The sequence below is a fragment of the Mucilaginibacter sp. P4_C11 genome (assembly GCF_056402115.1).
The window spans coordinates 1-44,732 of the sequence record NZ_JBFUIA010000057.1; the positions used below are offsets into that span (position 1 = coordinate 1).

Consider the following 44,732-nt stretch of genomic DNA (forward strand, 5'->3'; position numbering starts at 1 on the left):
CAAAATACCTGAAGACTACCGTTGGTTAGTACTAAACATTGCAAACGGAATTGATTCAAAATACCCTTACGTGCAAATAACAAGCGAAAATAATTTTGCTGATTATTTTTATGAGGCAGATCAGTATAATCCAGCGATTCCGTTTAATGTCTCAGAGCGTGTGAGATTCGAATCTGAAACCATAAAGGATGTTTACGACTTTCCTTATAAAACCACATTTGATCCTGAACATACTTTGTTTGATGGTATTTTTAATGGTTGGGTTAATGTTGGTATTGATGAGCTACTAATTGTAAATGGAACTGAGTATGGCAATATGTGGGTTTTGGATGTTACATCTAATAATGAAGTACGTCCAATGTATAATGAAGCTAAAAACCTGCAAAGGATAGGCTTTACCGAGTGGGTAGAAAAAAGATTAGATTATTACATTTTTAGGTTCATTAATAAATTACCTTTATATTAATGCATAAATTAGTTGGAAATTTTCTATTCCGTCCTGTAAATAGGCTATACACTGAAAGTTTTATTACTGCATCGCGAAATACTATAAAGAGTATCGATCTTACAAAATGGAAAAATTCTTGCCTTGTTTGTTAAATCTAAATCATTATTTCACCTATAACTTGACTGCGTTTTAAAATCTCATATATTAAACGTACCTTTGCGCCAAATTTATAGGGGCATATTTCATGCAAAAAATAAGAAACATTGCGATCATCGCACACGTTGACCACGGTAAAACTACATTGGTTGACAAAATTTTACACAGTTGCGCCATCTTTCGCGATGGCCAGGAAACTGGTGAATTAATATTGGACAACAATGACCTGGAACGTGAGCGAGGTATCACCATCGTATCAAAAAACGTTTCGGTAAGGTATAAAGACGTTAAGATAAACATTATAGATACTCCTGGTCACGCCGATTTTGGTGGCGAGGTTGAGCGTGTATTGAAGATGGCGGATGGTGTATTACTACTTTGCGATGCTTTTGAAGGCGCTATGCCTCAAACCCGCTTTGTAACCCAAAAGGCTTTGGCTTTAGGCTTAAAACCAATTGTGGTTGTAAACAAAGTAGATAAAGAAAACTGCCGTCCTGAAGAAGTTTACGAACAGATCTTCGAATTATTCTTCAACCTTGAGGCAACTGAAGATCAACTGGATTTCCCGGTTATCTACGGTTCGTCAAAACAAGGCTGGATGAGCACCGACTGGAAAACACCTACCGAGGATATTTTCCCGTTAATGGATGCCATATTAGCTAACATTCCTCCTGCACCTATCGCCGACGGTACCTTACAAATGCAGATTACCTCTTTGGATTATTCTTCATTCGTAGGTCGTATCGCTATCGGTCGTGTGGCACGTGGTACCATCAAAGAAAACCAGCCGGTATCTTTGGTAAAACGCGATGGCACCATCCAAAAATCAAGAATTAAAGAACTTTATACTTTTGAAGGTTTAGGTAAAGTACGCGCTACAGAAGTTAGCTCGGGCGATATCTGTGCCGTAGTTGGTATTGAAGGTTTTGATATTGGCGATACCATTGCCGATTTTGAAAAACCAGAGCAACTGGCGGTTATCAAAATTGATGAACCAACCATGAACATGTTGTTCACCATCAATACTTCACCTTTCTTTGGTAAAGAGGGTAAATTTGTTACATCGCGCCACTTACGTGACCGTTTGTACAAAGAGATGGAAAAAAACCTGGCGCTTAAGGTTGTTGAAACCGAATCGCCTGATTCATACCTGGTGTATGGTCGCGGTATCCTTCACTTATCAGTTTTGATCGAAACCATGCGTCGCGAAGGTTACGAATTGCAGGTAGGTCAGCCACAGGTTATCGTTAAAGAAATTGACGGTGTTAAATGCGAGCCGGTTGAAACCCTTATTGTTGATGTACCGGGCGATGTCGCCGGTAAAGTAATTGAATTGGTAACGCAACGCAAAGGAGACCTGTTGGTGATGGAACCTAAAGGCGATTTACAACACCTTGAATTTGATATCCCGGCACGTGGTATCATCGGTTTACGTAACAACGTATTAACTGCTACCGGTGGCGAGGCTATTATGGCACACCGCTTTAAAGCATATGAGCCATGGAAAGGTACTATTCCTGGCCGTTTAAATGGTGTATTGGTATCTATGGATACAGGTAAAACCACTGCTTTCGCAATTGATAAATTACAGGATCGTGGCAGGTTCCACGTTGATCCGGGAGTTGATATTTACGAAGGACAGGTATTAGGCGAGCACATTCGCGATAACGATTTGGTTATTAACTTAACCAAAGGCAAGCAGTTAACCAACATGCGTGCATCAGGTAGCGATACCAACGTGAGGATTGCACCAGCCATTAAATTCTCGTTAGAAGAATCAATGGAGTACATTCAGGCCGATGAGTACATCGAAGTAACGCCGCAAAGCATCCGTTTACGTAAAATCTATCTGAACGAAAACGAGCGTAAAATTAACGCCAAGAAATTTACAAGCCAATAATCAGGTAAGTAAATTACAATATAGAGCCCTTCGGTAATTCCGGAGGGCTTTTTTATTGCGATAGTAATATATTTTGCCGATAGCCGATTATTATTTATTTTTAGACAATAAAAATTAACTAAATAAATTACTACTTACCCAAACCTTATTATGAAAAGACTTTACTTTTTATTAATACCATTATTTGCTGTGCTTTACAGCAGTTGTACAAAAATTCAAGACGACGGGCCGGCACCAGATCCGCTTCAGGGCTTATTGTTAACCGATACCCTTACTATGTATACCGGCAATGTTGTAAAACTGAATGTTACGGTTACCCCTACATCGTATGATACTACCAAACTGGTATGGAAATCATCAGATACCTCTGTAATTTCTGTTACTAATCGGGGTGTTATCACAGCAAAAAACGAAGGGACGTCGCAGATCTCGTTGAGTAATGTGGCGGAAACCAAAAGCGTAAGCTGTTTGGTAACTGTTAAGGATAGTTTAAAGGTGGGGTTAATTGCTTATTATCCGTTTAATAATAGTGCTAATGATTTCTCGGGGCATAATTATAATGGAACAGCGCACGATATTACCAGTGTTGCTGACAGATTTGGAAAACCAAACTCAGCTTATAACTTTAACGGTATCAGCAGTTATATAACAGTTGCTGATAAACAGGCTTTAAGGCTTAACAGTACGAATTTTACAATTAATTATTGGATTAACTTGGATAATTACAGTTCTTCATATGGTACTACGGTATTCAGCAAACGCGCGGTAGGTAATCAGCAAGGATGGATAACCGGTGTTGGCGGTGTTTTAAATGCAGGTTCAATAGTAGGCAAATCAGGTACTATAACTTATAATGTATCGGGCGGTGGTGATCCGTTTGCTTATGGTCAGTTGGTATGTGGTATAAGTGCGTGGCACATGCTTACAGTAGTATATAATTATGATTCAAGCCAGGTTGCTTTATATGTGGATGGTGTTTTTGACAGGATATCTGAAAATATCCCTACACCAAATGCTGACATTAACACTAATCTGTATATAGGGGCTGATAGCCAGGGATTAGGCAATCCAAGTAGTCAGGCTTATCTTATGAAAGGTGGTTTAGACGATATGAGGATTTACAAAAGGGTTTTAAATGCTCATGAGATCCATAAGCTATTCGTGGCAACTAAATAATTGCCAAACCGCGATATAAAAACAGGTCTGTGTTAGGATAAACACAGGCCTGTTTTATTTTATAAAGCTTACGGGGCAGTAATACAGGCCGGTCTTAATGTTTACATTAACGTATTAAAATAAAAAAATTAAATTTGCGGTTATGAATAGCAATAGCCGGCTTAATCCCACCTTGTTTTCTACCAGATATGTTCATTTAACAAAGTTGCGTGATGCCACTTTAAAGATAATGCAGGAATTAACTGCCGGTAGCAATAAACTGCAACTTATTGATTTTGGCTGTGGCGACATGCCGTACCGCTCAGTTATAGAGCCAATGGTAGGTAAATACATTGGTGTGGACCTCGATCTAAACCCTTTGGCAGATTATCATATTGATTATGATAGCAAAACAACTTTGCCCGATAATTATTGCGATATCATTTTATCTAACCAGGTATTGGAGCATGTTGATTCTCCCCACAGTTATCTTTCTGAGGCTTTGCGCCTTTTAAAACCCGGTGGGAAAATTATCCTTACTACCCACGGGTATTGGTATTATCACCCCACACCGTATGATTACTGGAGGTGGACAAGTGCCGGATTAAGGAAGACAATCGAAGCCGAAGGTTTTGAGGTGGAGTCTTTCCATGGTATAATGGGCCTTGCTGCAAGCGGTATTCAGCTTTTTCAGGATGCCATCCTTTTAAAGTTACCTAAGTTTTTGGTGCCGCCTTTTGCGTTTGTGATGCAAAGCTTTATTCGGCTGTTTGATAAAATACACTCGCAGGCGCAACGCGACCGTGATGCCTCCCTATATGTAGTTGTAGCTCAAAAAAGCAAGGGTGCCGTGTAATGGATGCATTTAATCTTTGTATTATAAAGCCGAACAAAGACGCTTTTTCTGAAACATTCGTACAGGAACACATTGACAGATTGCCTGGTAATAAAAAAGTGTTGTACGGAGGTGCTTTTCCTGTTTATGACCACGAAGGAAAGTTTCTTATCCGGTCCAAACTTGGATTGTTAAGTTATTTAATACAAAAAAGGTTATTTAAAAAAAAGAGTATCCGGGTGCGTACGATAGCCTTGGTTAACTACCTGAAAAAGGAAAAAATCGATGCCGTATTTGCGGAATATGGAATGGTAGGGGCTATGGTGACCGAAGCTTGTAAACTTGCGAATGTACCATTAACTACGCATTTTCATGGTGCCGATGTTTACCACAGGGAAACGGTAAAAAGCTACCGCAAGCTTTATAATAAATTGTTTGAATACGGAAGTGCGTTTATATCCGTATCTGCAGATATGGTGATTGATTTAATCAATCTGGGGGCACCCGCAGGTAAAATAACCAATGCTTCCTGTGGAGTTGATACCATTAAGTTTCCTCAACTAAATATTGCCGGAACAAAAAGGAATTTTTTGGCTGTTGGGCGCTTTGTAGAAAAGAAATCGCCTCAATCGGTAGTGAGGGCTTTTAAATTGGTGGCTGACAAATTTCCCGACGCGAAACTTTGGATGGTTGGCCAGGGCCCCTTGTTTGAGGAAACCCAATCATTAGTAAAAGAATTGGGGCTTGAGGAGCAAATATCACTAACCGGGGTGTTGAAAACCGACCAGATCAAAGCGTTAATACAGCAGTCACGATGTTTTGTTCAACACTCGGTAACAGCTGCTAACGGCGATAAAGAAGGTACTCCGGTAACTATTTTAGAAGCGGGTTCTTCTGGTTTGGCTATTGTAAGTACACAGCATACCGGCATAAAGGAAGCGGTTATTAACGGGGAAACAGGCTTTCTGATTGCTGAACATGATATAGAAGGGATGGCTACCTGCATGATGAGAATTGCAGAAGATATTGAACTTGCAGCCTCGCTTGGGGCAAAGGAGGCAACCCATATCCGCAATAATTATGATATTAGGGACAGAATAAAAACACTTACCGGAATAATAAAGCAATCAATAAAAAAAGACTAACATGTTAAAAAAACTGATGCACAAGGTTATCAATAATTTAGGCTACGACCTGGTAAAGCCGGATAAACGCCTTGTTGTTAACGGCCTGCCTGCCGATTTTGAAAAAGCAACACTTGATACATACTACAAGGTAAAAACGTACACCATGACCACGCCGGAGCGGATTGCTTCGTTATGCAATGCTGTAAACTACCTTGTTAAAAATAATATACAAGGCGATTTTGTGGAATGCGGCGTATGGCGGGGCGGCAGTACCATGGCGGCAATAGATACCTTAATGAAAGCGGGAGATACCACGAGGAATATCTATTTGTATGATACTTTTGAAGGTATGTCTGAACCCACCGAGGCGGACAAAATAACTACTGGTACAGGAGCAGACGAATTATTAAAAACAAGCGATAAAGACGATCCAACATCTGTTTGGTGCTACTCGGCATTAGAGGAAGTACAAAAGAATGTAGGCACGCTCAATTATCCAGCGGCAAAGGTGCATTATGTAAAAGGCAAGGTTGAAGATAGCATCCCGCAAACTATGCCCGGGAAAATAGCCTTGCTAAGGCTCGACACCGATTGGTATGAATCCACCGCTCATGAGTTGGAGCATTTATACCCCTTACTGGTGCCCGGTGGCGTTATCATTATCGACGATTATGGCCATTGGGAAGGCGCGCGCAAAGCAGTTGATGAGTATATTGAAGCCCAAAAATTACCGTTGCTGTTAAACAGGATAGATTATACCGGCCGTATTGGTATTAAATATTAATTGCTGGCATGGGTATAGTAAAAAAGCAGGTTTATAAAAATACCATCCTCTCGTATGCGGGCATGGGGGTAGCTTATATAAACACTGTTTTGCTTTTTCCGTTTTTTACCAATGCCGGGCAATACGGTTTTTATAATCTGATTATCAGCGTATCGGTTTTATATTCATTGGTGGCCAGTATGGGGGCCCCAAGTATTATAGCCAAATACTTTCCTTTTTATCGTACCGAAGATAATAAACATAACGGTTTTATGCACTGGGTGGCAGGTTTAACTCTTGCCGGATTCGTGTTAGCCACTGTATTGTACGTTGCGCTTAGGCCGGTAATATTGGGCGCTTATACCGGTAATTCGGTATTTTTTGCCAAATATTACTATTACCTTATTCCGCTTTCGTTATTTATAGTGGTGTTCAACTACCTGGAAATGACCGGCCGGGTAGTTTATCAAACTATTTATTCCAATTTTTTGCAAAATGTTTTGCTGCGGTTGCTTACTACGGTTTATTTATTGATGATAGCCATCAAATGGATAAACTTTGAAGATTTTATATTCTTGTACATCGGTAGCAATGGTTTAATTTCTTTATTACTGCTTTTAAGCATCATGAGCACCGGTAAATTTGCTTACGGGGTAAATGATGGCAGTTTTAAAATCATAAAAAAGAAAGAGATTGTAAATTTTGGCCTGTTTACTTTAGTTGCAAGTGCGGTGTATGTGCTACTGCAAAAAGTAGATACTTTGATGCTAAGTTCAATGGCGGGGGATAGTGTGCAGGGTATTTACAGTTGGTATTTTAATATCGCGTTATTGATAAGTGTGCCGGCCACTGCTTTGAGCAGAACAACCTATGCCATCGTTGCCGATGCATGGAAATCAAAAAACATGGAGAATATTGCCGATGTGTATGCTAAAACCTCTATCATTCAAATGGTATTTGGATGCCTGTTGTTTATCGGTATAATTATTAACCGCGAAAACTTGTATGCTGTTGCCCGTAATAAGGAGTTTACCGATCCTAAATATTTTACGCTTTTTCTGGTGATAGGCCTCGGATTTTTGGTTGATATAACCGGCGGGTTAAATACCTATATCATTACTACTTCGCATAAGTATAAACTCATTACCATATTGGTTTTGTTGGCCAGTATTTTTTGTATTGTTTTAAACTATATCCTGATCCCTAAAATTGGAGGAATGGGGGCGGCTATAGCTTATTTAATCACTATGACAGGTTTAAACTTCTGCACCTGGTTTTACATTAAATACCGCTTTAAAATGCAGCCATTTAATTACAGGCACCTGCTGGTGTTGGTAGTATCGGCGGTGAGCTTTTTGGCTGGTAAATATTTTTGGCGCATGCCTAATTTATACCTGGATATAGTGCTACGTAGCGGAGTAACAACGTTGGTTTATATCCTGATGACCTATCTGTTTAAGATCTCGGAAGATGTGAACGAGAAAATAAATTCCACCTGGCGCAAGCTTAAAGCCATTATTAAATAATAATTCGCTTAAAACAGAAGAGATAATTAAAGCTATAATTTTACCTTCGTAAATAATGCAGGAATCAATTATTGGCGGTGACTATAAAACCGCTTACGATCAATTTTACGAAAAGCACGATGAAGCCTGGCGAATGCTGGGAGCAAAATACAAAGCGCAGCATATTATAGATGTATGCCGGGGGCTTACTTTTGCCAGGGTATTGGAAGTGGGGGCCGGCGACGGCAGTATCTTAAAAATTTTGTCCCAAAATAACTTTGCACTTGAGTATCATGCTGTCGAGATCTCTGAAAGCGGGGTAGGCTATATACAATCGCGCCAGATACCCAATCTAAAATCGGTTCAGGTATTTGATGGTTATAAATTGCCTTTTGCCGATGATAGCTTTGATCTGATCATTCTGTCGCATGTGCTGGAGCATGTGGAGCATGAGCGCATTTTATTGCGCGAGATAAAGCGTGTTGCAAAACGTTGTGTTATTGAGGTTCCGCGCGATTATAAAACAGGTGTTGATACGCGGATTAAACATTTTTTGGCTTACGGCCATATCAACGTTTATACGCCAACCTCGCTCCGGTACTTGTTAAGTACCGAAGGTTTTGAGCTGGAGAATGACCTTACATCGATGATTGAACCTGAGGTTACCAGGTTTAATACCTACGTTAATCAAAAGAAACCGAAGAGCTTACTGAAAAATTTGAAAATAGCAGCCGAATATTCAGTTAAGCAAACCTTAAGTAAATTGATGGGAAAAAAGGTGCGCGAACAATTTGCCAACGCTTATACCGTTTTGTGTAAAAAAGCCGACCATCAACCCGAATTATTCTGACTTTTACCTGATCAATGCAAAAACTTGCCCCTATAGCTCTGTTTGTATACAACCGGCCCGATCATATGCGCCGTACCATCATCCATTTGCAAAAAAATGTATTGGCAGATGAATCCCGTTTATATATTTTTTGTGATGGTCCCAAAACCGAAACCGACCGGGCCAAATGCGATGAGGTAAGGCAGGTTGCTAAAGAAACGTCCGGCTTTAAATCGGTAAAAGTTATCCTGCGCGATAATAACCTGGGTTTGGCAGAGTCTATCATCAGCGGTGTTACCCAGCTGGTGTATGAATATGGTAAAGTAATTGTTTTTGAAGATGATCTGTTATCATCGCCGTATACCCTGCAATACTTTAACGAGGCATTAACCCGTTACGCAAACGATGATAAAGTGATGCATATTGGGGCCTATATGTATAACCTGAAAGAGAAAGACCTGCCCGATGCCTTCTTCTATCGCGCAGCCAGCAGTTGGGGCTGGGCAACCTGGGCACGTGCCTGGGATAGCTTTGAACCCGATATTGATAAACTGATAGCCCAGTTTGATGCAGTTAGGGTACTTAAGTTTTCCATCGAAGGTAAAATGAATTTCTGGAAACAGATTAAGGAGTTTAAGGCCGGTAAAAACAATTCATGGGCTATTCGCTGGTATGCTTCTATATTTTTAAAAGGCGGCCTTACCCTAAATCCGGCCAAATCGCTTATCAACAACATAGGGCACGATGGCACGGGTTTTCATAGCAATAAAGAGAATATGTACGATGTGCATATTTCGCAGCAACCGGTAAAAAAATTCCCTGATGTAGTAGAGGAAAATGAAAAAGCATACAAGGCAATTAAGCACTTCCTGGCACATCGTAAAGGTACTTTACTGCAGCGTGCCGTAAGGTTTGTTAAACAAAGAGTAGGCTGACAGGGCAAACGCATCTAAATGGCCAACGGCGATAAGTTGTTATTAGCTAACGTAATAAGCTTATGGCGTCGGGAAGATATAAGCATCAAACGATACCCTTTATTTATTGCTTATCCTGGTTAGATGATCGCGGTACCCAAGGACTTGTATTGGTCAACAACAGGCACAATATTTGGATGCGCCTAAATTGCGCTATCGATTTAGTGTTAACCATGATAAAATATAAAGTATTTATTACCAAGTACTTGTAGGTATTTTATCTAAAATGTGTTAAGTTATGTTAACCCAATTGGACGGGTTTGCCCCGGGGTGGGTTGATTGCATAATTCATATTGTGGTGTGAATAACCTTATTTTTGGAATATGTTAAAAGTAGTGCATCTGAATACCTATGATGGCAACGGCGGCGCAGGTCGCGGCTGCATGCGTCTTAACCGGGCATTAATAAGCCAGGGTGTAGCATCAAAAATGCTGGTGCATTATAAATTTGGCAGCAACCCACAAATAGGTACGTTCAATTCCAACAAAATCCAAAAATCATACACTGCCTTTACTATTATATTGGAGCGGATTTTGGCCAAACGTTTTTTAAAACCGCTGATGAAAACACCGTTTTCATTTGCCTGGTTTGGCCGTTCTGTCATCCATCACCCGGATGTTAAGAATGCCGATATTATTCACCTGCACTGGATCAATCATGGTTTTCTTGACCCGAAGCATATTGCCGGGATTACCAAACTTAATAAGCCAGTTGTATGGACCTTTCACGATAGCAATGCCTTTACAGGTGGTTGCCACGTACGTTATGCCTGCGATCATTTTATGCGCGAATGTGGTAACTGCCCATTGCTGGTCAAGCCTTCGGATACCGATATTTCGCACCAGATATGGGAGCAAAAAAAGGAGGCTTATGAGGTGTTGGATTTTGCCATAGCTGCCCCAAGCTTGTGGATGCAGCAATCAATAGCCGCAAGCAGCCTGATGCAAGGTAAAGCGGTTCATCATATACCCAACACCCTCGAAACAGATATTTTTAAGCCCGTTGACAAACATGAGGCAAAAGAAAAGGCGGGATTACCAACCGACAAATTCATTTTTTTAAGCGGGTTTATGCCGTCGCGTAAAGATTTACATAAAGGCACCCAATATCTGCTGGACAGCATGGAATTGCTGAAGCAGCGTTTGGGCGTAGATGCCGGAAAAATAGAACTGGTTGTTTTTGGCAATCGTGGAACGGAAGGCCTGCCCGATTTTCCATTTAAAACCAGCTTTTTAGGCACGATAAATAACGACGAACAGCTGGCATTGTATTATGCCGCTGCCGATGCATTCCTGATTCCTTCCCTTGAAGATAACCTGCCTTATACCGTTATGGAAAGCCTGGCTTGCGGAACGCCCGTAATAGCCTTTACAACGGGCGGCATACCCGATATGGTTAAGCATGAATATAACGGCTACCTGGCCACCTATCGTTCGGCAGGGAGCTTTACAGATGGTATGGAGTGGGTTATTAAACATCCGCAACCACAGTTGCTGCAAAAGCAGGCCCGGGATACGGTAATGGAAACGTTTTCTGAAGAGGTGATTGCCAAAAAGCACATCGAACTTTATCAAAGCTTGTTAAAGGATACAGGAGGTGATGATGTTTAATCCTAAGCTTAGCGTTATCACGATAGTATACAATAACGTACGCGATATCGAACGTACCATCTTGTCTGTTTTAAATCAAACCTACAACAATATCGAATACATTATTGCAGATGGCCTTTCTACTGATGGAACTTTGCAGGTAATTTCGAAATACCAGGATAGTGTAAGCAAATTTATAAGCGAGAAGGATAATGGCATTTATGATGCCATGAATAAAGGATTAGCATTGGCATCTGGTGACTATGTTATCTTCATGAATTCCGGCGACGAGTTTTTTGATGCCGATACCGTAGCCGCTGTTTTTGGCGCTGCCGATGATGCCGATATTTATTACGGCGAAACCGAAATGATAGCAGACAGTGGCGAAAGTTTAGGCCAGCGCCGTCATAAGGCCCCCGAACAGTTTACCTGGCGCGGGTTCAAATACGGTATGAGTATCAGTCACCAGGCTATTTACGTAAGGCGGGCATTAGCCGAACCCTTTGATAGGCAGTATCAATTAAGTGCAGATATTGAATGGATTATCCGGGCTGCAAAAAAAGCGAAAAAGATAGTCAATGTAAACAGGTATGTTGCCAAATACCTGGTAGGAGGGATGTCCAAAAAAAAGCATCGCCAGAGTTTACAGGAACGTTTTGATATTATGAGGCGATATTATGGTTTGATTCCAACAGTATTAAATCATTTTGTGATAGCTTTTAATCTTGGCTGGTACTGGCTGAAGAATAAGCGGACAAATGATTAACATAAACAAAAGAGCGATGAACTTTCGCCCATCGCTCTTTGTCAGATAATTTTAATCCACCAATATCAGGCTTTTTTTGCAACCGGCTTAGCTGCCGGCTTTTTCTTAGTTTCAGTATAAGCTGCACCACCTAAAGCCAATACAAGCAAGATAGATCCCGCTAATGAGATATTTTCGCCTGCATAATAAGATGTGGGATGGAAATCGAACTTGATGGTGTGATTACCAATAGGGATCACCGCAGCTCTTAACAAATAATCGGCACGGAAGTAAGGTGATTCTTTACCATCAATAGTCATGCTCCAACCTTTATCGTAATAAATTTCTGAAAACACGGCCACCTGTGCTACCGGGCTGCTGCTTTCATAAGTCAGGTGCTCCGGCTCATATTTGGTTAATTTTATAGTGGTGGTTGGAGCTTGATCGGCACCCACCGATTTCCCATCAATCATGCCTTTATATTGCTTATCGACAATGGCTTCGTCTTTTGGCGAGAAGCTGCTGATGGCCTGCATCTCCTGGTCGGCGTTATCGGCAAATTTTACGCTTTTTACAAACCATACGTTGCCGCAGGCTGTTTGGTTAGCTTGCATACCGGCATTGCCCGATTTAGGATCAACAGTAATGATGTACTTAGTATTCAGCATATCCAGTACATCGTGGTTAACGCTTTTGGTAAATTGGTTTTGAATCAATTCATCAAACCTTCTCAACCTTGCTGAATGGAAACCGCCTACAGTTTTATAAAAATAAGATGAGTGTGAGTCATGAAAAGGATCGCCCGATGTCATATCAAATACGCGGAAATTAGGATCGGTATCCTTGAGAATAAACTGATCAACTTCGCGCGGCGTGTACTGTTGCTCCAGGTCAGATTTGGCTACAAAGTTTGCATCCTTCAGGTAGCGTTTATCAACTCCCCACATGTCAATTATAACAATTACAGCCAGCACCAAGGCAGCAATATTTGCTTTTATTTTTTGTTTGATAATTAACCACAACAGGCCTGCCGTTAACACAACGAAAATTAGCGAGCGGATAGCGTCTGCGCGTTCAAGGCTTTCCCTGTCATCTATTATTGCGTTGGCAACAGAATTTGCAGTGCCGGTATCGCCTTTGAATATTTGGGTTAGGTTTGCCACAAAAGCCGCATGTTCATCAGCCCTGAAACTCAACAATATTTGCGGAACCCCTATCATAATTAATAATAAGCCGCCTGTAATATAAAACGCAATTTTGGCACGTTTGAAAATAAATGCCTTATCGGTATTGGTAATAACCTCGTTAACAGCAAGCAGTGCCAATATAGGGAAGCAAAATGCCGCGATGACCAGCGTTGATTCAACCGCCCTGAACTTGTTGTACATGGGTACGTAATTGAAAAAGAAATCGGACAGGAAAGGTAAGTTTTTACCGAATGATAACAGCATGCTTAACAACACTGCTCCTAAAACCCACCATTTAATACGGTTTTTAACAATAAGCAGGCCTAAAATGAAAAGGAAGCATATGGCTGCACCAAAATACCAGGGGCCAAATGTACTTGGCTTATTGCCGTAATACAATGATTGCGAAACAAACCCCTGCGCCTGGCCTGCATCAACGCCCTTATCGGTTAATATTTTTACCGCCTTAGAGTCATCGTCGGCAACGGTGCTGCTGCCACCTCCGTAAGCGTTCGGAATTAAAAACGTAAGGCACTCACCAACGCTTTGACTCCAGGTGTAAGCATAATCCTTATCTAACCCGTGGTTAGGACCTTCAGTGCCTTTGGCAGTTAAGTTTGCTTTGCCTCTGATAGTGTATTGGCTGTATTCATAAGTTGTCCATAAGGTACCTGCATTTACCGCGATAGCCAGCACTATGCCTGCCGCCAAAAAGCCCATCGATTTTAAAAATGGCTTGGTTTGCTTGTCTTTTATAGCATGGTAAAGCTCGATACCCAATAATATAGCTATAGATAACAGCAGGTAATAAGTCATTTGTACGTGATTACTGCGGATTTCCATTGCCAGGAAAAACGCTGTAAGCGAAGCACCTAAAAGGTACCGGCCACGTAACGTTAAAATAATGCCCGCAAGCAAAGGCGCAAAAAATGCAATAGCATAAGCCTGGTTACTATGGCCCGCGGTGATATAAATAAAATTGTATGACGAAAACGCAAAAGCTATTGCCCCCGCGGCTGCCAGCCAGGGCGAAAGCCGCAATACGCTGAATAACAGGTATGCACCTAATAAATAAAGCAGTATGGTATCAACCGGGTTAGGGAATACAATCTTTAAAATATCAATAACATGTGAGGTAATGTTTGAGGGGAACGAAGCCCAGATTTGGTAAGCAGGCATGCCCCCAAACATTTGATTGGTCCATAATGGTGCTTTACCTGTAGCGGCCTTAACATCATTGATCTCTTTTTGCATGGACTGCGCCTGAGATACATCACTTTGAAATAATACTTTACCCTGTGTTAGTGGAGTAATGAAGTAAGCAAAGGAAATTGCTATAAAAATTGCTACAATAATGAGATGGACACTATTGCGCTTGAACCAGTTATTCATTTAAGTTTTTTGAAATGGATATTAATTCCTCAAAAATAGAAAATTGAACGGGAATAGGAATTATTAGTTGTAAAGGAATTACTTAACAGGCTTACTAGCGGCTGCGCATTACAAAAAAGAAAATAACCATGATAATCAAGCTTAAAATATAAGCTATTACTTGTGCTTTGTTGTAATCTTCCCGGTACTTACGGATGTTGAAAAAGTTATAAACCGCTAATGCGGCAACTACCACCCAAAAAAACGTATGGATCTTGGTAGCAGATACAAACAACTGTGTAGCCACGGCAAACACAATAAAATTGGCAATAATCAATGTTATCGATTCAGGAGTATTGTTGTGGTTGGGGCGTCGTTTGTATACTTCGTCGGGCAGCATAAAAGGCTTATTTTACTTCTTCATAATCAACAAATTCACCTTCGGTATCGGGTAATTTGCCTTTTTTTCCTTCGGGAATGTAGTCAACTTTTATGGCGCCTTCGGGCTTTCTTTGCTGATAGTTTTGCTGCTGCTGAGCCTGTTGCTGCGCTTTATTGATGACGCTTTGGAACAAAGCAGGTATAAGGTACCGCATTAAACTGCGGATAATGTATAAAACACAAATTGATATGATCAGGAAACGAATAAGTAACATCTGATTAATTTTAAGCTTACAAATATAAGTATATAACGGAGAAATTGTTTTTTAGATGTATGGATAGATGTGCAAATGTGCAGATTTCAGATGTGCAGATGGTTTTCAGGCATGCGGACGGACAAATCTTGCAATCATTTTACAAACATTACATTATCGTGGGTGTTTAAGTTCCTCATCTGCATATCTGCACATTCAAAATCTGCACATCTAATTAAAATTTCTCCTCCATCATCTTCTCCAAAGCAAACATTTCGTCGCGCAGTTTAGCTGCCAATAAAAAGTCCATGTTTTTGGCGGCGGCAAGCATTTCTTTTTTGGTGTTGTCGATAGATTTTTTCAGATCGGGCTTGGTCATATACTGAACAATAGGGTCGGCTGCTAACGTTGCCATATCAGCTTCTACATAAGCCTTTTGTACCCCGCCTTTAAAGTCGACAACCGATGTTTGCTCCATGATCTCTTCGCGGGATTTACCTACCGTGGTTGGTGTAATGCCATGCGCGGTATTGTATGCAATTTGGATTTCTCGCCTGCGATTTGTCTCATCCATTGTTATTTGCATCGAATCGGTAATTTTATCGGCATACATGATAACCCGGCCGCGATCATTACGGGCAGCACGGCCAATAGTTTGGATTAATGAACGTTCCGACCGTAAAAAACCTTCCTTATCAGCATCCAGGATGGCAACCAACGATACCTCCGGTAAATCCAATCCCTCGCGTAATAAGTTAATACCTATCAGTACATCAAACTCGCCAAGGCGCAATCCTCTCAAAATTTCTACCCTTTGCAATGTCTTTACTTCGGAGTGGATGTAACGGCATTTAATGCCCAGTCTGTCCATGTATTTAGCCAATTCTTCGGCCATACGTTTGGTGAGCGTAGTTACCAGGATGCGGTCGCCCATTTTTATGGTGCGGTCAACTTCATCTAACAAATCGTCCACCTGGTTTATTACCGGCCGGATTTCTATAATAGGATCCAATAGTCCTGTAGGACGTATAACCTGCTGAACCACTACACCTTCCGATTTTTCCAATTCAAAATCACCGGGCGTTGCGCTTACGTAAACCGTTTGCGGGGCCAGTTTTTCAAACTCCTGGAAGTTAAGGGGCCGGTTATCCAACGCAGCCGGCAGCCTAAAGCCATAATCGACCAACGACATCTTGCGCGACCTATCGCCACCATACATCGCCCTGATCTGGGGTACAGTTACGTGGCTTTCATCTATAACCATCAGGTAATCATCCGGGAAATAGTCTAACAAACAGAATGGCCTTGCCCCCGGCAGCCGGCCATCGAAAAAACGCGAATAATTCTCGATACCAGAACAGTAGCCCAATTCGCGAATCATCTCGAGGTCGTAATTAACCCTTTCTTCCAGGCGTTTGGCTTCCAGGAAACGGCCATCGTTTATGAATTGCTTTTTGCGGGTTTCCAGTTCTTCCTGTATAGCCCAGATAGATTGCACGAAGCGTTCGCGCGGGGCTACATACAGGTTGGCGGGATAAACCACCATATGTGTCATTTTTTCGATGGTTTTGCCGGTGCTTACATCAAAGGTCGTCAGTTCCTCAATATCATCGCCAAAAAAGGAAATACGGTAAGCGTGGTCCATATAGGCCGGAAAAATATCAACTGTATCGCCCTTAACTCTGAAGGTACCGCGCTTAAAATCGGCGGTGGTGCGGGCGTATAATATCTCGACCAACCGGTGTAAAAAAGCATTCCTGCTGATGCGGGTGCCCACCGCGAATTTGAATACCGATTGTGCAAAATCCTCCGGATTACCCATACCGTAAATACACGATATCGAGGACACCACGATCACGTCCCTGCGGCCCGACATCAGGGCCGAGGTTGTGCGCAGGCGCAGCTTTTCAATCTCCTCGTTTATCTGTAAGTCCTTCTCAATGTAGGTGTTAGTGGTGGGTATAAAAGCTTCGGGCTGGTAATAATCGTAATAGGATACAAAGTAATTAACCGCGTTCTCGGGAAAAAACTGCTTAAACTCGCCATAAAGCTGGGCCGCAAGGGTCTTATTGTGGCTGAGTATCAGTGTGGGCTTTTGCGTTTGCTGGATAACATTGGCCACCGTAAACGTTTTGCCCGACCCTGTAACACCCAAAAGTGTCTGGAACGGATCGCCGTTGTTTACGCCCTCAACCAGTTGCCTGATGGCTTCAGGCTGATCGCCGGTGGGGAAGTATTGGGAAGTTAAATTAAAATCCATGTGTAATGTAAAAATACAAATAATCCCGCAATAGGGTTTATAGATCAAAATAAGCTGGCAATAATGACAACAGTATGTCAACAGCGATTGATACCGATCTTTTATATTTATTTACAACAGGTACTCCCGGTTTATGTTCGACCTGGACGGTGTTAAAACGATCAACCCATTTGCTTCCCCTCATTCTTTAACCGTTGCGCCCGGGCGAAAAAGCTTTGCAGGCCTATTTGCTCTTCTACTTCGTCAATGGCTTTCATAATGTTGTTTTGCGTATCGGTAAGTTCGGCGGCGGCGGCTTTGATGATGGTCCAAATGGGGTGCATTCGCTCCACCAGTTCCTGGCCTTTGGCGGTGAGCAGCACGAGGCGTTTGCGCTCATCGGCCTTGTCTTTTTTCGAACGGATAAGTTTTTCTTTTTCCAACTCCTTCAGCAGGCTGATGGTGGAGGGGTGGGTGTACCCAATTTCGTTAGCCAGCTCAACAACGCTTAGCACGGATTTAAAATGCAGGGTATAAATAACCGGAAACCACTTGGGCTCAAAATCAATATTATTGGCTTTGTAAATGAGCACTCCATCCTTGCGCAGGGTGTCGGCAAGGCGCTGCAGCCGGGTACTAATGGCTAAAATGCCCGATTCATCAATTACATTCATCCGCTTGTGGTTAATTGTTCAAATGTAACTCATAAAAAATATTATCGGCACCCATCAGCGGGAATGATGGCGGCAAGTCCTGTTTAGCCAATTGGGCAAAGCCGTTTTTTTCGTAAAAGCGGTGTGCCGCTTTCAACAAATCTACTGTACCCAGGTATATGGCGGTAATATCCTGCTGGCGGCAATAAGCAATTAATTCATCCAGCAAACGCTGCGCAATGCCCAGTTCTTTGCCCCGGTACTCTTTACGTACAAACATTTTGCGCAATGCCCCGGCCTTACCGTCGATGGCTATTAAGGCTATGGTGCCAACCAGTTCGCCATTAATTTTGGCACCCCAAAAGTTGCCGCCGGTTTGGTGGTAATTGGTTTCAATATCCAGCAAATCGGGTTGCCCCTCCAGCGTTACGGGCACATTAAATTCTATTTGCTGTATGGGTAATATGATATCGATGATCTGCTCACAGTAAGCATTGTTTAAGGGGGTAATTTCAAGTGAAGTATTCATAATAATTAATTTATGTACAAATCTACGTAGTTAACTACGTAGATTGCAAATGAAAACAAAATTGAAATACATTTTATGACATAACACAAATAAATGATACCTAAACCTGGCTTATTTTACAAAGCAGCGGGAACGTCCGTGGGGAAGAATAAAGAGATTAGAGACAGGAAATAAGATAGTTATGGGGAAGTATTAGATTTTGATATCAAAACAACAGAAATTTGAAAATTGGAAAGTGTCAGACTTGGGGCCTTGTTGAGAGTCTCAGGAAATGAAGTTAAAAATATTGTTGTACATTATTATGCCCGGGTAAAATCAGGGAAATCGCTTTTAACTTTTTTAACCTGCGAGTAACTTGCTTCTAAACTCATCGTCCAAGGCTGCCCGTTTTCTTTTTTGTGGTTTACTGCTTTTAGATTCAGTTTCCCGTTCGATGATATTTAAGGCCATTTTTGCAATGATATTGTAATTCAAAGCCGAGTTCCCTTTCTTTTTGAGCGAATTGTCCTCTTTGAAAACCATATCAAGCGTCCAGTGAAGGTTGTTTTCGATAGCCCAATGGCTCGTTGTTCTATTCTCCCATGTCCGGCATCAATAGTGATATCCGCTTCTGTTTTAGGGTTCATGGTAAATACTTTCTCTACCTGTTCTTTCAGCTCCTGCTGATTGTCTTTGACCATCAGTATATAGTTGGCTTCTTTTTCAATAATAGTCCGGGCAATAGCTTTCTGGCAACCCATGGCATCGATCGTGATAATGCAATCTTTAACAGTAAGTAACTTGAGCAAAGCGGGGATTGCTGTAATCTCGTTGCTTTTTTCGGCAACGGCCTCTTGCCCAAGGCATAACCGGTTCCCAGATGCATAGGCAGACACCACATGCAGTGCGGATTTGCCCATGGTTTTATCGTCAGACCCACAGATCGTCTTTCCATCTATGGCAACGACTTCGCCACCTGTGAATTCTGCCATTGAATTCACCCAGTCCCTAAAACATGCACTGAACTGTACCGGATCGAGTACTGCAAAAACTTTCCCCAGTACATCGTGTGATGGTATTCCATGTTTGTAAGGCAAATATTGCCGGAGCCAGGGCAGTTTTAAATGACCAAACATATTGATCGAGGTCCAGTCATCCATGCCGCTGATTACGGCTGATATACATAAAAACAGGATTTCTTCCAACGGGTAAAGATGATGCCCTTTGTTCGTTCTGCGCGGGTCTTTCATGCTGGAAAAATAAGGACAAAAAACTTGGTGGGCTCGATATTCGGGATTTGAAAAGGCCATTTTTTTGACCTGAATCACTTATATCCTAAATATACACCTTTTTTCCTATTTCAAAAAGTTAAAAGCGATTTCCCTGCCCTGGCCGGTACCCGCTACTGCCCCTAACGCAAAATTGGTATATTGCAACATGAAACGGGTGTTTTTTATATTTGTTCTGGCATGTATTTGTTTTATTACTCAACCCACTTTTACCCAGCAAGAACCCGGCAATGAACTTTTAAATTGGATCATCGAAAAAGATCACCTAAACCCGCTCAATACAAAGACCAATATAAGTACCTTTTATGCCATGGGTACCGATCCACTAACAGTCACCGAAATAATTGATTATACCGGCAACGTCACATCCCACAAATGTTTAAAAGACTTTATGACCGAAGATGAAGTCAATCTGTTTCATTCTCAGACAAAGCAAATAAAACAACTCAGGTGGAGAAAAACACGTTATAAATTAAAAACTACTTTTTTTGCAGAAGAGCAATATCAACAAGACTCAGATAATATCATTACGTATCACTACCTGTCGATGCCAATTTTTTTGAATAGAGAACAAACACGGGTTATCGTAGGCGAAGCATTTAGCGCCGGTGTTGCTTTTGGCCGCGGCGATCTGCTGCTTTGCGAATTAAAAAACGGTCAATGGCGGGAAATTGCCAGGGTAGCAACCGAAAATGAATAATATCGCTATCTTTATCCCAATAAACAAAACGCCTCTGTTACCCACAAATCAAATCGGGCTAATCACTACGCCTGGAATTGCATAACAAAAGCTTTGCCCGCAAAGCTTAACCTTCACTTCAAAAAAGAGAACCGGTTTACTATTGTTATTTAATTCCTAAACAAATCAAATGTTTTTTATAGAATCTGAACGGTTAAAACTAATACCGTTAACACGTCAGCAGCTTTTGTTGCTGAGGCAGGACCGTGCGCTGATGGAAACCTCCATGGGACTGACACCTTCCTTTATGCTCGTTGATCCATTTTATTATGCCGAAATCATTGATGCATTGGACAACTTCTGGCTACCCAATACCCTCGCCTACCCCGATAAATACCTATGGCATACCGATTGGGAACTGGTGCATAAAAGCACCAACACATCCATTGGCGGCATGGGCTTTGCCGGCTATCCAAATGATAGCGGCGAAGCAGAGATAGGCTACATGATTGATGGCAACCAGCACAATAAGGGCTTTGCTACCGAAGCTTTACAAACTATGATAGCATGGGCATTTACCCATCATTTTGTAAAAGCCATTATTGTGCATACTTACGCGGACAACCTGCCATCGTGCAGGCTATTGGAGAAATGTAAATTTGAGTTAGTGGAGAACGTGGAAGGATTGTTGACTTACAGGCTCGACAGATCACTATCTGCTAGGTAATCCTGTCAATCCTGCCCAATCCAGAAAATCATGTCAAAATAAAACGCCCTGCTCAAATGAGCAGGGCGTTTTTATTTCTATAAGAAAAGAGTAATTATTCTCCTTTTTCTTCAGTTTCCGGAGCGTCGGCTGCAGGAGCCTCAGCAACTGGTGCTTCTTTAGCTTCTTCAACAACTACTGCTTCTTCAGCTGCAACTGGGGCTGCTGTTTTAGCTTTTGCTGAACCACCACGACGACGTGTTGATTTTTTAGCAGTTGCAGCAGTGTCAACACCGTAAACAGTGTTATAATCTACCAACTCAATGATCGCCATTTCGGCGTTGTCACCTAAACGGTTTTCTAACTTGATGATACGGGTGTAACCACCTGGGCGGTTAGCAATCTTCTCAGCAATCTCGCGGAAAAGGATTGTTGTAGCATCTTTATCTTGCAGGTAGCTAAACACCGTACGACGAGAGTGAGTAGTATCGCTTTTTGATTTAGTTAAAAGTGGTTCGATGTAACCGCGCAAAACTTTTGCTTTAGCCAATGTTGTAGTAATACGCTTGTGTAGGATAAGCGAAGTTGCCATGTTTGACAGCATCGCCTTGCGATGGCTGGTAGTACGGCCTAAGTGATTGTTTTTGTTTCCGTGTCTCATTGTTTTAAATTATTTCACGTGCATACCGTCCGGCGATTTACTCAAGCCTTCGGAATTATGCCTTCGCTATTTAATAGTATTGAGTTTTAAGTGATGAGTAGTGAGTTTAAAACCCTAAAAAACTAACTACCCTATAAATGACTTGAGTTCCGAGCGACAGAGATAAACTCAACACTCAGAACTCAAGACTTAAAGACTTATTCCTCGTCTAACTTAAATTTAGACAGGTTCATACCAAAAGATAAGCCTTTTGATTTAACCAGGTCCTGAATTTCAGTCAGTGATTTTTTACCAAAGTTCCTGAACTTTAACATATCAGCAACATCATACGATACCAAATCGGCCAGGCTGCGGATGTCTGCAGCTTTAAGGCAATTTAATGCACGTACAGAAAGATCAAGATCAACCAATTCAGTTTTAAGGATCTTGCGCATGTGCAAAATTTCTTCATCAACTTCTTTAGTTTCTTCTTTAGCCTGTGCTTCTAACATCATGTTTTCATCGCTGAACAACATAAAGTGCTGGATAAGGATCTTTGCAGCTTCCTTCAAAGCATCTTCAGGATGAACAGAACCATCAGTAGCAATATCCAATACTAATTTTTCATAGTCGGTTTTTTGCTCAACACGATAGTTTTCGATGGTATATTTAACGTTCTTTATCGGCGTATAGATAGAGTCGATAGCGATAACGCCAACATTTGCATCAGGATTTTTGTTTTCTTCACTCGGCACGTAACCACGGCCTTTACCAACAGTAAGCTCGATTTCAAGCGTTACCGATGAGTCCATGTTACATAAAACCAGATCAGGATTTAATACTGTAAAGTTGTTGGAGAATTTAGTAATGTCTCCGGCTTTAAAAGCATCCTGGCCATTTATAATAACAAATATTTTCTCGCWGTCGCCAGATTCACCAGTCTTTTTAAAACGAACCTGTTTAAGGTTCAAGATGATCTCGGTTACGTCTTCAACAACACCTTTGATGGTTGAAAACTCATGCGTTACTCCCGAAAAACGTACTGAAGTAATTGCATAACCTTCGAGTGATGAAAGTAAGATACGACGCAGAGCATTACCAATGGTTACACCAAAACCTGGTTCTAACGGACGAAATTCAAACGTACCATCAAAATCATTTGCTTTTTGCATGATAACCTTGTCTGGTTTTTGAAATGCTAAAATTGCCATTTATATCCTTTATTTATTGTTTACTAATTGAAATGATTTTAACCACGAAAATGATTGACAGAATATGCCAACCATCCCCTGGATAATTATTTTTATTATTTTGAATACAACTCGACGATTAGGTTCTCCTTAATGTTTTCAGGAATTTCATCGCGGTTAGGATAGTTAAGGAATGTGCCTGTTAATTCATTTGCATCCCAAGCCAACCAGCTGTATTTGTTGATTCTTCTACCTGCTACTGACGTAGTAATAGCTTCTAATGTTTTAGATTTTTCACGTACAGAGATAACGTCACCAGCTTTTAATGCATATGATGCGATGTTTACAACAGCACCGTTAACATTAATGTGTTTGTGGTTAACCAACTGACGGGCACCTGAACGTGTAGGTGATATACCTAAACGATAAACAGCGTTATCTAAACGGGCTTCTAAGAATTTCAGCAAGTTTTCACCTGTGATACCTTCTTTAGCCGAAGCGCGGTGAAACAAGTTTTCGAACTGACGCTCTAATACACCGTAAGTGTATTTAACTTTTTGTTTCTCCATTAACTGAGTTGAATACTCAGATTGTTTTCCACGACGTTTTGAAGCGCCATGCATTCCCGGTGGATAATTTTTACGTTCTAACGCTTTATCCGGACCGAAGATCGGCTCACGGAAACGACGTGCAATTTTGGACTTAGGTCCTGTATATCTGGCCATTTTGTGTATTTTTAAAGTATCTTACAGCCTGAAGCTGTAGAATCTTAGCTTTAAAATCTGTTAATTAAACTCTTCTTCTTTTAGACGGACGGCAACCATTGTGTGGAAGCGGCGTAATGTCTTTGATAGTGGTAACTTCGATACCTGCAGTTTGCAAAGTACGGATAGCCGACTCACGACCAGCACCAGGGCCTTTTACAAACACTTCTACTTTACGCAAACCAAAGTCATAAGCAACTTTACCGCAATCGGCAGCAGCCTGACCGGCAGCATAAGGGGTGTTCTTTTTTGAACCTTTGAAACCCATTTTACCTGCAGATGACCATGAAATAGCCTGTCCGGTTTTGTTGGTAAGGGTGATGATGATGTTGTTAAAAGTAGCATTGATGTGTGCTTCGCCAACCGGCTCAACAATCACAATGCGCTTTTTGGTAACTTTTTTACTTTTAGCCATTTTTTTAATTATTGAATTAATGAATTACTGAGTTATAGAATAACCCTGACCCACTAATCGTGATTATAATTTTTATTCCTGGTAAGCTTAAAGTATATAACTACCCGCCGCTAACCAATCGTTATTTACTACTTAGTAGCTTTCTTTTTGTTAGCAACTGTTTTACGTTTTCCTTTACGGGTACGTGAGTTGTTTTTAGTACGCTGACCACGTAATGGTAAACCTTTACGGTGACGTGTACCACGGTAGCAACCAATGTCCATCAAACGTTTAATGTTCAATTGCACTTCTGAACGAAGTGAACCTTCCACTTTAATCTGATCGTTGATGATTCCACGGATTGAGGCTAACTGCTCATCGGTCCAGTCCTGTACTTTTGTATTAAAATCGATACCTGCCTCAGTCAAAATCTTTTGAGCTGTTGAGCGGCCTATACCGAAAATGTAAGTAAGTCCGATTTCTCCTCTTTTATTCTTTGGTAAATCAATACCTGATATCCTTGCCATATTTTATCTTAATTTATTGAGTTATCGAATTATTGAATTATCGAATACTACTAATCAGTAATTCAACATTCTCCAATTCAAAATTGTTCTTAGCCCTGGCGTTGTTTGTACTTAGGATTCTTCTTGTTAATAACGTAAAGTTTCCCGTTACGGCGAATGATTTTGCAATCTGCGCTGCGTTTTTTAATGGATGCTCTAACTTTCATCTCTTTTTTATTTATATCTATAGGTTATTCTACCCTTACTCAAATCGTACGGACTCATTTCTAATTTTACTCTGTCGCCAGGTAAAATTTTGATGTAGTGCATACGCATCTTGCCGGAAATATGGGCTATAATCTCATGACCGTTCTCCAGCTCAACCCTGAACATTGCATTTGACAATGCCTCTCTAATTGTACCGTCTTGTTCGATCGAAGATTGTTTAGCCATATTTTGTTGATTTTTACTTAATTATCCGCCCTAAAACCGGGATGCAAAATTAATAAAAATTATTTAATTATTATTCTTTTCTTTTAAAACATTATCAACATACTCAAACGTCGATAAAATGTCGGGTTTTCCTTTGCCTATAGCAACAGTATGCTCATAATGAGCAGATGCTTTTTTATCTACAGTTGATACGGTCCATCCATCATCCCAAAATTTAACACCGGCGCGGCCGGCATTTATCATTGGTTCAATGGCAATTACCATCCCCTCTTCAAGCTTAATACCCGATCCACGTTTACCGTAGTTAGGCACTTCGGGTTTTTCGTGAAGTTTAACCCCCACGCCATGCCCCACAAGCTCTTTAACAACTCCAAAGCCATTCTTCTCGGCGTGTTCCTGTATCGCGTAGCCTATATCGCCTATCCGCATGCCTACAACAGCTTTAGCAACACCCAGGTCCAAACACTCCTTGGTTACCCGCATGAGTTTTTTTACTGTGTCGCTTACTTCGCCAATAGCAAAAGTATAAGCCGAGTCGCCTACAAAACCGTTTAATATGGCACCGCAATCAACAGAAACTAAATCACCTTCTACCAGTACATGTTTCCCGGGGAAACCATGCACTACCTGGTCATTTAATGATATGCAGAGGGAGTAGGGAAACCCGCCGTAGTTTAAAAAAGCGGGGATACCGCCGTTATCACGTATAAAGGTTTCAGCAAGTCTGTCGAGTTCTATAGTCGTAACACCCGGGCCTATTACTTTAGCAACCTCTGCATGTGTTCTTGACACCAGCAGCGCGCTTTCCCGGATCAACTCTATTTCCTCGGCAGACTTGTAAATTATTTTCGACATTCCTTATTAGATCGCTGTCGGACTTGTTCCGGCAGCAGCAGGCATTGCTGTACGTCCTTTAATCCGTCCGGTTTTCATTAAACCATCGTAATGGCGCATCAACAGGTGGCTTTCTATTTGTTGCAATGTATCCAACACAACACCTACCAGGATGATTAACGATGTGCCACCAAAAAATCTTGCGAAGATTGGAGATACACCAACTAAACTGGCAATTGCCGGTATAATTGCGATGATAGCCAGGAAAACAGATCCGGGTAAGGTAATTTTTGATATTACGCCATCTATATAATCGGCTGTTGCTTTACCTGGTTTAACGCCAGGGATAAACCCACCGTTCTTCTTCATATCATCAGCCATCTGGTTAGGGTTAACCGTAATAGCTGTGTAGAAGTAAGTAAACAGGATAATTAACACGCCAAACAGCGTGTTGTGCTGCCATGAATTATAATTTGATAACGCAATTAGTATACCATTTGATGAAATGTTTGGCATAAACTGTTGTACGGTTTGCGGTATAAACATTAATGCCTGCGCAAATATAATAGGCATTACACCCGCAGCATTTACCTTTAACGGTATATACTGGCGCACGCCGCCATATTGTTTATTACCTACTATACGCTTAGCGTACTGCACCGCAATTTTACGGGTGCCCTGTACAATAAGGATAGTAAACATTACAACCCCAATTAAGCCTACAATTTCAACAATGAATGTAATTAAACCACCTGTACCGCTGGTACGTGAGGTAAACTCTGTTAAAAATGCGCCTGGTAATTGGGCTATAATACCAACCATGATGATAAGCGATATACCGTTACCAATCCCTTTGTCTGTAATTTTCTCGCCCAGCCACATTACAAATAATGTACCTGCCGTTAAAACAAACATGTTAAGCACAGTAAAGAATGGGTTACTGATCAGCATAGCCTCAGGAGATATCTGCGATTTTAAATAACCTATAGCCTGTAAAGCCGTGATACCTATGGTTAGGTAACGGGTCCACTGGTTAAGTTTATTACGGCCGCTTTCGCCCTCTTTTTGTAATTTGGTGAAATAAGGCACCGCGATACCCAATAATTGCACCACAATTGAAGCCGAAATATAAGGCATTACACCCAATGCAAAAATAGAGGCATGTGAAAACGAGCCTCCTGAAAACATATTCAGCAATCCTACTAATCCTTCTGCTTTTTGGTTAGCTACTGACGCAGGATTAACCCCCGGTAGTACCACAAAGGAACCTACACGATATATTACAAGAAATAAGAGTGTGTTTATAATACGCACTCTTAAATCTTCTATTTTCCAGATATTGGATAATGTGGTGAAAAATTTCTTCATCCTAAAATTATAGCTTAACTATGGTACCACCAGCTGCTTCAATAGCTTTTTGAGCTGTAGCAGTAAATGCATGTGCCTTAACTTCTAATTTGGCAGTTAATTCGCCACGGCCCAGGATTTTAACCAGGTCGTTACGAGATACCAAACCATGTAATTTCAAGGTATCAAAATCAACAACATCAAGTGTGTATTTTGTTACTAATTCTTGCAATACATCAAGGTTAACACCAGTATACTCTACACGGTTAGGGTTTTTAAAACCAACCTTAGGCACACGGCGTTGTAAAGGCATCTGACCGCCTTCAAAACCTACCTTGGTGCTTGTACCTGAACGTGAACCAGCGCCTTTGTGGCCACGGGTTGACGTACCGCCACGGCCAGAACCTGTACCACGGCCAATTCTTTTCCTATTTTTAGTAGAACCTTCTGCAGGTTTTAAATTACTTAAATTCATGATATTAAATATTTTCTACTGCTACCAGGTGGTTAACTTTTCTAACCATACCAATTATAGCTGCAGTTGCCTCAACTTCCACACTGTGGTTAATTTTACGCAAGCCTAATGCTTCTACGGTTCTTTTTTGGCGCTCACTTCTGTCGATCACGCTCTTAATCTGAGTTATTTTGATTTTGGCCATGACTGATTATCCGTTAAATACTTTACCTAAACTAACGCCACGTTGTTGTGCTACAGTATGGGCATCACGTAATTGTGATAACGCAGATACGGTTGCTTTAACCACGTTGTGCGGATTTGATGAACCTTTTGATTTTGCTAACACGTTGTGGATACCTGCAGACTCTAATACTGCACGCATTGCACCACCTGCTATAACACCGGTACCGTTTGCTGCTGGTTTCAAGAAAACAAAACCACCGCTGAATTTACCAATTTGCTCATGAGGGATTGTGTTGTTGATAATAGGAACTTTTACCAGGTTCTTTTTAGCATCATCAATACCTTTTGCAATTGCTTCGGTAACCTCTTTTGCTTTGCCTAATCCGTAACCTACAACACCGTTTTCATCACCTACTACCACGATGGCAGAAAAGCTGAAAGTACGGCCACCTTTGGTTACTTTGGCAACACGCTGTATGCTTACCAAGCGGTCTTTTAATTCGATCTCGCTTGTTTTTACTCTTTTTATGTTGATTGTTGACATTTCTCTGTTCGATTAAAAGTTTAAACCACCTTCACGTGCACCTTCGGCCAGTGACTTAACACGACCATGGTACAAATAACCGTTCCTGTCGAAAACCACATCTTTGATACCTGCTGCGATAGCTTTCTGAGCTACCAGTTTGCCTACGGCTACTGATTGATCAGACTTTGTGCCATCAGCTGCAACGAAATCTTTTGATAAAGATGATGCTGATACGATAGTTTTACCGGTTAAATCGTCAATGATCTGCGCGTAAATACCTTTATTGCTCCTAAATACTGACAGGCGAGGACGCTCTGTTGATCCTGAAAGGCGTTTTCTGATACCTTTTTTAATCCTGTCTCTTCTTGATAATTTAGCTCCCATGACGATTATTTTTTAGATGCTGATTTACCTGCTTTTCTTCTCAATATCTCGCCTACAAACTTAATACCTTTACCTTTGTAAGGCTCTGGAGTACGTAACGAACGTATTTTTGCAGCTACCTGGCCAATCAACTGTTTGTCAATTGATTCAAGTATGATAGTTGGGTTTTTACCCTTATCAGCAGTGGTTGTAACTTTAATTTCTGTTGGCAATTCAAATACATAGTGGTGAGAGTAACCCAACACTAAATCTAATGTATTACCTGTATTTGTAGCACGGTAACCTACACCAACCAACTCCTGTTGTATTTTGTAACCTTCGGTTACGCCTACTACCATGTTGTTGATAAGCGCACGGTATAAACCATGTAATGCTTTGTGACGTTTTTGATCAGACGGGCGTTGAACCACTAACTGACCATCTTCCTGTGCAATGGTGATATCGCTATCAACCGCTTGCTGCAACTCACCTTTAGGGCCTTTTACGGTAACAACATTATCTGCTGATACGGTAACGGTTACTCCTGCTGGCATTGCTATCGGTGCTTTTCCTACTCTTGACATTGCTTAATTTCTCCTATTAATAAACGTAGCATAAAACTTCGCCACCTACATTTTGCTGACGGGCTTCTTTATCAGACATTACGCCTTTAGAAGTTGACAGGATGGCGATACCTAAACCATTTAATACTCTTGGCATTTTATCCATGCCTGCGTATTTCCTCAAACCTGGTTTACTGATGCGCGTAATGCTACGGATAGCAGAAATTTTAGTTATCGGGTGGTACTTTAAAGCCACTTTAATAGTGCCTTGTACTGTACTGTCTTCAAACTTGTAATTGGCAATGTAACCTTTGTCGAAAAGCACCTTGGTGATTTCCTTTTTCAGATTTGATGCAGGAATTTCAACAACCCTATGGTTGGCTTTAATAGCATTCCTTACTCTTGTAAGATAATCTGCGATTGGATCTGTATTCATTTTATTGGGTTATGATAGTGGTTTCCTTCCCGTAACATCCGGGGCGACCTTCCATCGGTTAATTCTTTTTTTAATTCAAAAGTGAAAATTCAAAATTCAAAAACACCGAGCAGGCCTTTTTGAATTTTGACTTTTGAATTTTTAATTTGCTGCTTACCAGCTTGCTTTCTTTACTCCCGGGATTTTGCCATCAAGAGCCATTTCACGGAATGTTACGCGTGAAATACCAAACTGACGCATGTAACCACGTGGGCGGCCGGTTAATTTACAACGGTTGTGTAATTTTACCGGAGATGATGCCTTAGGTAATTTATCTAAACCAACGTAATCGCCGGCTTCTTTAAGGGCTGCTCTTTTCTCTGCGTATTTAGCAACCAATTTAGCGCGCTTTACTTCACGAGCTTTTACACCTTCTTTAGCCATTGCTATTTTGATTTTTAAATGGTAATCCAAATTGTTTCAACAACTCCAATGCTTCAACATCGTTTGTTGCGGAGGTTACAAAGGTAATATCCATACCTTGGATTTTATTGATTTTGTCAATATTTATCTCAGGGAATATAATTTGCTCTGTAATACCTAAAGTATAGTTACCTCTGCCGTCAAAACCTTTGTCGTTGATGCCTTTAAAGTCACGGATACGTGGCAGGGCAACAGCGATTAAACGATCTAAAAACTCATACATTGTGTTGTCACGCAAGGTAACACGTACGCCAACCGGCATATTTTTACGCAATTTAAAGTTCGAGATATCTTTTTTAGATTTTGAAGATACTGCCTGCTGGCCAGTGATGGTTGTTAACTCGGTGATGGTGTTCTCGATAAGTTTTTTATCGGTAGTAGCACCGCCAACACCCTGGTTAATGGCAATTTTTTCCAGTTTAGGAACCTGCATTACACTTTTGTACTGAAATTTATCTTTCAGTGCGGTGCGAATTTCGTCCTTGTATTTTGTTTTTAATCTTGGTACGTAAGTCATTACTTAATTTCCTCCCCTGATTTTTTTGCTACCCTTACTAATTTGCCGGCATCGTTCAATTTACGGCCAACACGGGTTGTATTACCTGATTTAGGGTCAACCAGCGCAAGGTTTGAAATATGTATAGCAGCTTCTTGTTTAACAATTCCGCCGTTAGGGTTAGCAGCATTAGGTTTGGTATGTTTTGATACCATATTGGCACCTTCAACAACAGCCCTGTTTTTTGCTATTATCACCTCAACTACTTTCCCTTGCGATCCTTTTGAATCGCCGGCTATAACTTTTACCAGGTCGCCTTTGCGAATTTTCAGTTTGCCTGGTGTTGCAACTTTTTTCTTTTCCATGATTACAATACCTCCGGTGCTAATGATACAATTTTCATAAATTGTTTCTCACGCAGTTCTCTTGCAACAGGGCCAAAGATACGTGTGCCTCTTGGCTCATCCTGGTTATTTAACAAAACAGCTGCGTTATCGTCGAAACGGATGTATGAACCATCTTTTCTGCGGATCTCTTTTTTGGTGCGTACTACTACGGCTTTTGATACAGTACCTTTTTTTACGTTACCTGATGGTAAAGCGCTTTTTACGGTTACTACTATCTTATCGCCTATAGATGCATACCTTTTGCCGGTACCACCTAACACGCGGATCACTAAAACTTCTTTAGCGCCACTGTTATCGGCTACGTTTAATCTTGATTCCTGTTGTACCATCTTATTTAGCCCTTTCTAAAATTTGAACTAATCTCCAGTTTTTGCTCTTGCTCAGCGGGCGGGTTTCCATAATCAATACGGTATCGCCAATGCCACAAGTATTGGTCTCATCATGAGCCATAAATTTTGTGGTTTTTTTCACGAATTTACCGTAGATAGGGTGTTTCACTTTACGCTCAACAGCCACTACAATAGATTTTTCCATCTTATTGCTAACCACCAGGCCGGTACGTGTTTTTCTTAAATTTCTTTCCATTTTTCTGAATGCTTAAAAAATTAATTCTTTTCAGAAGCCGACGCCGCTTTGCGTTTTGTTAATTCAGTATTTAACTGAGCAATTCCCTTGCGTACCTTTGTTATACGGGATGGATTCTCGATAGCCGATACTGCGTGAGCAAATTTCAATTTGGTAAGGGTTGACCTTTCCTCGCCGATTTTTGCTACCAGTTCTTCTGTAGATAGTCCCAAAATTTCTGAGTTCTTCATCTTCTTGTGTTATTTGTTGTAATAGTAGAAAGTTTCAACGTTGTATTGTTTTGGTTTGATGGTTGAAAGTTCGGCATCTAACTTTACAACATGAGAAAACTTTACAACTTTTCAACTCTTCCAATTTATGCTTCTACGTAATCCCTACGTACAATAAATCTTGTTTGTACCGGAAGTTTTTGTGCTGCAAGGCGCAAAGCCTCTTTAGCAACTTCCATAGGCACACCTTCGGCCTCAAAAATGATCCTTCCGGGGCGTACTACCGCTACCCAGTACTCAGGAGCACCTTTACCTTTACCCATACGTACCTCTGCTGGTTTCTTGGTTACAGGCTTGTCAGGGAAAATCCTGATCCACACCTGGCCTTCACGTTTCATAAAACGTGTTACAGCAATACGTGCAGCCTCGATCTGGCGGCTGGTTATCCATGCCGCTTCGAGTGATTTTACACCGAAAGATCCGAATGAAAGTTCAGCACCACGAGTGGCTAAACCTTTCATCCTGCCTTTTTGCATCTTTCTGAACTTCGTTCTTTTTGGCTGTAGCATTTTCTTAAGCTTTTATATCGTTACGATATTTGTCTTTCTATTTTATAATTATCTCTTTCCTGGGCCACCTGGACGGTTACCGCCACCTTGACCACCTGGACGGCTGCCACCTGGACCACCCGGACGGCTGTTACCGCCACCACGAGGACCACCCTGACCACCTGCTCCAGGACCGCCTCTGCGATCGCCACCACCTGGTTTCCTGTCATTTCTGCGTTCGCCACCACGTTCGCCACCGCGAGCGTTATCACGACCACCGAATGCCGGAGCACCATCTGGCCTGCCACCTTTACCGCTTGCGCTGCTTGCACCACCAATGTTTGGTGATAAATCGCGTTTGCCGTAAACTTCGCCTTTACAGATCCATACTTTAACACCTATTTTACCATAAGTAGTTAATGCTTCTGCTAATGCGTAGTCAATATCAGCACGGAAAGTGTGCAAAGGAATTCTTCCTTCTTTATATTGTTCGCTACGTGCCATCTCAGCGCCACCTAAACGGCCTGATGTCATGATCTTAATACCTTCAGCACCCATTCTCATGGTTGAAGCGATAGTAGTTTTCATGGCACGACGGAAAGAGATACGTGCTTCTAATTGTTTTGCAATACCTTCTGCCACTAATTGTGCATCAAGCTCAGGGCGTTTAATTTCAAAGATGTTGATCTGAACTTCCTTTTTGGTAAGTTTTTTCAACTCTTCCTTAATCTTATCAACTTCGGCACCGCCTTTACCAATCACAATACCCGGACGGGCAGTGTGGATAGTTACAGTGATGCGTTTTAATGTGCGTTCGATAACCACTTTTGATACACCACCTTTAGCAATACGTGCTGAAAGGTATTTGCGGATTTTTTCATCTTCAACTAATTTGTCGGCATAATGATTGCCACCGAACCAATTAGAATCCCAACCTCTGATGATTCCTAATCTGTTACCTATTGGATGTGCTTTCTGTCCCATTTCAAATTAATTGTTTTCGTTTTTACTATCCACAACCAGTGTTATATGGTTTGAGCGTTTACGGATACGGTATCCCCTTCCTTGCGGAGCAGGGCGTAACCTTTTTAGCTGACGACCACCGCCTACTGAGATTTCTTTAATAAACAAGCCATGATCTTCGGCTTTTTTACCTTCGTTTTTTGCTTCCCAGTTAGTAATTGCCGATACTAATAATTTCTCTACACGGATGGCAGCTTCTTTATTAGTAAACTTTAAGATACTTAAAGCTGAAAATACATTTTTACCACGAACCAGGTCAACTACCAAACGCATCTTGCGTGGTGAAGTTGGGCAGTCCTGTAACTTGGCAACAGATGCACCACCGATAATGGCCTTTGCAGCTTCTTTTTGTTGCCTGATTAGTACAGACTTTTTAATTTTTGTTGTTGCTTCCATTGCCTGTTATTTTTTCTTCTCTGCGTGACCGCGGAATGTACGGGTTGGAGCAAATTCTCCCAACTTGTGACCAACCATGTTTTCTGTTACATACACCGGGATAAACTTGTTACCATTGTGTACTGCGAATGTGTGACCAACGAAATCAGGAGAGATCATGGAACGACGTGACCATGTTTTTACAACTGATTTTTTGCTTGATTCATTCAAGGTCAGAACTTTTCTTTCCAGGTTATGATCAATATAAGGTCCTTTTTTAATTGAACGTGCCATTATTTTTTCCTTCTTTCAATGATATAACGATCCGACCCTTTTTTCTTATCACGAGTTTTGTAGCCTTTAGCTAACAAACCTTTACGTGAACGTGGATGACCACCTGAGGCTCTACCCTCACCACCACCCATAGGGTGATCTACCGGGTTCATGGCAACACCACGAACACGCGGCCTGCGGCCTAACCAACGTTTGCGGCCTGCTTTACCTAACACCGCGTTTGCTCTTTCGCCGTTTGAAACGGTACCGATAGTTGCCAAACAAGTTGACAATATCATACGTGTTTCGCCTGAAGGCAATTTGATGATGGCATATTTACCATCGCGCGCCGAAAGCTGGGCATAAGTACCGGCACTGCGGGCAATAACACCACCCTGGCCTGGGTTTAACTCAATGTTGTGGATGATAGAACCTAACGGGATGTTCTTCAAAGGCATGGTGTTACCAACCTCTGGAGTAGCTGTCTCGCCGGCTACAACTACCGTTCCAACTGTTAAGCCTTCCGGAGCTATCATGTATCGTTTTTCACCATCAACAAAATGTAACAGTGCTATACGTGCCGAACGGTTAGGATCGTACTCGATAGTTGCCACTTTTGCCGGGATGTCAAATTTATTACGTTTGAAATCAATCAGCCTGTATGCTTGTTTATGACCACCACCCATGTAGCGCATAGTCATTTTACCGGTGTTGTTACGACCGCCCGATCTGGTGTTGGCTGCTTCAACCAACGATTTTTCAGGAACGTTTGTTGTGATATCTGAGTTAGATACATCAACTCTGAAGCGGGTACCCGGTGTAACCGGTTTAAATCTCTTTACTGCCATCTCTATAATTATATATTGCTGTAAAAATCAATTGTTTGCCCGTCATTTAACGTAATGATCGCTTTTTTATACGTAGCAGCACGGCCAGATACGGCGCCTGCCTTAGTATTGCGAGTTTTAAGTTTTCCGACGTATTTCATGGTGTTTACCGCTTTAACGTTTACACCATACATTGCCTCAATGGCGCCTTTAATCTGAATTTTGTTTGCTCTGTGATCAACTTTGAAAGCATAACGGTTAAGTTTCTCGGTTAATTGAGTTACTTTTTCAGTAAGTAGGGGTTTCTTTAAAATTTCCATAATTACTTAGCTAATGCTTCCTCCAAAGTTTTAACAGCGCCTGTAGTTAATAACAGTTTACCAGCGTTTAACACATCATAAGTGTTTAGCTGCTCAACCGAAATTACTTTCGTTTTCTTCAGGTTTCTGCTTGATAAATACACATTGTTGTTTTCAGCTGCTGCTACTACTAATAATGTTTTGTCATTAGTAACATTCAGGTCAGCTTCCATTTTAATGTAGTTTTTAGTTTTGATGCTATCAAAATTAAAATCTTCCAATACTAAAATGTTGTTATCCTTTGCTTTGTATGATAAAGCCGATTTACGGGCCAGTGATTTAAGTTTCTTGTTTAACTTGAAACTGTAATCGCGTGGTTGCGGACCGAAAACGCGACCACCACCATTAAATAATGGAGATTTAACGCTACCTGCACGGGCACCACCTGTACCTTTTTGTTTATATAATTTGCGGGTTGAACCTGCAATCTCGTTACGCTGTTTTGATTTGTGTGTACCCTGACGTTGGTTAGCTAAAAATTGCTTAACATCAAGATAGATCGCGTGATCGTTTGGCTCAATACCGAATACCGACTCAGGAAGCTGCACCTTGGCACCTGTTTCTTTACCTGATACGTTTAATACGTTTACTTCCATCTTATTTATCCACTATTACGAATGAACCCTTAGCTCCGGGGATGGAACCTTTAACAACCAACAGGTTTTGCTCAGCGTAAACCTTAATCACTTGTAAGTTCTGTGCTTTAACACGAACGTTACCGGTTTGACCTGCCATGCGCATGCCTTTAAATACACGCGACGGCCATGATGACGCACCCAAAGATCCTGGCGCACGTAAACGATTATGCTGACCGTGAGTTTGCATACCCACACCACCAAAACCGTGACGTTTTACCACACCCTGAAATCCTTTACCTTTTGAAGTACCAACTACATCAACAAAATCTCCCGCAGCAAAAATATCAACAGTGATGGTATCACCTAATGATTTTTCGTCCTGGAAAGTTTTGAATTCAACAAGCTTACGCTTTGGAGTTGTACCGGCTTTTTGGAAGTGTCCTTTTAACGGACCAGAAGTGTTTTTTTCCTTTTTGTCGCCATATGCCAGCTGTACAGCAGCATATCCGTCTGTATCTACAGACTTAACTTGTGTTACCACGCAAGGGCCAGCTTCGATTACGGTGCAAGGAATGTTCTTCCCTGTTTCGTCGAAAATGCTGGTCATTCCTACTTTTTTACCAATAATTCCTGACATTTCTTTAATTTATTTGTGTCCATCGAAGCAGTAGGGCTTCGTTCAAGACATATTATTCCCCCCGAAAGGGACGGCAAAGATAGAAACTTTACAGTAATAATCAAATAGTTAGTGAGTTATTTTTTTATAAATTTTATATACTTGTTTTAACCTGCGTTTCCGGGCTATCTTGTTGGGGGCTAATTGATTTATATTGGTGCAAAAGTAAAGTAGTTTATCGTATTTCGCCGGGCGTTAATAAAGGTGCACTTGAGCAGAAATATCGGATGTCAAAATTACGCGCGTTAGCTCATGAGTGCCACATAAAACCATATCTTTAAAAGCAGCATTATGCCCATAACCTCACTCACCCGAAACGTTATTTTAATTACCATAATAGCCATTTTGATATTTTTAGGCGGATGGGCATTACTGCATGCGGTGGCATTAAACATGAGGAACAAAGTTGCAGACGGCCTGCTGGCCGATTTTATCGTTACTTTTCCTGTTTTATACTACTTTATAATTATTCGCCCCTCGCAAACTTCGGCAAAACGGCTGTTGTTTGTTGTAGGTATATGCTCGGTGACTGCCTACCTGATACTTCCTGCACAGCAAAAAGCGTACATATTGCAAATCCGTAAACTGTCGGCCCTTGCCGAACTCCTGTTTGTCATTTATGCCCTTACCAAAATCAATAAACTACGATTGGCCTACAAATATCAAAAGGAGCTACTTCCCGATCCCATCTACAATTTACGACTTGCAATGGCCAGCACCATGGGCGACTCGTTAGGCGTAAAAGTTATCGCTTCGGAATTGGCTGTATTAAAATATGGCCTGCTATCATGGAAAAAAGAAAAACCCACGCTCACCCAAAGTCGTTCATTTAGTACGCATAAGGATTTTGGTTACATAGCTATTTGGTGCATCCTCTTCGTGGCCATTATGGTCGAAACATTTGCCTTTCACCTGCTGCTGCTAAAATGGAGCCATTTGGCGGCTATGATCGTTACGGGACTTACTCTTTACGGTGTTATTTTCCTGCTTGCCGATCTATCCGCAGTAATTAAAAGACGAGTGGAAATTAACCAAACCACGCTGCTTTTACGCACAGGCTTACGCTGGCGGGCCATAGTTGATATCGCTAACATCTGCTCCATAAACAAAATTGTTAACGATTACCATTCAGATGATATTTACTTTAAAGGGGGAATAATAAAAAGCAGTGGCAACCTCCTTATATCTTTTAAAAAACCGGTGCAGGTAGATAAGTTGTACGGTAAAAGCAAAATGGCTAACACCATATTAATGAACATTGACAATTACGAAGCATTTGCCGAAATGATAAATAATTGCGTAAAAGCACTTAACTGATATTTGAAGGGTAATATCCTGTGCGCTTATACCGCACAGGCATAAATCGTGGGGCCGGAATTAGCTGCCACTCCTGTTGCTATCGCCATTTTCTTTCCCTATATTCATCCATCTAACAATTAAGCAGTTAAACACGATGAAACATTTCCCCCAAACGCTTTCCATCATCTTTATCACCACCCTGTTATTTGCCTGCAAGCAAAAACCCACAGAAAAAACTACCATAGCGCATGACCGCATGGGAAAAGCCTCCCGCGAAGACAAAAACGGATGGATTTACGTGCACCTGGCGGGTTCGCCTGCCGATATCGGTTATCAGCACGGCTACCTCCTATCTAAAGAAATTGATACCTTAATAAAGGTAATGCAGTATTACCTGCCCTATACCAGCAAAAAAGACTGGGCCTTTTACCGCAAGGCATCGGCCCGGTTTATGTGGAATAAGATTGGTAAAGAATACCAGGACGAGATTCGCGGTATAACCGAAGGCCTACAGGCCAAAGGGATGAAATATGATACCCTGGATATTACCGCCCTTAATGCCAACATTGAGCTTGCCCAATATTATGTCCCGGGTTTGATGAATAAAATAAAACCCGGCAGCGGCGATAACAAGGCACCTGGTAATTGCAGTGCTTTTATAGCTACAGGAAAATACACCAAAGATGGTAAAATAGTGATAGGCCATAATAACTGGACGGATTATATTGAGGGCGAACGCTGGAACATAATTGCAGATATCGTTCCCGAAAAGGGCAACCATATATTGATGGATACCGCGCCCGGCTTTATCCATAGCGGCGATGATTTTGTAGAAACCAGCAGCGGCATTGTGATAACCGAAACTACCATTACCGGCTTTAAAGGTTTTGATACCACCCGCACCCCCGAGTTTGTACGCGCCCGCAAAGCCGCCCAGTATAGTAATAGCATTGATGACGTGATTAAGATAATGACTACCGATAATAATGGCGGTTACGCTAACGACTGGCTCATTGGCGATACTAAAACAAACGAAGTGGCCAAACTGGAGCTGGGCCTTAAAACCATGAAAGTATGGCGATCAAAAGATACTGCCATGATAGGCTCAAACTTCCCGGCCGACCCTAACCTGATTAAACAGGAGACCACATTTGATGTAAACAACAAAACAAGTTCGCCAAATGCCCGCAAACTGCGCATGGAAAAACTGGTTTGTGTTAACTACAAAGGCAAACTTAATGCCGATAACGGTAAAACTATTGAAGGCGATACTTTTGACGCGCTCGACAATAAAACCGCGCTAAACCGTTGCGTTATTGACGGCCATGTTGATAAAGACCCTAAAGGCTGCCCGGAGTGGAGCGAAGGCCCCTACTACCCCATGGGTGCCGTATAAGGCAAAGTGGCTACTGCCGATATGATTAGCAAACTTCAGCTATGGGCGCATATGGGGCACCCGGGCGGCGACGATTTCCTGGCAGCACCCTTCCTGAAACAACACCCCGAATATAACTACCAGGCCAAATATTTACGGGATATGAAAGCCTATCCGTGGACTTTGTTTGCGGCTAAATAAAATCAGAATTTGTAGAATTCAAAATGACTAAACACAAAAAAGCCTTGCAGGTTGGAAACATTGCAAGGCCTTTTTGTTTTAAATTTGATAATGGTATCGGCATTGCAAAATATGCAACCGGCCGTCTTTAACTTTATAAATCAAACGGTGTTCGTCGGTTATCCTGCGGCTCCAGCAGCCGGCAAAATTTCCTTTTAAGGGTTCGGGTTTACCAATACCTTTAAATGGCGAGCGCAAACATTCTTTAATTAGCGCATTAATTCTATCCAACACCTTTCTATCGGCTTGCTGCCAATGTAAGTAATCTTCCCAGCCTTGGGTTTGCCAAACCAATTCCAATTTAATCCTCTATTAATTTGTGCTGATAAAAGGCTCCGCTATCCATTTCGTCAATCGCATCCTGCAAGCGCTTCCTGTTTGCTTCGCTTTTAACAATATGTAGTGTCTCTGTCATTGCATTATACTCATCAAGCCCAATTACTACCACATTTTTGCCTTTGCTCCGCGATACAATAACAACTTCGGCATCGTCATTTACTTTATCTAAATTCCGGGCAAGGTTTTTCCGAAATTCCGTATAATTTAAAACCTGCATAGCTTAAGTACTTAATTAAGTACAAATTTAAGTATTTTAAATTGAATTTACCAGCCATTTCCATTGTCGCAACACATGATGAGCTAAATCAATAAATAAATAGTACTATGTTATAAATAGTACTATACAATATCATATATTTGTTCGTACCAAATCGAATGAATATGAAAAAGCTTTTTGTAACCTCGCTGTTTTGCGCCGGTTTAGCTACCCCTGGCGCTTTTAACCAGGTATTTGCCCAGGAAAAGCCTGCAAACCCAATCGCAACTACATACCAGGAAACGCCGGCTAAGATCAATGACCTGGTGCATACCAAACTGGCGGTAAGTTTTGATTATAAAAAACGCTACCTATACGGTAAAGAGTGGCTTACGCTAAAACCTCACTTTTACTCAACCGATACCTTAAGGCTGGATGCCAAGGGGATGGACCTGAAAAACATTTCCGTTGTAAAAAATGGTAAAAAATATCCACTTAAATTTAGTTACGACAGCCTTACCGTTGCAGTTAAGTTGGATAGGGTTTATCATAACAACGAAAGCTACACGCTATTCATCAATTACACAGCCAAACCCAATGAATTAAAAACCTCCCGCAAGCACGGGAAAGGCCTGTATTTTATTAACCCCGATGGTACGGAAAAAAATAAGCCAATCCAGATCTGGACAGAAGGCGAGCCGGAAAGTTCATCGGCCTGGTTCCCTACCATTGATAAACCCAATCAAAAAACAACCAGCGAAATCAGCATAACGGTTCCGGCCAAATATGTTACCTTATCAAATGGCAGGCTGGCATCACAAAAAGTCAATGCCGGCAATACCCGCACCGATACCTGGAAAATGGAACTGCCCAATGCGCCTTACCTGTTTATGATGGCCGTGGGCGATTTCGCGATTTACAAAGACAGTTGGCACGGCAAAGAGGTAAGCTACTATGTTGAGCCCAAGTATGCGCCTTACGCAAAAGATATATTTGGTTTTACGCCGGATGCCATGAGCTTTTTTTCAAAAATTACCGGGGTGGATTATCCGTGGAATAAGTATGCGCAAATTACCGTACGCGATTACGTAAGCGGAGCTATGGAAAATACAACGGCTATGATGACCGGCGAAGGTGCCCAGGCCACCAGGCGCGAACTGGTTGACCGGACTCATAACGATTTTGGCAGCATCCATGAACTGTTTCACCAATGGTTTGGCGATTATGTAACTACCGAAAGCTGGAGCAACCTCACCCTCAATGAATCATTTGCCGACCTGGGTGAAATACTCTGGGCCGAACACCGCTACGGCCAGGATGCCGCGGATGAACATATCCAGGAGGGCTTACAAGGTTACCTGGGCAGCCCCCAAAATGCCACAAAAAACCTGGTGCGTTTTTATTATAACGATAGCCAGGATGTATTTGATGGCGTTACCTACCAAAAAGGCGGCCGCATACTGAATATGCTGCGCCATTATTTAGGGAACGATGCTTTTTATAAAGGACTGAATATTTACCTGACAACAAACGCCTTCAAAAATGCCGAAGCCCAACAACTTCGCCTGGCTATGGAGGAGGCCAGTGGCCTTGATTTGAATTGGTTTTTTAACCAATGGTATTACGGCGCCGGGCACCCGGAGCTAAACATTAGCTATAGTTGGGATGAGCGCAGTAAAAAGCAAACCATATACCTGCAACAAACCCAAAGCGGGCAAGTTTTCACACTGCCGTTTGCAGTAGATATTTACGTAGCTGGCAAAAAAGAACGTCACCAGGTTTGGATGCGCGGTAAGGCAGATACCTTAACTTACACCCTGCCGTCGAAGCCCGACCTGGTAAACGTTGATGGCAACAAACTGTTGCTTGCCAAAAAAACTGATCATAAAACACTGGAAGAGTATGCATTCCAATACGAACAGGCTCCTTTATATCTTGATCGTTACGAGGCTATTGAAGCAGCAACATCGTCGCAAAAAACGCCGTTAGGCCAAAGGATATTAATCGGTGCTTTAAAAGACAAATACTTTGGTTTACGCCTTAAAGCCCTGCGTGCTTTAAACATGGATAACGATACCATCCGCGCCGCGGCATACCCTTTGATTGTTGAAATTGCCCAAAAAGACGACAACCCGCTAGCACAAGCCCAGGCCCTTGTACTTTTAGGAAAATATAAAAAAACCACCGACCTTGAACTGTTAAAGCAGGCATTAAAAAGCCAGTCGTACGCCGTACAGGGCACCGCTTTGTGGGCGATAAACCAAATAAGCCCCGCCGAGGCAATGAGGTTGGCACCACGCTACGAGAAAGATAATAAAGAAGATTTAACCGACGCCCTGTTCACCGTTTATACTGCAAATGCCGGGGACGACAAATGGGATTACATATTCACGTTTTACATGAGCCGGTTTCAAGAATCACGGTACAAGCTTACCGACAAATTTGCTGCCTATATAGGCAGAATAAAAAGCCAGGAACATGCACTGCAAGGGATTACCGAGATAAAAAAACTGGGCGTTGAATTTAAAAAATACATTGGTCCGCAAATTATAGCCGTATTAATCAAGTTAAAAACTCAAAGGGCCGGATTAAACGATGGCACCTCGGCAAAGGCAATTGATGACGCGATTGCCGGGATTAATAAGGCAAAGTAATTGGTTATACTCTGTTTTAAAGCTACTTTTAAGTTAATAGTAATAAGTCCTGAGTCAAAAGTTGATTTTCTTCTCTTTTTGACTTAGAACTTAAGATTGGGTACTTATGACTTAACACTACATTATTTTGTAGGGTCATTTACCACTCCCGTGAACAATACCAATCCGGTTTTCATTTCGCGGATAGCAAAAATAAAGGGATGGTCTAACTTAAAGTTATAAGGTAAAACGGCGGTGGCAACAAAAGTTACCGATGTTGCGGCAGCAGCTGTTGTTCCTTCTTCATCTACTTCAATAAAAGCTTTATGTTTTACTTCGCTAATAGCCAGTCCCCCCGTACTGATGCGGGTAAAATCGGCAAGGTCACTAAATGCATTAGCCATGCCCAGCGTTGATAAAACATCCTTTAACTCCTTATCATAACTAAACTTAAATTTGGGCATGCTTACATCAACATAACTGCCGGATAAACCAGTCATCAAACTTTGCCATTTGGCAGAATCGAGGCCAGCGGCATATTCCTGTACCGACTGAGAAGTTGGTGTTACTATTACCATACTAAATTTTTTATTGTTATAAGGTAATTCCAGCACCCGGGCCAGGGCTGACGCATAAGAAACGTTAAAAACGGGAGGTGTTGCCAACAAAATGTTGATAAAGAGGTGATAAGTTTAAGGGTTGCGGTTGTCAAAAAGGCTTTCAAGTTTTTTTCTTTGTAAAAAAGAATATGCCCACATCCCTTCACGATCATTTCAGATGGATACCCGATCCACGCACGGGCAATAATAAGAAGCATAATTTACTGGAAGTAATCATTTTATCGGTCTTGGCAGTGTTATGTGGTGCTGAAAGCTGGTACGAGATGGAGGAGTTCGGCAAAGAAAAAGAGGACTTTTTAAAACAGTTACTGCCACTTGAAAACGGCATACCGAGCCATGATACGATCAACCGTGTTTTTATGATGATCGATGCGAAGCTTTTTGAAAGTTGTTTCCGTGGATGGACGGCAGAACTCGGCCGTAGCCTTGAAGCGGCAAACCCATCTCCTGAAAAGGAGCTGATCGCTATCGATGGAAAGAGCATTTGTAATAGCGCCTGCAAGCATCAGGGATTAGGTGCCTTGCATTTGGTAAGTGCCTGGTCAGGGCGTAACCAGTTAGTGCTTGGGCAGCAAAAAGTAGCTGACAAAAGCAATGAGATTACCGCTATCCCGGCGTTGCTATCTTTATTAAATATCAAAGGGGCGGTAGTAAGCATCGATGCGATGGGCACCCAGAAAGCAATCGCTGAAAAGATCATCGAAAGCCAGGGGGACTATATCCTGTCCCTGAAACAAAACCAGGAAACGCTTTATGAACAGGTAACCAACCAGTTTGGCTTCAGGGAAGACAGTTACAGCCAGCACCTGGATAAGGGGCACGGGCGGGCTGAGATCAGGACCTGCAAGGTCATCCATGAGCTTAACTGGATCGACGAAAAGGAAAACTGGAAAGGGATGAAAAGCATTATCAAGATTACCTCCGAGCGGATGATTGGTGACAGCCGCACTATACAACACCGTTATTATATCTCCAGCCTTCAGGCAGATGCCGCTTATTTTAACCAGGCTATCCGCGCACATTGGGGGATAGAAAATCAGTTGCACTGGCAACTGGATGTTGGTTTTGGCGAAGACTACAATACCACACGCAACAGGCAGGCCGCTCAAAACCTGGCAGTCGTCAGAAAAATAGCCTTAAATATTCTGAAAGCTGATAAAACCAGCAAGGCCAGCCTGAAGGCCAAACGAAAAATGGCTGGTTGGAACCATAAATTTCTGTTAACGCTTATCGCTAATAAAAATTTCTAATGCGTCAGCCCTG

The 44,732-nt window shown here is 41.7% G+C and carries 57 protein-coding genes; 18 read left to right on the forward strand and 39 right to left on the reverse strand.

Annotated elements, in window-relative coordinates; genetic code table 11:
• The 11 genes from AC1DU2_RS29560 to AC1DU2_RS29610 form a co-directional block, all read left to right on the forward strand.
• The coding region (locus AC1DU2_RS29560; protein WP_477389125.1) for a hypothetical protein at positions 1-466 on the forward strand (466 nt) is incomplete at its 5' end.
• Between the two features lie 226 nt (positions 467-692).
• Positions 693-2,504, forward strand: a complete 1,812-nt coding sequence (gene typA / locus AC1DU2_RS29565; RefSeq protein ID WP_477353895.1) for a translational GTPase TypA — start codon at positions 693-695, stop codon at positions 2,502-2,504.
• A gap of 150 nt (positions 2,505-2,654) precedes the next feature.
• A complete protein-coding gene (locus AC1DU2_RS29570) occupies positions 2,655-3,680 on the forward strand; it encodes a LamG-like jellyroll fold domain-containing protein (protein WP_477353897.1) in 1,026 nt (341 codons plus the stop codon).
• Between the two features lie 142 nt (positions 3,681-3,822).
• Positions 3,823-4,515, forward strand: a complete 693-nt coding sequence (locus tag AC1DU2_RS29575; RefSeq protein WP_477389127.1) for a class I SAM-dependent methyltransferase — start codon at positions 3,823-3,825, stop codon at positions 4,513-4,515.
• Positions 4,515-5,639 carry a glycosyltransferase gene (locus AC1DU2_RS29580; protein ID WP_477353901.1) on the forward strand — a complete coding sequence of 375 codons (1,125 nt, stop codon included), beginning with the start codon at positions 4,515-4,517 and terminating at the stop codon, positions 5,637-5,639. The genes AC1DU2_RS29575 and AC1DU2_RS29580 overlap by 1 nt, the downstream gene beginning before the upstream one ends.
• A gap of 1 nt (position 5,640) precedes the next feature.
• Positions 5,641-6,405: a TylF/MycF/NovP-related O-methyltransferase gene (locus AC1DU2_RS29585; protein ID WP_477353903.1), complete on the forward strand. Its 765-nt coding sequence runs from the start codon at positions 5,641-5,643 to the stop codon at positions 6,403-6,405.
• 8 nt (positions 6,406-6,413) lie between these two features.
• Positions 6,414-7,910: a lipopolysaccharide biosynthesis protein gene (locus AC1DU2_RS29590; RefSeq protein ID WP_477389129.1), complete on the forward strand. Its 1,497-nt coding sequence runs from the start codon at positions 6,414-6,416 to the stop codon at positions 7,908-7,910.
• A 55-nt stretch (positions 7,911-7,965) separates the two neighbouring features.
• Positions 7,966-8,739 carry a class I SAM-dependent methyltransferase gene (locus AC1DU2_RS29595; RefSeq protein ID WP_477389131.1) on the forward strand — a complete coding sequence of 258 codons (774 nt, stop codon included), beginning with the start codon at positions 7,966-7,968 and terminating at the stop codon, positions 8,737-8,739.
• Positions 8,740-8,753: 14 nt separating this feature from the next.
• Positions 8,754-9,653, forward strand: coding sequence for a glycosyltransferase (locus AC1DU2_RS29600; protein WP_477353909.1), 900 nt, complete (start codon positions 8,754-8,756; stop codon positions 9,651-9,653).
• A gap of 362 nt (positions 9,654-10,015) precedes the next feature.
• Positions 10,016-11,302 carry a glycosyltransferase gene (locus AC1DU2_RS29605; protein WP_477353911.1) on the forward strand — a complete coding sequence of 429 codons (1,287 nt, stop codon included), beginning with the start codon at positions 10,016-10,018 and terminating at the stop codon, positions 11,300-11,302.
• Positions 11,295-12,047, forward strand: coding sequence for a glycosyltransferase family 2 protein (locus AC1DU2_RS29610; protein WP_477389165.1), 753 nt, complete (start codon positions 11,295-11,297; stop codon positions 12,045-12,047). Before AC1DU2_RS29605 ends, AC1DU2_RS29610 begins: the two co-directional genes overlap by 8 nt.
• A gap of 65 nt (positions 12,048-12,112) precedes the next feature.
• Here the strand turns inward: AC1DU2_RS29610 and AC1DU2_RS29615 are convergent, their stop codons facing one another.
• From AC1DU2_RS29615 to AC1DU2_RS29645, 7 genes are all read right to left on the reverse strand, one after another.
• Positions 12,113-14,605 carry a YfhO family protein gene (locus AC1DU2_RS29615; RefSeq protein ID WP_477389133.1) on the reverse strand — a complete coding sequence of 831 codons (2,493 nt, stop codon included), beginning with the start codon at positions 14,603-14,605 and terminating at the stop codon, positions 12,113-12,115.
• A 94-nt stretch (positions 14,606-14,699) separates the two neighbouring features.
• The gene (locus AC1DU2_RS29620; RefSeq protein ID WP_477353915.1) at positions 14,700-14,984 is read right to left on the reverse strand and encodes a hypothetical protein; all 285 of its coding nucleotides are present in this window, start codon (positions 14,982-14,984) and stop codon (positions 14,700-14,702) included.
• A gap of 7 nt (positions 14,985-14,991) precedes the next feature.
• Positions 14,992-15,240, reverse strand: coding sequence for a DUF4834 family protein (locus AC1DU2_RS29625; RefSeq protein ID WP_477353918.1), 249 nt, complete (start codon positions 15,238-15,240; stop codon positions 14,992-14,994).
• A gap of 214 nt (positions 15,241-15,454) precedes the next feature.
• Positions 15,455-17,479, reverse strand: a complete 2,025-nt coding sequence (gene uvrB / locus AC1DU2_RS29630; protein WP_477389135.1) for an excinuclease ABC subunit UvrB — start codon at positions 17,477-17,479, stop codon at positions 15,455-15,457.
• 161 nt (positions 17,480-17,640) lie between these two features.
• The gene (locus AC1DU2_RS29635) at positions 17,641-18,132 is read right to left on the reverse strand and encodes a MarR family transcriptional regulator (protein ID WP_477353922.1); all 492 of its coding nucleotides are present in this window, start codon (positions 18,130-18,132) and stop codon (positions 17,641-17,643) included.
• 10 nt (positions 18,133-18,142) lie between these two features.
• On the reverse strand, positions 18,143-18,640 hold the full coding sequence (locus tag AC1DU2_RS29640; protein WP_477353924.1) for a GNAT family N-acetyltransferase: 498 nt from the start codon (positions 18,638-18,640) through the stop codon (positions 18,143-18,145).
• Positions 18,641-19,110: 470 nt separating this feature from the next.
• On the reverse strand, positions 19,111-19,869 hold the full coding sequence (locus AC1DU2_RS29645; RefSeq protein ID WP_477389137.1) for an ISAs1 family transposase: 759 nt from the start codon (positions 19,867-19,869) through the stop codon (positions 19,111-19,113).
• 187 nt (positions 19,870-20,056) lie between these two features.
• Between AC1DU2_RS29645 and AC1DU2_RS29650 the strand changes: the two genes are divergently transcribed.
• Together AC1DU2_RS29650 and AC1DU2_RS29655 are read left to right on the forward strand one after the other, a co-directional pair.
• On the forward strand, positions 20,057-20,608 hold the full coding sequence (locus AC1DU2_RS29650; RefSeq protein ID WP_477389139.1) for a hypothetical protein: 552 nt from the start codon (positions 20,057-20,059) through the stop codon (positions 20,606-20,608).
• Between the two features lie 169 nt (positions 20,609-20,777).
• Positions 20,778-21,314, forward strand: coding sequence for a GNAT family N-acetyltransferase (locus tag AC1DU2_RS29655; protein ID WP_477389141.1), 537 nt, complete (start codon positions 20,778-20,780; stop codon positions 21,312-21,314).
• Positions 21,315-21,408: 94 nt separating this feature from the next.
• Here AC1DU2_RS29655 and rplQ read toward each other — a convergent pair whose 3' ends face one another.
• The 29 genes from rplQ to rplC form a co-directional block, all read right to left on the reverse strand.
• Entirely contained in the window at positions 21,409-21,954 is a 546-nt protein-coding gene (gene rplQ / locus AC1DU2_RS29660) for a 50S ribosomal protein L17 (protein ID WP_090643470.1), read from the reverse strand.
• Between the two features lie 197 nt (positions 21,955-22,151).
• Complete coding sequence (locus AC1DU2_RS29665; RefSeq protein ID WP_477389143.1) at positions 22,152-23,144, reverse strand: DNA-directed RNA polymerase subunit alpha; 993 nt, start codon at positions 23,142-23,144, stop codon at positions 22,152-22,154.
• A 95-nt stretch (positions 23,145-23,239) separates the two neighbouring features.
• Positions 23,240-23,848 (reverse strand): 30S ribosomal protein S4, encoded by a 609-nt coding sequence (gene rpsD, locus AC1DU2_RS29670; RefSeq protein ID WP_477359167.1) that lies wholly within the window; start codon positions 23,846-23,848, stop codon positions 23,240-23,242.
• A gap of 64 nt (positions 23,849-23,912) precedes the next feature.
• On the reverse strand, positions 23,913-24,302 hold the full coding sequence (gene rpsK, locus AC1DU2_RS29675) for a 30S ribosomal protein S11 (RefSeq protein ID WP_090643458.1): 390 nt from the start codon (positions 24,300-24,302) through the stop codon (positions 23,913-23,915).
• Positions 24,303-24,430: 128 nt separating this feature from the next.
• The gene (gene rpsM, locus AC1DU2_RS29680; protein ID WP_090643454.1) at positions 24,431-24,808 is read right to left on the reverse strand and encodes a 30S ribosomal protein S13; all 378 of its coding nucleotides are present in this window, start codon (positions 24,806-24,808) and stop codon (positions 24,431-24,433) included.
• 89 nt (positions 24,809-24,897) lie between these two features.
• A complete protein-coding gene (gene rpmJ / locus AC1DU2_RS29685) occupies positions 24,898-25,014 on the reverse strand; it encodes a 50S ribosomal protein L36 (protein WP_074487407.1) in 117 nt (38 codons plus the stop codon).
• A 7-nt stretch (positions 25,015-25,021) separates the two neighbouring features.
• Complete coding sequence (gene infA / locus AC1DU2_RS29690; RefSeq protein WP_090643449.1) at positions 25,022-25,240, reverse strand: translation initiation factor IF-1; 219 nt, start codon at positions 25,238-25,240, stop codon at positions 25,022-25,024.
• Positions 25,241-25,303: 63 nt separating this feature from the next.
• Positions 25,304-26,095 (reverse strand): type I methionyl aminopeptidase, encoded by a 792-nt coding sequence (gene map, locus AC1DU2_RS29695; protein WP_477359164.1) that lies wholly within the window; start codon positions 26,093-26,095, stop codon positions 25,304-25,306.
• A gap of 6 nt (positions 26,096-26,101) precedes the next feature.
• Complete coding sequence (secY, locus tag AC1DU2_RS29700) at positions 26,102-27,442, reverse strand: preprotein translocase subunit SecY (protein ID WP_147052921.1); 1,341 nt, start codon at positions 27,440-27,442, stop codon at positions 26,102-26,104.
• 7 nt (positions 27,443-27,449) lie between these two features.
• The gene (gene rplO / locus AC1DU2_RS29705) at positions 27,450-27,896 is read right to left on the reverse strand and encodes a 50S ribosomal protein L15 (RefSeq protein WP_477359161.1); all 447 of its coding nucleotides are present in this window, start codon (positions 27,894-27,896) and stop codon (positions 27,450-27,452) included.
• A 4-nt stretch (positions 27,897-27,900) separates the two neighbouring features.
• Positions 27,901-28,080, reverse strand: a complete 180-nt coding sequence (gene rpmD / locus AC1DU2_RS29710) for a 50S ribosomal protein L30 (protein ID WP_147052922.1) — start codon at positions 28,078-28,080, stop codon at positions 27,901-27,903.
• A 6-nt stretch (positions 28,081-28,086) separates the two neighbouring features.
• Positions 28,087-28,605, reverse strand: coding sequence for a 30S ribosomal protein S5 (gene rpsE, locus AC1DU2_RS29715; RefSeq protein ID WP_090643427.1), 519 nt, complete (start codon positions 28,603-28,605; stop codon positions 28,087-28,089).
• 12 nt (positions 28,606-28,617) lie between these two features.
• A complete protein-coding gene (rplR, locus tag AC1DU2_RS29720) occupies positions 28,618-28,971 on the reverse strand; it encodes a 50S ribosomal protein L18 (protein WP_259097369.1) in 354 nt (117 codons plus the stop codon).
• A 5-nt stretch (positions 28,972-28,976) separates the two neighbouring features.
• Positions 28,977-29,534: a 50S ribosomal protein L6 gene (gene rplF, locus AC1DU2_RS29725; RefSeq protein WP_477359158.1), complete on the reverse strand. Its 558-nt coding sequence runs from the start codon at positions 29,532-29,534 to the stop codon at positions 28,977-28,979.
• 16 nt (positions 29,535-29,550) lie between these two features.
• On the reverse strand, positions 29,551-29,949 hold the full coding sequence (rpsH, locus tag AC1DU2_RS29730; RefSeq protein WP_477359155.1) for a 30S ribosomal protein S8: 399 nt from the start codon (positions 29,947-29,949) through the stop codon (positions 29,551-29,553).
• A 153-nt stretch (positions 29,950-30,102) separates the two neighbouring features.
• Positions 30,103-30,372 (reverse strand): 30S ribosomal protein S14, encoded by a 270-nt coding sequence (rpsN, locus tag AC1DU2_RS29735; protein WP_090643411.1) that lies wholly within the window; start codon positions 30,370-30,372, stop codon positions 30,103-30,105.
• Entirely contained in the window at positions 30,365-30,928 is a 564-nt protein-coding gene (gene rplE / locus AC1DU2_RS29740; protein WP_090643407.1) for a 50S ribosomal protein L5, read from the reverse strand. Before rplE ends, rpsN begins: the two co-directional genes overlap by 8 nt.
• Positions 30,928-31,272, reverse strand: coding sequence for a 50S ribosomal protein L24 (gene rplX / locus AC1DU2_RS29745; RefSeq protein WP_147052923.1), 345 nt, complete (start codon positions 31,270-31,272; stop codon positions 30,928-30,930). Before rplX ends, rplE begins: the two co-directional genes overlap by 1 nt.
• Positions 31,273-31,274: 2 nt before the next feature.
• A complete protein-coding gene (rplN, locus tag AC1DU2_RS29750; protein ID WP_073405786.1) occupies positions 31,275-31,643 on the reverse strand; it encodes a 50S ribosomal protein L14 in 369 nt (122 codons plus the stop codon).
• A gap of 1 nt (position 31,644) precedes the next feature.
• Complete coding sequence (gene rpsQ, locus AC1DU2_RS29755) at positions 31,645-31,899, reverse strand: 30S ribosomal protein S17 (protein WP_008506277.1); 255 nt, start codon at positions 31,897-31,899, stop codon at positions 31,645-31,647.
• A gap of 20 nt (positions 31,900-31,919) precedes the next feature.
• The gene (rpmC, locus tag AC1DU2_RS29760) at positions 31,920-32,129 is read right to left on the reverse strand and encodes a 50S ribosomal protein L29 (RefSeq protein ID WP_090643399.1); all 210 of its coding nucleotides are present in this window, start codon (positions 32,127-32,129) and stop codon (positions 31,920-31,922) included.
• Between the two features lie 125 nt (positions 32,130-32,254).
• Entirely contained in the window at positions 32,255-32,677 is a 423-nt protein-coding gene (gene rplP / locus AC1DU2_RS29765; protein ID WP_090643396.1) for a 50S ribosomal protein L16, read from the reverse strand.
• A gap of 48 nt (positions 32,678-32,725) precedes the next feature.
• Positions 32,726-33,640: a 30S ribosomal protein S3 gene (gene rpsC / locus AC1DU2_RS29770; protein WP_477389145.1), complete on the reverse strand. Its 915-nt coding sequence runs from the start codon at positions 33,638-33,640 to the stop codon at positions 32,726-32,728.
• A gap of 6 nt (positions 33,641-33,646) precedes the next feature.
• The gene (gene rplV / locus AC1DU2_RS29775) at positions 33,647-34,075 is read right to left on the reverse strand and encodes a 50S ribosomal protein L22 (protein WP_477389147.1); all 429 of its coding nucleotides are present in this window, start codon (positions 34,073-34,075) and stop codon (positions 33,647-33,649) included.
• Positions 34,076-34,081: 6 nt separating this feature from the next.
• Positions 34,082-34,348, reverse strand: coding sequence for a 30S ribosomal protein S19 (gene rpsS, locus AC1DU2_RS29780; protein WP_076377419.1), 267 nt, complete (start codon positions 34,346-34,348; stop codon positions 34,082-34,084).
• The gene (gene rplB, locus AC1DU2_RS29785; protein WP_477359143.1) at positions 34,348-35,175 is read right to left on the reverse strand and encodes a 50S ribosomal protein L2; all 828 of its coding nucleotides are present in this window, start codon (positions 35,173-35,175) and stop codon (positions 34,348-34,350) included. The genes rpsS and rplB overlap by 1 nt, the downstream gene beginning before the upstream one ends.
• A gap of 8 nt (positions 35,176-35,183) precedes the next feature.
• Positions 35,184-35,474, reverse strand: coding sequence for a 50S ribosomal protein L23 (gene rplW / locus AC1DU2_RS29790; protein WP_090643376.1), 291 nt, complete (start codon positions 35,472-35,474; stop codon positions 35,184-35,186).
• A 2-nt stretch (positions 35,475-35,476) separates the two neighbouring features.
• Positions 35,477-36,109, reverse strand: a complete 633-nt coding sequence (gene rplD, locus AC1DU2_RS29795; protein ID WP_477389149.1) for a 50S ribosomal protein L4 — start codon at positions 36,107-36,109, stop codon at positions 35,477-35,479.
• A gap of 1 nt (position 36,110) precedes the next feature.
• The gene (gene rplC, locus AC1DU2_RS29800) at positions 36,111-36,728 is read right to left on the reverse strand and encodes a 50S ribosomal protein L3 (RefSeq protein WP_477359136.1); all 618 of its coding nucleotides are present in this window, start codon (positions 36,726-36,728) and stop codon (positions 36,111-36,113) included.
• 330 nt (positions 36,729-37,058) lie between these two features.
• Here rplC and AC1DU2_RS29805 point away from each other — a divergent pair, with 330 nt between their 5' ends.
• From AC1DU2_RS29805 to AC1DU2_RS29815, 3 genes are all read left to right on the forward strand, one after another.
• Entirely contained in the window at positions 37,059-38,084 is a 1,026-nt protein-coding gene (locus AC1DU2_RS29805; protein ID WP_477389151.1) for a hypothetical protein, read from the forward strand.
• 136 nt (positions 38,085-38,220) lie between these two features.
• Positions 38,221-39,462: a C45 family autoproteolytic acyltransferase/hydolase gene (locus AC1DU2_RS29810; RefSeq protein ID WP_477389153.1), complete on the forward strand. Its 1,242-nt coding sequence runs from the start codon at positions 38,221-38,223 to the stop codon at positions 39,460-39,462.
• A 6-nt stretch (positions 39,463-39,468) separates the two neighbouring features.
• The gene (locus AC1DU2_RS29815) at positions 39,469-39,642 is read left to right on the forward strand and encodes a hypothetical protein (protein WP_477389155.1); all 174 of its coding nucleotides are present in this window, start codon (positions 39,469-39,471) and stop codon (positions 39,640-39,642) included.
• A gap of 78 nt (positions 39,643-39,720) precedes the next feature.
• Here AC1DU2_RS29815 and AC1DU2_RS29820 read toward each other — a convergent pair whose 3' ends face one another.
• Positions 39,721-39,915 carry a Txe/YoeB family addiction module toxin gene (locus AC1DU2_RS29820; RefSeq protein ID WP_477359342.1) on the reverse strand — a complete coding sequence of 65 codons (195 nt, stop codon included), beginning with the start codon at positions 39,913-39,915 and terminating at the stop codon, positions 39,721-39,723.
• A gap of 67 nt (positions 39,916-39,982) precedes the next feature.
• Positions 39,983-40,237: a type II toxin-antitoxin system Phd/YefM family antitoxin gene (locus AC1DU2_RS29825; RefSeq protein WP_477389157.1), complete on the reverse strand. Its 255-nt coding sequence runs from the start codon at positions 40,235-40,237 to the stop codon at positions 39,983-39,985.
• A gap of 164 nt (positions 40,238-40,401) precedes the next feature.
• Here AC1DU2_RS29825 and AC1DU2_RS29830 point away from each other — a divergent pair, with 164 nt between their 5' ends.
• The gene (locus tag AC1DU2_RS29830) at positions 40,402-42,870 is read left to right on the forward strand and encodes a M1 family aminopeptidase (RefSeq protein WP_477389159.1); all 2,469 of its coding nucleotides are present in this window, start codon (positions 40,402-40,404) and stop codon (positions 42,868-42,870) included.
• A gap of 122 nt (positions 42,871-42,992) precedes the next feature.
• Here the strand turns inward: AC1DU2_RS29830 and AC1DU2_RS29835 are convergent, their stop codons facing one another.
• The gene (locus AC1DU2_RS29835) at positions 42,993-43,514 is read right to left on the reverse strand and encodes a serpin family protein (protein ID WP_477389161.1); all 522 of its coding nucleotides are present in this window, start codon (positions 43,512-43,514) and stop codon (positions 42,993-42,995) included.
• Between the two features lie 83 nt (positions 43,515-43,597).
• Between AC1DU2_RS29835 and AC1DU2_RS29840 the strand changes: the two genes are divergently transcribed.
• Positions 43,598-44,719 (forward strand): ISAs1 family transposase, encoded by a 1,122-nt coding sequence (locus tag AC1DU2_RS29840; protein WP_477389163.1) that lies wholly within the window; start codon positions 43,598-43,600, stop codon positions 44,717-44,719.
• Positions 44,720-44,732: the final 13 nt, after the last annotated feature.

Bases quoted from the DNA above. Each gene is read 5' to 3' on its own strand.
- typA (WP_477353895.1), top strand. From the start codon at position 693: ATGCAAAAAATAAGAAACATTGCGATCATCGCACACGTTGACCACGGT.
- AC1DU2_RS29570 (WP_477353897.1), top strand. From the start codon at position 2,655: ATGAAAAGACTTTACTTTTTATTAATACCATTATTTGCTGTGCTTTAC.
- AC1DU2_RS29575 (WP_477389127.1), top strand. From the start codon at position 3,823: ATGAATAGCAATAGCCGGCTTAATCCCACCTTGTTTTCTACCAGATAT.
- AC1DU2_RS29580 (WP_477353901.1), top strand. From the start codon at position 4,515: ATGGATGCATTTAATCTTTGTATTATAAAGCCGAACAAAGACGCTTTT.
- AC1DU2_RS29585 (WP_477353903.1), top strand. From the start codon at position 5,641: ATGTTAAAAAAACTGATGCACAAGGTTATCAATAATTTAGGCTACGAC.
- AC1DU2_RS29590 (WP_477389129.1), top strand. From the start codon at position 6,414: ATGGGTATAGTAAAAAAGCAGGTTTATAAAAATACCATCCTCTCGTAT.
- AC1DU2_RS29595 (WP_477389131.1), top strand. From the start codon at position 7,966: ATGCAGGAATCAATTATTGGCGGTGACTATAAAACCGCTTACGATCAA.
- AC1DU2_RS29600 (WP_477353909.1), top strand. From the start codon at position 8,754: ATGCAAAAACTTGCCCCTATAGCTCTGTTTGTATACAACCGGCCCGAT.
- AC1DU2_RS29605 (WP_477353911.1), top strand. From the start codon at position 10,016: ATGTTAAAAGTAGTGCATCTGAATACCTATGATGGCAACGGCGGCGCA.
- AC1DU2_RS29610 (WP_477389165.1), top strand. From the start codon at position 11,295: ATGTTTAATCCTAAGCTTAGCGTTATCACGATAGTATACAATAACGTA.
- AC1DU2_RS29615 (WP_477389133.1), bottom strand. From the start codon at position 14,605: ATGAATAACTGGTTCAAGCGCAATAGTGTCCATCTCATTATTGTAGCA.
- AC1DU2_RS29620 (WP_477353915.1), bottom strand. From the start codon at position 14,984: ATGCTGCCCGACGAAGTATACAAACGACGCCCCAACCACAACAATACT.
- AC1DU2_RS29625 (WP_477353918.1), bottom strand. From the start codon at position 15,240: ATGTTACTTATTCGTTTCCTGATCATATCAATTTGTGTTTTATACATT.
- uvrB (WP_477389135.1), bottom strand. From the start codon at position 17,479: ATGGATTTTAATTTAACTTCCCAATACTTCCCCACCGGCGATCAGCCT.
- AC1DU2_RS29635 (WP_477353922.1), bottom strand. From the start codon at position 18,132: ATGAATGTAATTGATGAATCGGGCATTTTAGCCATTAGTACCCGGCTG.
- AC1DU2_RS29640 (WP_477353924.1), bottom strand. From the start codon at position 18,640: ATGAATACTTCACTTGAAATTACCCCCTTAAACAATGCTTACTGTGAG.
- AC1DU2_RS29645 (WP_477389137.1), bottom strand. From the start codon at position 19,869: ATGAAAGACCCGCGCAGAACGAACAAAGGGCATCATCTTTACCCGTTG.
- AC1DU2_RS29650 (WP_477389139.1), top strand. From the start codon at position 20,057: ATGAAACGGGTGTTTTTTATATTTGTTCTGGCATGTATTTGTTTTATT.
- AC1DU2_RS29655 (WP_477389141.1), top strand. From the start codon at position 20,778: ATGTTTTTTATAGAATCTGAACGGTTAAAACTAATACCGTTAACACGT.
- rplQ (WP_090643470.1), bottom strand. From the start codon at position 21,954: ATGAGACACGGAAACAAAAACAATCACTTAGGCCGTACTACCAGCCAT.
- rpsD (WP_477359167.1), bottom strand. From the start codon at position 23,848: ATGGCCAGATATACAGGACCTAAGTCCAAAATTGCACGTCGTTTCCGT.
- rpsK (WP_090643458.1), bottom strand. From the start codon at position 24,302: ATGGCTAAAAGTAAAAAAGTTACCAAAAAGCGCATTGTGATTGTTGAG.
- rpsM (WP_090643454.1), bottom strand. From the start codon at position 24,808: ATGGCAAGGATATCAGGTATTGATTTACCAAAGAATAAAAGAGGAGAA.
- rpmJ (WP_074487407.1), bottom strand. From the start codon at position 25,014: ATGAAAGTTAGAGCATCCATTAAAAAACGCAGCGCAGATTGCAAAATC.
- infA (WP_090643449.1), bottom strand. From the start codon at position 25,240: ATGGCTAAACAATCTTCGATCGAACAAGACGGTACAATTAGAGAGGCA.
- map (WP_477359164.1), bottom strand. From the start codon at position 26,095: ATGTCGAAAATAATTTACAAGTCTGCCGAGGAAATAGAGTTGATCCGG.
- secY (WP_147052921.1), bottom strand. From the start codon at position 27,442: ATGAAGAAATTTTTCACCACATTATCCAATATCTGGAAAATAGAAGAT.
- rplO (WP_477359161.1), bottom strand. From the start codon at position 27,896: ATGAATTTAAGTAATTTAAAACCTGCAGAAGGTTCTACTAAAAATAGG.
- rpmD (WP_147052922.1), bottom strand. From the start codon at position 28,080: ATGGCCAAAATCAAAATAACTCAGATTAAGAGCGTGATCGACAGAAGT.
- rpsE (WP_090643427.1), bottom strand. From the start codon at position 28,605: ATGTCAACAATCAACATAAAAAGAGTAAAAACAAGCGAGATCGAATTA.
- rplR (WP_259097369.1), bottom strand. From the start codon at position 28,971: ATGGGAGCTAAATTATCAAGAAGAGACAGGATTAAAAAAGGTATCAGA.
- rplF (WP_477359158.1), bottom strand. From the start codon at position 29,534: ATGTCAAGAGTAGGAAAAGCACCGATAGCAATGCCAGCAGGAGTAACC.
- rpsH (WP_477359155.1), bottom strand. From the start codon at position 29,949: ATGAATACAGATCCAATCGCAGATTATCTTACAAGAGTAAGGAATGCT.
- rpsN (WP_090643411.1), bottom strand. From the start codon at position 30,372: ATGGCTAAAGAAGGTGTAAAAGCTCGTGAAGTAAAGCGCGCTAAATTG.
- rplE (WP_090643407.1), bottom strand. From the start codon at position 30,928: ATGACTTACGTACCAAGATTAAAAACAAAATACAAGGACGAAATTCGC.
- rplX (WP_147052923.1), bottom strand. From the start codon at position 31,272: ATGGAAAAGAAAAAAGTTGCAACACCAGGCAAACTGAAAATTCGCAAA.
- rplN (WP_073405786.1), bottom strand. From the start codon at position 31,643: ATGGTACAACAGGAATCAAGATTAAACGTAGCCGATAACAGTGGCGCT.
- rpsQ (WP_008506277.1), bottom strand. From the start codon at position 31,899: ATGGAAAGAAATTTAAGAAAAACACGTACCGGCCTGGTGGTTAGCAAT.
- rpmC (WP_090643399.1), bottom strand. From the start codon at position 32,129: ATGAAGAACTCAGAAATTTTGGGACTATCTACAGAAGAACTGGTAGCA.
- rplP (WP_090643396.1), bottom strand. From the start codon at position 32,677: ATGCTACAGCCAAAAAGAACGAAGTTCAGAAAGATGCAAAAAGGCAGG.
- rpsC (WP_477389145.1), bottom strand. From the start codon at position 33,640: ATGGGACAGAAAGCACATCCAATAGGTAACAGATTAGGAATCATCAGA.
- rplV (WP_477389147.1), bottom strand. From the start codon at position 34,075: ATGGAAGCAACAACAAAAATTAAAAAGTCTGTACTAATCAGGCAACAA.
- rpsS (WP_076377419.1), bottom strand. From the start codon at position 34,348: ATGGCACGTTCAATTAAAAAAGGACCTTATATTGATCATAACCTGGAA.
- rplB (WP_477359143.1), bottom strand. From the start codon at position 35,175: ATGGCAGTAAAGAGATTTAAACCGGTTACACCGGGTACCCGCTTCAGA.
- rplW (WP_090643376.1), bottom strand. From the start codon at position 35,474: ATGGAAATTTTAAAGAAACCCCTACTTACTGAAAAAGTAACTCAATTA.
- rplD (WP_477389149.1), bottom strand. From the start codon at position 36,109: ATGGAAGTAAACGTATTAAACGTATCAGGTAAAGAAACAGGTGCCAAG.
- rplC (WP_477359136.1), bottom strand. From the start codon at position 36,728: ATGTCAGGAATTATTGGTAAAAAAGTAGGAATGACCAGCATTTTCGAC.
- AC1DU2_RS29805 (WP_477389151.1), top strand. From the start codon at position 37,059: ATGCCCATAACCTCACTCACCCGAAACGTTATTTTAATTACCATAATA.
- AC1DU2_RS29810 (WP_477389153.1), top strand. From the start codon at position 38,221: ATGAAACATTTCCCCCAAACGCTTTCCATCATCTTTATCACCACCCTG.
- AC1DU2_RS29825 (WP_477389157.1), bottom strand. From the start codon at position 40,237: ATGCAGGTTTTAAATTATACGGAATTTCGGAAAAACCTTGCCCGGAAT.
- AC1DU2_RS29830 (WP_477389159.1), top strand. From the start codon at position 40,402: ATGAAAAAGCTTTTTGTAACCTCGCTGTTTTGCGCCGGTTTAGCTACC.
- AC1DU2_RS29840 (WP_477389163.1), top strand. From the start codon at position 43,598: ATGCCCACATCCCTTCACGATCATTTCAGATGGATACCCGATCCACGC.